Annotated in this window: 53 protein-coding genes (2 of these 53 running past the window's edge); 24 read left to right on the forward strand and 29 right to left on the reverse strand. The window is 70.9% G+C overall.

Features of this window, described 5'->3' with window-relative positions; all coding sequences use genetic code 11:
• The 4 genes from IG84_RS0119810 to IG84_RS0119825 form a co-directional block, all read right to left on the reverse strand.
• Positions 1-417, reverse strand: partial view of an alginate lyase family protein gene (locus IG84_RS0119810; RefSeq protein ID WP_031058880.1) — the beginning only. Its footprint begins 816 nt before the window's first position; only the first 417 of its 1,233 coding nucleotides appear in the window; it begins with the start codon at positions 415-417; the stop codon falls past the left edge of the window.
• A 190-nt stretch (positions 418-607) separates the two neighbouring features.
• Complete coding sequence (locus IG84_RS0119815) at positions 608-940, reverse strand: DUF3140 domain-containing protein (RefSeq protein ID WP_031058883.1); 333 nt, start codon at positions 938-940, stop codon at positions 608-610.
• Between the two features lie 100 nt (positions 941-1,040).
• On the reverse strand, positions 1,041-1,445 hold the full coding sequence (locus IG84_RS0119820) for a nitroreductase family deazaflavin-dependent oxidoreductase (protein ID WP_031058885.1): 405 nt from the start codon (positions 1,443-1,445) through the stop codon (positions 1,041-1,043).
• 142 nt (positions 1,446-1,587) lie between these two features.
• Positions 1,588-2,397 carry an SDR family NAD(P)-dependent oxidoreductase gene (locus tag IG84_RS0119825; RefSeq protein WP_031058888.1) on the reverse strand — a complete coding sequence of 270 codons (810 nt, stop codon included), beginning with the start codon at positions 2,395-2,397 and terminating at the stop codon, positions 1,588-1,590.
• Between the two features lie 221 nt (positions 2,398-2,618).
• Between IG84_RS0119825 and IG84_RS0119830 the strand changes: the two genes are divergently transcribed.
• Positions 2,619-3,023 carry a hypothetical protein gene (locus tag IG84_RS0119830; protein WP_245659425.1) on the forward strand — a complete coding sequence of 135 codons (405 nt, stop codon included), beginning with the start codon at positions 2,619-2,621 and terminating at the stop codon, positions 3,021-3,023.
• A gap of 157 nt (positions 3,024-3,180) precedes the next feature.
• Positions 3,181-3,429: a hypothetical protein gene (locus IG84_RS0119835; RefSeq protein ID WP_031058896.1), complete on the forward strand. Its 249-nt coding sequence runs from the start codon at positions 3,181-3,183 to the stop codon at positions 3,427-3,429.
• A gap of 68 nt (positions 3,430-3,497) precedes the next feature.
• Here IG84_RS0119835 and IG84_RS0119840 read toward each other — a convergent pair whose 3' ends face one another.
• Genes IG84_RS0119840 through IG84_RS0119850 form a run of 3 tightly spaced genes read right to left on the reverse strand, consistent with a single transcriptional unit; the run spans position 3,498 to position 5,772 of the window.
• A complete protein-coding gene (locus IG84_RS0119840; RefSeq protein WP_425424038.1) occupies positions 3,498-3,797 on the reverse strand; it encodes a non-oxidative hydroxyarylic acid decarboxylases subunit D in 300 nt (99 codons plus the stop codon).
• Positions 3,758-5,182 (reverse strand): non-oxidative hydroxyarylic acid decarboxylases subunit C, encoded by a 1,425-nt coding sequence (locus IG84_RS0119845; RefSeq protein WP_031058898.1) that lies wholly within the window; start codon positions 5,180-5,182, stop codon positions 3,758-3,760. The genes IG84_RS0119840 and IG84_RS0119845 overlap by 40 nt, the downstream gene beginning before the upstream one ends.
• Complete coding sequence (locus IG84_RS0119850; RefSeq protein WP_051862039.1) at positions 5,152-5,772, reverse strand: non-oxidative hydroxyarylic acid decarboxylases subunit B; 621 nt, start codon at positions 5,770-5,772, stop codon at positions 5,152-5,154. The genes IG84_RS0119845 and IG84_RS0119850 overlap by 31 nt, the downstream gene beginning before the upstream one ends.
• A 98-nt stretch (positions 5,773-5,870) precedes the next feature.
• Between IG84_RS0119850 and IG84_RS0119855 the strand changes: the two genes are divergently transcribed.
• Positions 5,871-6,773, forward strand: a complete 903-nt coding sequence (locus IG84_RS0119855) for a helix-turn-helix transcriptional regulator (protein ID WP_031058903.1) — start codon at positions 5,871-5,873, stop codon at positions 6,771-6,773.
• 113 nt (positions 6,774-6,886) lie between these two features.
• Complete coding sequence (locus tag IG84_RS0119860) at positions 6,887-7,117, forward strand: hypothetical protein (protein ID WP_031058906.1); 231 nt, start codon at positions 6,887-6,889, stop codon at positions 7,115-7,117.
• A gap of 100 nt (positions 7,118-7,217) precedes the next feature.
• Here IG84_RS0119860 and IG84_RS0119865 read toward each other — a convergent pair whose 3' ends face one another.
• On the reverse strand, positions 7,218-8,444 hold the full coding sequence (locus tag IG84_RS0119865; RefSeq protein ID WP_031058909.1) for an FAD-dependent monooxygenase: 1,227 nt from the start codon (positions 8,442-8,444) through the stop codon (positions 7,218-7,220).
• A 103-nt stretch (positions 8,445-8,547) separates the two neighbouring features.
• Here IG84_RS0119865 and IG84_RS0119870 point away from each other — a divergent pair, with 103 nt between their 5' ends.
• Together IG84_RS0119870 and IG84_RS0119875 are read left to right on the forward strand one after the other, a co-directional pair.
• On the forward strand, positions 8,548-9,108 hold the full coding sequence (locus IG84_RS0119870) for a TetR/AcrR family transcriptional regulator (RefSeq protein ID WP_245659426.1): 561 nt from the start codon (positions 8,548-8,550) through the stop codon (positions 9,106-9,108).
• A gap of 144 nt (positions 9,109-9,252) precedes the next feature.
• Positions 9,253-9,795 (forward strand): EF-hand domain-containing protein, encoded by a 543-nt coding sequence (locus IG84_RS0119875; RefSeq protein ID WP_031058914.1) that lies wholly within the window; start codon positions 9,253-9,255, stop codon positions 9,793-9,795.
• Positions 9,796-9,857: 62 nt separating this feature from the next.
• On the opposite strand, the gene IG84_RS0119880 is transcribed toward IG84_RS0119875, so the two are convergent.
• Positions 9,858-10,835 (reverse strand): helix-turn-helix transcriptional regulator, encoded by a 978-nt coding sequence (locus IG84_RS0119880; RefSeq protein ID WP_031058917.1) that lies wholly within the window; start codon positions 10,833-10,835, stop codon positions 9,858-9,860.
• 110 nt (positions 10,836-10,945) lie between these two features.
• Here IG84_RS0119880 and IG84_RS0119885 point away from each other — a divergent pair, with 110 nt between their 5' ends.
• On the forward strand, positions 10,946-11,353 hold the full coding sequence (locus IG84_RS0119885) for a DUF3224 domain-containing protein (protein WP_031058919.1): 408 nt from the start codon (positions 10,946-10,948) through the stop codon (positions 11,351-11,353).
• A 120-nt stretch (positions 11,354-11,473) separates the two neighbouring features.
• Here IG84_RS0119885 and IG84_RS42955 read toward each other — a convergent pair whose 3' ends face one another.
• Positions 11,474-11,551: a 50S ribosomal protein bL37 gene (locus tag IG84_RS42955; RefSeq protein WP_370443954.1), complete on the reverse strand. Its 78-nt coding sequence runs from the start codon at positions 11,549-11,551 to the stop codon at positions 11,474-11,476.
• Positions 11,552-11,865: 314 nt separating this feature from the next.
• Here IG84_RS42955 and IG84_RS0119890 point away from each other — a divergent pair, with 314 nt between their 5' ends.
• The 3 genes from IG84_RS0119890 to IG84_RS0119900 all read left to right on the forward strand — a co-directional run bounded on the left by IG84_RS0119890 (position 11,866) and on the right by IG84_RS0119900 (position 13,414).
• A complete protein-coding gene (locus IG84_RS0119890; protein ID WP_031058921.1) occupies positions 11,866-12,192 on the forward strand; it encodes a hypothetical protein in 327 nt (108 codons plus the stop codon).
• A gap of 285 nt (positions 12,193-12,477) precedes the next feature.
• Positions 12,478-13,161: a TNT domain-containing protein gene (locus tag IG84_RS0119895; protein WP_031058924.1), complete on the forward strand. Its 684-nt coding sequence runs from the start codon at positions 12,478-12,480 to the stop codon at positions 13,159-13,161.
• A 19-nt stretch (positions 13,162-13,180) separates the two neighbouring features.
• The gene (locus IG84_RS0119900) at positions 13,181-13,414 is read left to right on the forward strand and encodes a hypothetical protein (protein ID WP_031058926.1); all 234 of its coding nucleotides are present in this window, start codon (positions 13,181-13,183) and stop codon (positions 13,412-13,414) included.
• A gap of 10 nt (positions 13,415-13,424) precedes the next feature.
• Here the strand turns inward: IG84_RS0119900 and IG84_RS0119905 are convergent, their stop codons facing one another.
• From IG84_RS0119905 to IG84_RS0119920, 4 genes are read right to left on the reverse strand one after another with little or no spacing between them, the layout of a single operon-like run.
• Positions 13,425-14,882 carry a GH1 family beta-glucosidase gene (locus IG84_RS0119905; RefSeq protein ID WP_037800621.1) on the reverse strand — a complete coding sequence of 486 codons (1,458 nt, stop codon included), beginning with the start codon at positions 14,880-14,882 and terminating at the stop codon, positions 13,425-13,427.
• 53 nt (positions 14,883-14,935) lie between these two features.
• Positions 14,936-15,865: a carbohydrate ABC transporter permease gene (locus tag IG84_RS0119910; RefSeq protein ID WP_031058931.1), complete on the reverse strand. Its 930-nt coding sequence runs from the start codon at positions 15,863-15,865 to the stop codon at positions 14,936-14,938.
• A complete protein-coding gene (locus tag IG84_RS0119915; RefSeq protein WP_051862041.1) occupies positions 15,865-16,827 on the reverse strand; it encodes a carbohydrate ABC transporter permease in 963 nt (320 codons plus the stop codon). The genes IG84_RS0119910 and IG84_RS0119915 overlap by 1 nt, the downstream gene beginning before the upstream one ends.
• Positions 16,828-16,861: 34 nt before the next feature.
• Entirely contained in the window at positions 16,862-18,172 is a 1,311-nt protein-coding gene (locus IG84_RS0119920) for an ABC transporter substrate-binding protein (RefSeq protein ID WP_031058937.1), read from the reverse strand.
• Positions 18,173-18,419: 247 nt separating this feature from the next.
• Between IG84_RS0119920 and IG84_RS0119925 the strand changes: the two genes are divergently transcribed.
• On the forward strand, positions 18,420-19,436 hold the full coding sequence (locus IG84_RS0119925; RefSeq protein WP_031058939.1) for a LacI family DNA-binding transcriptional regulator: 1,017 nt from the start codon (positions 18,420-18,422) through the stop codon (positions 19,434-19,436).
• 29 nt (positions 19,437-19,465) lie between these two features.
• Here the strand turns inward: IG84_RS0119925 and IG84_RS0119930 are convergent, their stop codons facing one another.
• The 6 genes from IG84_RS0119930 to IG84_RS0119955 all read right to left on the reverse strand — a co-directional run bounded on the left by IG84_RS0119930 (position 19,466) and on the right by IG84_RS0119955 (position 28,323).
• Positions 19,466-20,329 carry a polysaccharide lyase gene (locus IG84_RS0119930; protein ID WP_031058941.1) on the reverse strand — a complete coding sequence of 288 codons (864 nt, stop codon included), beginning with the start codon at positions 20,327-20,329 and terminating at the stop codon, positions 19,466-19,468.
• Between the two features lie 71 nt (positions 20,330-20,400).
• Positions 20,401-22,089: a right-handed parallel beta-helix repeat-containing protein gene (locus IG84_RS0119935; RefSeq protein WP_031058944.1), complete on the reverse strand. Its 1,689-nt coding sequence runs from the start codon at positions 22,087-22,089 to the stop codon at positions 20,401-20,403.
• Positions 22,090-22,167: 78 nt separating this feature from the next.
• Entirely contained in the window at positions 22,168-23,973 is a 1,806-nt protein-coding gene (locus IG84_RS0119940) for a right-handed parallel beta-helix repeat-containing protein (protein ID WP_031058945.1), read from the reverse strand.
• Positions 23,970-25,202, reverse strand: a complete 1,233-nt coding sequence (locus tag IG84_RS0119945) for a glycosyltransferase (protein WP_031058948.1) — start codon at positions 25,200-25,202, stop codon at positions 23,970-23,972. The genes IG84_RS0119940 and IG84_RS0119945 overlap by 4 nt, the downstream gene beginning before the upstream one ends.
• 77 nt (positions 25,203-25,279) lie before the next feature.
• Entirely contained in the window at positions 25,280-26,176 is an 897-nt protein-coding gene (locus tag IG84_RS0119950; protein ID WP_051862042.1) for a Rossmann-fold NAD(P)-binding domain-containing protein, read from the reverse strand.
• A gap of 749 nt (positions 26,177-26,925) precedes the next feature.
• Complete coding sequence (locus tag IG84_RS0119955) at positions 26,926-28,323, reverse strand: tetratricopeptide repeat protein (protein ID WP_031058954.1); 1,398 nt, start codon at positions 28,321-28,323, stop codon at positions 26,926-26,928.
• Between the two features lie 513 nt (positions 28,324-28,836).
• On the opposite strand from IG84_RS0119955, the gene IG84_RS0119960 reads away from it, so the two are divergent.
• The 6 genes from IG84_RS0119960 (at position 28,837) to sbnA (ending at position 40,054) form a co-directional block, all read left to right on the forward strand.
• Entirely contained in the window at positions 28,837-29,823 is a 987-nt protein-coding gene (locus IG84_RS0119960) for an alpha/beta fold hydrolase (RefSeq protein ID WP_031058956.1), read from the forward strand.
• Positions 29,824-30,941: 1,118 nt separating this feature from the next.
• Positions 30,942-33,437, forward strand: coding sequence for a Pls/PosA family non-ribosomal peptide synthetase (locus IG84_RS0119965; RefSeq protein ID WP_382467425.1), 2,496 nt, complete (start codon positions 30,942-30,944; stop codon positions 33,435-33,437).
• A 231-nt stretch (positions 33,438-33,668) separates the two neighbouring features.
• Entirely contained in the window at positions 33,669-36,920 is a 3,252-nt protein-coding gene (locus IG84_RS0119970) for a non-ribosomal peptide synthetase (protein WP_031058960.1), read from the forward strand.
• A 23-nt stretch (positions 36,921-36,943) separates the two neighbouring features.
• A complete protein-coding gene (locus tag IG84_RS0119975) occupies positions 36,944-37,948 on the forward strand; it encodes a TauD/TfdA family dioxygenase (RefSeq protein WP_031058963.1) in 1,005 nt (334 codons plus the stop codon).
• Positions 37,945-39,015: a 2,3-diaminopropionate biosynthesis protein SbnB gene (gene sbnB, locus IG84_RS0119980; RefSeq protein WP_031058966.1), complete on the forward strand. Its 1,071-nt coding sequence runs from the start codon at positions 37,945-37,947 to the stop codon at positions 39,013-39,015. Before IG84_RS0119975 ends, sbnB begins: the two co-directional genes overlap by 4 nt.
• 52 nt (positions 39,016-39,067) lie before the next feature.
• Entirely contained in the window at positions 39,068-40,054 is a 987-nt protein-coding gene (gene sbnA / locus IG84_RS0119985) for a 2,3-diaminopropionate biosynthesis protein SbnA (protein ID WP_031058968.1), read from the forward strand.
• A 123-nt stretch (positions 40,055-40,177) separates the two neighbouring features.
• Here sbnA and IG84_RS0119990 read toward each other — a convergent pair whose 3' ends face one another.
• Together IG84_RS0119990 and IG84_RS0119995 are read right to left on the reverse strand one after the other, a co-directional pair.
• The gene (locus tag IG84_RS0119990; RefSeq protein ID WP_031058970.1) at positions 40,178-41,182 is read right to left on the reverse strand and encodes an alpha/beta fold hydrolase; all 1,005 of its coding nucleotides are present in this window, start codon (positions 41,180-41,182) and stop codon (positions 40,178-40,180) included.
• Between the two features lie 121 nt (positions 41,183-41,303).
• Complete coding sequence (locus IG84_RS0119995; RefSeq protein WP_037800623.1) at positions 41,304-42,608, reverse strand: multidrug effflux MFS transporter; 1,305 nt, start codon at positions 42,606-42,608, stop codon at positions 41,304-41,306.
• 114 nt (positions 42,609-42,722) lie between these two features.
• Between IG84_RS0119995 and IG84_RS0120000 the strand changes: the two genes are divergently transcribed.
• On the forward strand, positions 42,723-43,214 hold the full coding sequence (locus IG84_RS0120000; RefSeq protein WP_031058974.1) for a MarR family winged helix-turn-helix transcriptional regulator: 492 nt from the start codon (positions 42,723-42,725) through the stop codon (positions 43,212-43,214).
• A 66-nt stretch (positions 43,215-43,280) separates the two neighbouring features.
• Here the strand turns inward: IG84_RS0120000 and IG84_RS0120005 are convergent, their stop codons facing one another.
• The 3 genes from IG84_RS0120005 to IG84_RS0120015 form a co-directional block, all read right to left on the reverse strand.
• Entirely contained in the window at positions 43,281-43,625 is a 345-nt protein-coding gene (locus IG84_RS0120005) for an MmcQ/YjbR family DNA-binding protein (RefSeq protein ID WP_031058975.1), read from the reverse strand.
• 55 nt (positions 43,626-43,680) lie between these two features.
• Entirely contained in the window at positions 43,681-44,262 is a 582-nt protein-coding gene (locus IG84_RS0120010; protein WP_245659445.1) for a GmrSD restriction endonuclease domain-containing protein, read from the reverse strand.
• Positions 44,263-44,518: 256 nt separating this feature from the next.
• Complete coding sequence (locus tag IG84_RS0120015; RefSeq protein WP_031058981.1) at positions 44,519-45,169, reverse strand: RNA polymerase sigma factor; 651 nt, start codon at positions 45,167-45,169, stop codon at positions 44,519-44,521.
• 191 nt (positions 45,170-45,360) lie between these two features.
• Here IG84_RS0120015 and IG84_RS0120020 point away from each other — a divergent pair, with 191 nt between their 5' ends.
• A complete protein-coding gene (locus IG84_RS0120020) occupies positions 45,361-46,320 on the forward strand; it encodes a MerR family transcriptional regulator (RefSeq protein ID WP_037800624.1) in 960 nt (319 codons plus the stop codon).
• A gap of 94 nt (positions 46,321-46,414) precedes the next feature.
• Here IG84_RS0120020 and IG84_RS0120030 read toward each other — a convergent pair whose 3' ends face one another.
• On the reverse strand, positions 46,415-47,134 hold the full coding sequence (locus tag IG84_RS0120030) for a L,D-transpeptidase family protein (protein WP_031058988.1): 720 nt from the start codon (positions 47,132-47,134) through the stop codon (positions 46,415-46,417).
• 610 nt (positions 47,135-47,744) lie between these two features.
• On the opposite strand from IG84_RS0120030, the gene IG84_RS0120035 reads away from it, so the two are divergent.
• The 3 genes from IG84_RS0120035 to IG84_RS0120045 all read left to right on the forward strand — a co-directional run bounded on the left by IG84_RS0120035 (position 47,745) and on the right by IG84_RS0120045 (position 51,585).
• Positions 47,745-48,641, forward strand: a complete 897-nt coding sequence (locus tag IG84_RS0120035) for a SigB/SigF/SigG family RNA polymerase sigma factor (RefSeq protein ID WP_051862073.1) — start codon at positions 47,745-47,747, stop codon at positions 48,639-48,641.
• 223 nt (positions 48,642-48,864) lie between these two features.
• Complete coding sequence (locus IG84_RS0120040; protein ID WP_031058992.1) at positions 48,865-49,467, forward strand: dihydrofolate reductase family protein; 603 nt, start codon at positions 48,865-48,867, stop codon at positions 49,465-49,467.
• Positions 49,468-49,926: 459 nt separating this feature from the next.
• On the forward strand, positions 49,927-51,585 hold the full coding sequence (locus IG84_RS0120045) for a catalase (RefSeq protein WP_031058994.1): 1,659 nt from the start codon (positions 49,927-49,929) through the stop codon (positions 51,583-51,585).
• A gap of 54 nt (positions 51,586-51,639) precedes the next feature.
• On the opposite strand, the gene IG84_RS0120050 is transcribed toward IG84_RS0120045, so the two are convergent.
• On the reverse strand, positions 51,640-52,467 hold the full coding sequence (locus tag IG84_RS0120050) for a LysR family transcriptional regulator substrate-binding protein (RefSeq protein WP_078649078.1): 828 nt from the start codon (positions 52,465-52,467) through the stop codon (positions 51,640-51,642).
• A 57-nt stretch (positions 52,468-52,524) separates the two neighbouring features.
• Here IG84_RS0120050 and IG84_RS0120055 point away from each other — a divergent pair, with 57 nt between their 5' ends.
• A complete protein-coding gene (locus tag IG84_RS0120055) occupies positions 52,525-52,920 on the forward strand; it encodes a DUF5997 family protein (protein ID WP_031059000.1) in 396 nt (131 codons plus the stop codon).
• A gap of 78 nt (positions 52,921-52,998) precedes the next feature.
• On the opposite strand, the gene IG84_RS0120060 is transcribed toward IG84_RS0120055, so the two are convergent.
• A complete protein-coding gene (locus tag IG84_RS0120060) occupies positions 52,999-54,213 on the reverse strand; it encodes an MFS transporter (RefSeq protein ID WP_031059002.1) in 1,215 nt (404 codons plus the stop codon).
• 72 nt (positions 54,214-54,285) lie between these two features.
• On the opposite strand from IG84_RS0120060, the gene IG84_RS0120065 reads away from it, so the two are divergent.
• The gene (locus IG84_RS0120065; RefSeq protein ID WP_031059004.1) at positions 54,286-55,053 is read left to right on the forward strand and encodes a DeoR/GlpR family DNA-binding transcription regulator; all 768 of its coding nucleotides are present in this window, start codon (positions 54,286-54,288) and stop codon (positions 55,051-55,053) included.
• Between the two features lie 33 nt (positions 55,054-55,086).
• On the opposite strand, the gene IG84_RS0120070 is transcribed toward IG84_RS0120065, so the two are convergent.
• Positions 55,087-56,356, reverse strand: partial view of an aconitate hydratase gene (locus IG84_RS0120070; protein ID WP_031059006.1) — the 3' portion only. It continues 782 nt past the right edge of the window; 1,270 of the gene's 2,052 nt are visible here — the last part of the coding sequence; the start codon falls outside the window, past its right edge; the stop codon is at positions 55,087-55,089.

Below are 56,356 nucleotides of genomic sequence, written 5' to 3' on the forward strand. Positions count from 1 at the left end.
GGCGTACCGCTCGTCCCGGCTGATGTACCAGGTCAGCGCGAGCGTGTACGCGGCGATGGCGTCCTCGCGCTCGTCCGTGCAGCCGTGGTCGGGGTCGGAGTAGGAGCCGCACTCGACGACGGCGCGGGGCTTGGGCGCGCGGTCGAGCGCGGCGTACTTGCTCGCCTTCATCCGGTCGTAAGCGCTCTTCCAGGGCTCGGCGCCGGAGTTGACCTTGTCCCGGACGAAGTCGAGCTGGCCGCGCGAGACCAGAACGCCGGGGTGGGTGAAGGCGGCCGGCGCGGCGGCCGAGGTGCGCTCGGTGTGCTCGGTGGGTGAGGCGTGCGCCGCACCGAGGGTGGCCAGCAGGGCGGTGGCGGCGAGGAGGGCGGTGCCGGTGGTGCGTGCCGCGTGGCGGGGGCGTCTCTGCACAGGCATGGGGGGTTTCCGTCCTTGTATGTGAACGGTGGTCGCCTCTTTGGACAGGCGCGATGGTCGGTGAACCTAAAGGTCTGCACCAGATGTGTCAACACCCCATGCGGGAACGCAAATACGGGCCCCGCTGTCCATGGCGGGGCCCGTATCGGGGGCCGTCGGACGGGCTTGGGCGGGCCCGTCCCGACGGCTGTCAGGCAGGCTTGAGCGGGTCATGGCCGATGTTCATCAGGCCGTGGCGCCAGTCCGCGCCGCCCGCCTGCGGGTCGCGGTGGTCGGCCCGCTGGCTCTCCACGATCTCGCACACCCGCCGCATGACCTGCGCGTCGTCCTCCGTGAGGTCGGTGCGGCGCTTGCCGAGGATCTCCAGTACGTGCCGTCCGAGCGGCGCACCGGCCTGGTCGGGGACCACCTCCGACTCCTGGCCCGCGGCCTGGACGCTCAGCCACTCCTGCAGCTCACGCGACGTCATATTGACGACGGAGTGGAACGTGTCCCACAACTCGGTGCTGACCTGTGCTGTCACGACATGCCTCCTCAGGCTCACAACGCCCGGAATCACCCGGAAAGTACGCCGCACAGGTATCCCGCGGCCCACCTGGGCAAACCCCGCGTCACCCGGCCCGTCAGCCAGTACGTTCCAGCACCACGACCGGGATGTCCCGGTCGGTCTTCTGCTGGTACTCGTCGTACTGCGGCCAGGTCGCCGCCATCGTCCGCCACATCGCCGGCTTCTCCTCCGCCGTCGCCGTACGGGCGCGCGCGGGGAACCGGTCGCCCTTCACCTGCACCAGGACCTCGGGTTCCGCCTGCAGATTCAAGTACCACAGGGGCGGCGTGTCCGAGCCGCCCTTGGAGGCGACGACCAGCAGATCGTCACCGAAGCGCTGGTAGATGAGCGGCGTGCTGCGCTGCTCGCCGCTCTTGCGGCCGGTGGTGGTGAGGATGAGCGTCGTGGTGCCCTGCCACTCGTGCCCTTCCGCCCCGTCGGTCTCGACGTACCGCTTCACGTGTTCCTTGCCGAACAGCATCGGCCGGCTCCTTCGTACGGATGAACAGGGACAGGGCAAACCTGCCATTCTGGAGCGCCGCGTACACCTCCCTTCCGCGCCGTTTCGCGCCCGGCGCACGCCGACCGCCGCGCTCCGGCGGCCGCGCCGCGCCGCCCGGCGCTCACGGCTGCGGAAACCCCCGCATCCCCACCTCGGCAGCGACCAGCCGGTCCAGCGCTTCCGCGGGGTCCGCGAGACCTGGTACGCACACCACCTCGCCCCGCTCCAGCGCCGCCAGCGAGGCCGTCACCACCTCGTCCACCGGCATTCCCCCCTCCGCGTGAACCCGCTGCTCCGTACCCGCGACCGACTCCTCACCCGTCGTCAGATGGAACTCGGTGGCGGTGAGCCCCGGGCACAGCACCTGGATGCGCAGCGGGGTGTCCGCCAGCTCGGCCGCGAGGGTCCGGGTGAAGGTGACGACGTATCCCTTCGTGCCGCCGTAGACGGCGCGCCGGGGGAGCGGATCGGGGGGTAGCGAGCCGGCGAACGCGAGGCGGGAGGCGACGTTGACCACCGCGCCCCGGCCGCGCTTCAGCATCCCGGGAACGGCGGCCCGGGTCAGTACCGTCAGCGCCGTGACGTTGACGTTCAGCACCCGCGTCAGCAGCAGCGGGTCGACCTCGGTGAAGTATCCATAGCCGTTGATGCCCGCGTTGTTGACCAGCAGCGCCACGTCCTCCGCCGCGACCCGCTCGGCCGTCCGCGTCAGATCCTCCGGTACGGCCAGGTCGGCGACGAGCGTCTCGACGGCGACGCCGGCCGTCTCCCGCAGCCGGCCGGCGAGCTCGTCCAGCCGCTGCGCCCGCCGCGCGACGAGCACCAGGTCCCAGCCGCCCTCGGCAAGCCGCTCGGCATACCGCGTACCGATCCCCGACGAGCCCCCGGTCACCACGGCCGTCCCCGGCCTCCCGCCTCCGGTCGTCTCCATGCCCGCACCCACTCCTTCACTGATCAGCGCATCCGCAAGCTACCGGAACCCCTGATGCGAGCACGTTCTTGCCGCCCGCGTTCCGCCCGTGTCGCTCACTCAGCGTCACGATCTCCCTGGTTTTCCGGGATCGGGCGAGTGGGAGCAATTCCTGGCATGCGACCGGAGTTCCGTAGCGCTCCACGCATACGGGCCCGGCCCGAGAACGTCCAGGAGAGACCATGAAGCTGACCGCCACAGGGATGAAGGCCACCACGGCCGCCGCCGTCATGGTGGCCGCACTCACCGTCCCGGCCGCCACTTCTTCCCCGTCCGTCACCGCGTACGCCGCCGGCGCGCCGTCCGCCCCGACCACCCGCTCCACAGGCGGCGCACCGGCCGCCTCCGCCGTCCCGCCCGGACTGTCCTGCGACACCGGTAAGCACGCCAACGACGAGTACACGGGCTACGCGCTCTGCCGGAACAACGGCGGCGCCCCGCAGACCTTCTGGGTGCATCTGGTCTGCGGCTGGGCGCCCGACGTGGACGGCGAGCACGTCACGCTCAACCCCGGCCAGTCGGGGCAGTCCACCGCCCACTGCGGCAGCCTCGGCACCGGCATCGGGGAGATCTCGGTACAGCCGTAGGACGCGGGACGCGGGACGCGGGACGCGGGACGCGGCAGCGGCACGGCCCAGCCGTTCGAGTGGCGGTACGTGTGTCGATTCAGCGACTTGGCTACTCATCGACCAACGAGGCGGCGCGGAAACGCTGCCTCTCCTGTGGCAACCGATGGAGGTATCGATGAAGCGCTCCGCTCTGCGCCTGGCCGCGGTCGCACTCCCCGTGACGGCACTCGTCCTGGCCGCCGGTGGTACGGCGTCCGCGCACGATGAAGACGACGACTTCCTGAAGAGCAGGATCGTCATCACGACGACGTATCACGACTGCGCCGACGCCGGGCCGCACGGAGTGCACACCTGCGGCGCGTGGTCGTCCACGGCCTCCATCGAGACCGGTATGGGCCGTGACCTCGACCTCTACAACGACTGACCGCAGGCGTACCGGGCCCCGCCCTCCGAAGAGGAGAGCGGGGCCCGGTCGCGTGTGCCGAAGGGGCGTCAGCCGGCGTGCAGCGGCGGCACCGCCGGGACCTCGATGGCGTTGTCCATGTCCTCCTGGGTGAGGCGGAACTGCGCGGGGTACGCCTCGCGCCGGGTACGGCGGTCGGGCTCCGTGGTGCGCCAGGTGTACAGGCAGCGGGCGCACTGGAGCACGTCCCAGACGCCGGGAACGGGGGAGTGGGCGAGGGTGTCGAGCGCGTCGTGCGCGCAGCGGGGGCAGATCATGAGGACCTCGGGGGAGTCGTGCGGTGGCGGTTTCAGCGGGCGGCCAGGAGGGAGTTCAGGCGGTCGATCCACTCCTTGGTCTCCGGCAGGTCGCGGACCGGCGTACTGAAATTGCCGCGGTTGTCGGGGGAGACCGGCGTGGTCGCGTCGATGATCATCTTGCTGGTGATGCCGGCGGGGGAGGCGGACGGCGCCAGTTCCACGACCGAGAGGTTCGGGATGACCACCACGTCGTCCGCCGGATTGACCTTCGACGACATCGCCCACATCACCTGCGGCAGGTTGAACGGGTCGACGTCCTCATCGACGAGGATCACCTGGGCGACGTACCCGAGCCCATGGCGCGTGGTCATCGCGCGCATGCCGACCGCCTTGGCGAAGCCGCCGTACCGCTTCGCCGTCGAGATGATCACGGCCAGGCCGTGCGTGTACATCGCGTTGACGGCCTGCACCTCGGGGAACTCCGCGCGGAGCTGCTTCAGCAGCGGCACACAGGTGTTGGGCCCGACGAGGTAGTCCACCTCGGTCCACGGCATGCCCAGGTAGAGGGACTCGAAGACCGGGTTCGTGCGGTACGAGATGCGGTCGATGCGGACCACCGGCATCCGGCGGCCGCCCGAGTAATGGCCGGTGAACTCGCCGAACGGCCCCTCGATCTGCCGCTTGCGGCCCTCGATCACGCCCTCGATGACGACCTCCGAGCCCCAGGGCACATCGAAGCCGGTGAGCGGCGCCGTGGCGATCGGCGCGGGCGCGCCGCGCAGCGCGCCGGCCATCTCGTACTCGGAACGGTCGTACCCCATCGGCATGCCGGCCACGATCGACATCACCGGCTCGTTGCCCAGCGTGATCGCGATGGGCAGGTCCTCGTCGCGGCTCTCCGCCGCCTTCAGGTGCAGCGCCACGTCGTGCACCGGGACCGGCTGGATGGCGAGCCGGTCGCGGCCGATGACTTCCAGGCGGTACGTGCCGACGTTCTGCTTGCCGAAGTGGTCCGGGTCGTCGGGGTCGCGGGAGACGACCGCGGCCTTGTCGAGGTAGAAGCCGCCGTCCCCGTCGTTGAGGCGGAAGAGCGGGAGGACCTCGAAGAGGTCGACGTCCGCGCCCTCCTGCGTGTTCTCGCGCCAGGGCGCGTCCTCGCGGCGCTCGGGCGCGACGGGGAAGTCGTCCCAGCGCCGCGCGAACTCCTCGACCTGGTCCTTGACCGAGGTGGCCGCGGGCAGGCCGAGCGCGAGGGCGTGGTTGCGCCAGGAACCGTGCACGTTCAGCGCGATCCGGGCGTCGGTGAAGCCCTTGACCTTGTCGAAGTACAGGGCGGGGGCACCCTCGCCGATCCGGCCCGCCGCGTTGGCGGCCGCTGCCAGGTCCGGCTCGGGCAGCACCTCGTCGGTGATGCGCAGCAGCTGGCCCTCGCCCTCCAGGGTGGTCAGAAAGCTGCGGAGGTCGTCGTAGGCCATGTCTGCTCCTTGCTGTTGGTACGGGCCGCCCGCATGCCCTGCCACCGCTTGGCGGCGGGCGCCGGCAGGTCGAACTGGTCGACGATGCGGGCGGTGATGTGGTCGACGATGTCGTCGACCGTGGCGGGGTGGTTGTAGAAGGCGGGCATCGGCGGCACGATCTGCACGCCCATCCGCGCCAGCGCCAGCATGTTCTCCAGATGGATCTCGCTGAGCGGCGTCTCCCGCGGGACGACCACCAGCTTGCGGCGCTCCTTCAGCACGACATCGGCGGCGCGGCCGACCAGGCCGTCGGCGTAACCGGCCCGGATCCCGGCGAGCGTCTTCATCGAGCAGGGCACGATGATCATGCCGTCCGTCCGGAACGACCCGGACGAGATGGCCGCGCCCTGGTCCTCGGGGCTGTGCACTACATCGGCCAGCCCGGCGACCTCGCGGGCGCTCCGGCCGGTCTCCAGCTCGATCGTGGACCGGGCCCAGCGGCTCAGGACGAGATGGGTCTCCACCTCGGGCAGCTCGGCCAGATGCTCCAGCACCCGGATCCCGAAGACAGCACCGGTCGCACCGGTCATTCCCACGATCAGCCGCACGTCGCACCTCGCTCTCCGGCAGCTTTCCGGCTCTCGCTGCCTCTTGTGCGACCGTAGGAGGGGGTACGGGGACGACAGCGGTACGCTACGGACTCAGCATGGGAAAAAACGGACAGCTCTCGATCACGGACGTCGCCTACCGGCCCTCTCTCGGGGCGCCCATTGGCATGGACGTCCTGGACTTCGCCGAGCTGCGGGCCCGCGGACACCGCCGCGGCATCGATCTCGGGACCCCGCAGCGCCCCGGCTTCCACCACCTCATCCACGTGCGCTCCGGCACCCTGCGGCACACCGTGGACTTCTCCGAGCACGTCCTGCCCGCCGGGAGCTGGCTGTGGATCCAGCCGGGCCAGGTGCACCAGTACGCCCCCGAGGACCTGGCGGCCGCGCGCGGCACCATCGTGATCTGGCTGCCCGGCTTCGCCGACGCCGAGGCCCCCTTCGAGCAGACTCCGCTGCTGCCGGACGGGCCGCACGCCCGCGCCACTCAGCTCGCCCTGCGCCACCTCATCCACGAGTACGCCGACCTGGCCTCCATCCCTCTCCAGGCACACATCGAGGCGCTGCGTCTGCTGCTGGCCGTGCTGCTGCTGCGGCTCGCCCACGCGCGCCCCGAGGCCCCCGCCGCGCACCGACCCGGTGGCGCCTTCGCGCATTACCACGCTGCTGTCGAGCGTGACTTCGCCGACACGCACCGCGTCGCCGACTACGCCACCGCGCTGGGCTACAACGTCCGTACCCTCACCCGCGCCACGCTGGCCGCCACCGGCCTGACCGCCAAGCAGTACCTCGACGCCCGCATCCTCCTGGAGGCCAAGCGTCTTCTGGTGCACACCGATGCCGCGGCGGCCGAGGTCTCCCGCCGGCTCGGCTTCCGCGAACCGGGCGACTTCTCCAAGTTCTTCCGCAAGCGCGACGGCCGCACGCCGCAGCAGTTCCGTGCAGTGGCCCGCGGCGCGACGCAACAGGATCCGCGGAGTGACAATCGGACGACTGGGTGACCAGGCGGAACGCGGTCGGCCATCAGGGTCAATTGCCCGAGCGCCACGCTTCGGGAAGCGGTAGGGCGGAGAAGCATGGGGGCGATCAACCCACCTACCTGAAGAGGTATGACATGCGCAAGACCTTCGCTCGTACCGCGGCGTCTCTCGCCCTGGCCTCGGCCGCCCTGGTTCCGATGAGCGGCATCGCTTCCGCGCACGACCACAACCACGGCGGAGGCGGCGGGCTGAGCGGCTCGGCGAGCAGCATGACCAGCGTCGGCGGGCACGACGGCGTCGTGACCGTGGGTGACTCGCGGGCTGCCGCCTACTGGATGGGGCTCGTCGACGCGGGCCAGGTCTGACCGGCCCGGGCGACGGCTGAGCTGTCGTGCCGTCCGGTGGCGGTGTTGCCCCTACGCAGGGGCGACACCGCCACTGTGCTTACTGGCGCATGACGCATCGTCAGGAAGCGCGCGGGCCCGCCACCGGCTCCCGCTGCACGTCATGGGCGTGGATCCAGCCGAAGTCCGCCGCAAACGTGGCCAGCTTCCGGTCCCGCCGCTCGGCCGCCCGCCCGTCGGGGAGGTGCAGCAGGCCGGAGGTGACCCAGGAGCTGCGCTGCACCTGGCGGGTGCGCACCCGCCGGAGCCCTTCGTACCGCCGCAGGGCCACGTCGTACGCGTCGGATCCGCCGGCCGCCCGCGCGTCGGCCAGGCAGTCCGCCAGCGTCACCGCGTCCTCGATGGTCTGGTTGGCGCCCTGCCCGTGGTGCGGCAGCATCGCGTGCGCCGCGTCCCCGATCAGCACCGCCCGGCCGCGGCTCCACCGCCGCAGCGGCGCCTGCCCGAACAGGCCCCACCGTGCGCTCTGCGGCGCGGCCGCGAGCATCTCGGTGATCGCCGGGTGCCAGCCGTCGAACGCCGCGAGGAGCTCCTCGGGCGCGGCCTCGGCCCGCCAGGTGGCCTCGGTCCACCGGTCCGGGCCCTCCACCACCGCGAGGAAGTTGACCGTACCGGCGCTGTCGATGGGGTAGTGCAGCACGTGCGCACCGGGTCCCATCCAGAACTGGATGGCCGCCGGGTCCGGCAGCGAGGGCAGCGCCCCGGCCGGTACCAGGCCGCGGAAGCCGCTCGTACCGGAGTACGCGGTGACGTCCTCGGCCGTGACGTGGCGCCGCACGGTGGAGTGCACGCCGTCCGCGCCGACGACCAGACCGGCCCGTATGCTCCGGCCGTCCGCGAGGTCCAGACGTATCCCGCCGCCGTCCTCCGTCGTCGCGTCCTCGTGCACCCCGCCGACCGCGGTGCCCAGATGCAGCCGCTCGCTTCCCCAGGCGTCGCCCAGGATGCGCTGGAACGCCGCGCGGTGCACGCCCAGGTAGGGGCCGCCGAACCGCGCGCGGTACGCGTCGCCGACCGGATGCGCGGCGATGCGGCGGCCGTCCCGCCAGTGCCGGTACACCAGCTCGGTCGGCTGGGCGCCGGCGGCCGTCAGCTCCGCGCCCAGGCCGAGCCGGGCGAGCAGCCGGGTGGCGTTCGCCGACAGCGCCACCGCCGCGCCGACCTCCCGCAACTCCGGCGCCTGCTCGTGGATTTCCGCGTCGATGCCGCGTGCCCGCAGGGCGAGTGCCAGGGTGAGCCCGCCGATGCCGGCTCCCACGATCGCGATCTCCGGGCCCGTTGCGCCCATGCCCTGCCTCCTCGTCTCGCGGTTGTTGATGTACCGATCGGTACATCAACGGTTCGCGTTGGACTGTAGGTGTACCGATCGGTACGGTCAAGGGGTGCCTCGTGTGACCGATTCACGGAAACGGACCGAACTGCTGGCGAAGGTGGTGCAGCATCTGGAGCACCACGGCCTGGCGGGCCTCTCGCTGAGCCCACTCGCGGAAGCGGTGGGCACCAGCAAACGGATGCTGCTCTACTACTTCGGCAGCCGGGAGAACCTGCTGGCCCAGGCGCTGGCCGCCAGCCGCCCCGACGCCGAGGCGATGTTCGGCGGCGTCGACGACGCGGCGGGACTGCACCGCGCCGCCCGCGCACTGTGGGAAGCGATCACGGTCGGCAGACAGCGCGGCCTCGTCCGCATGCTGCTGCAACTGCTCAGCCTGGCCACCACACAGCCGGAGCCGTACGGAGCGCTGGCCGCCGACGCGGTCGAGGTCATGGTCGGCCCGATCGCCGCCGCTTACGTACGGCTCGGCTACGCGGAAGAGGACGCCAGGGTCCGGGCCACACTCCTGGTCTCGGGCCTGCGCGGCCTGTGCCAGGACCGCCTGGTCACCGGCGACACGCCCCGCATCGACGCCGCAGCCCACCGCCTCATCGAAAACGCCACGAGCCCGGCCGGCTGACCAGTTCAGCGTGACCTTATATCCAGCCTCATATGTGCTTTTGAGTCAATATGTCATGTTCGATTTCGCGGGAGCGGTGGAGGCGCAAGGCTTGCGATGACCGCAAGCGTTGCCGCCCCCGTCCCATCCCAAGGAGGACGCGACATGGCGCAGGACATCATCACCATCAAGTTCGAGCGCGAATTCGAGACCATGGACGCCAACCACGACGGCTATCTGGACTGGACGGACTACCAGCGGCTCGCCGAGCGCTACATAGACGCTTACAAGCTCGACAAGGGCGACCGCCGGGCCAGGGCGCTCCAGAGCTTCTGCCAGATCTACTGGCTGGAGCTGCTGCGCCACGCGGGCGTGGACGGGGACCGGCTCACGAAGGACCAGTTCGTCACGGCCAACCGCCTCGCGGCCATCGACACCAGCCGGCTCAATGTGACCGAGGGCGGCGGCCACGCGATCTTCGATGTCATCGACGTCGACGGTGACAACGAGATCAGCAAGGACGAGTTCGCCCGCTTCCTGAGGGACGTGTGGCGGAGCGACGCGCCCGACGCGATGGACGCGTTCGCCAAGCTGGACACCGACGGGGACGGTGCGATTTCGCGCTTCGAATTCATTCGTGCGATGCGTGAGCACTTCTTCTCGAACGACCCGGACGCACCGGGCAGCCTGTTCTTCGGGCGCGTCTGAGCCTGGAGCCGGAGCATGAAGGGCTTGGGCACGGCGGCGGGGTACAGCTTGGGCTCGCTCGGTCAGGGCACCGTCGTATAACGGTGCGTCAGTTCGGTGACCGTTCGGGCGACGGCCGCGCGTAGGTCGGGTGGGCCGAGTACCTCTGTCTCTGTGCCCAGTCCGAGCAGGTCGCCGACTGCGACGGCCGGGGTCTCGACCGGTAGCTCGACCCGGACCCAGCCCTCGTCGTCGGGGGGTCCGGCCGCCGCGAGGGCCCGTGCGCCCGCTGCCCCGAATCGCATGGGCAGCAGGTGGCGGCCGCGGGGTGAGAGCCGCAGGTGCGCGACGCCCTGGTGGAGTGCGGTCTCCAGGCGGCGGGAGGAGTCCGCCCAATGTGCGGCCAGGTCGAATTCCGCCGGCCGGTCGAAGGTCTGCTCCGTGACGTCGACGGACACGAGGCGGGAGATCCGGTACGTGCGGATCGCCTCGCCCGCCGGCGCCACCAGGTACCAGATGCCGCCCTTGAGGACGAGGCCGAGCGGGCTGAGGTCGAGCGCGCGGTGGTTGTCACCGCCCCACTTCCGGTACTGGACGCGCAAAACGCGCTGTTCCCACACGGCCTGTGCGACGAGGCCGAGATGGGGGACCGGATCGGCCTCGCGGAACCACGCGGGCGCGTCCAGATGGAACCGGTCCTGGATGCGCCGCGACCGGTCCGCCAGTCCGGCCGGCAGCGCGGCCTGCAGCTTGAGCTGCGCGGTGGCCAGCACCGCGCCGAGGCCCAACTCGCCCGCGGCGCCCGGCGCCCCCGCGAGGAAGAGCGCGTCGGCCTCGGCGTCGGTGAGCCCGGTGAGCCGCGTGCGGTAGCCGTCCATCAGGCGGTAGCCGCCTTCGGGGCCGCGGTCGGCGCACACCGGGACGCCCGACGCGCCGAGCGCCTCGATGTCCCGGTACACGGTGCGGACCGACACCTCCAGCTCAGCGGCGAGTGCGGACGCCGTCATCCGCCCACGGTTCTGGAGCAGGAGAAGCAGGGAGAGAAGCCGGTCGGCACGCATGGAAGCCATTGTGCGGCGGACCACGTACCTGACAGAAGGTGTCAGGTACGGCGGACAGGCTGGTCACACACCGCGCGGCACAGGCCGTGCGACCGATCGAAAGGGCGGCCATGCCCGCACGGACCACCGGCCACTTCACCTACGCCGACTGGCAGGAGCGCACCGTCGGCCCTGACGGAGCACACCCGAAGCTCGCGCACGCCTCCGTCACCAACTCCTTCACCGGGGGCATCGAGGCCACCCGCACGACGTGCGAGTACACCATCGTCTACGCCACTGAGAAGACCGGCACGTTCACCGGCATGGAACTGCTGACCGGCAGCGTCGACGGGCGCGCGGGCACCTTCGTCGTCGAGGAACGCGGCTCCTTCGAGCCCGACGGCACCGTGCGCTGCGCCTTCGAGGTGGTGCCGGGAACGGGCACCGGCGAGCTGGCCGGGCTGCGCGGCACCGGCACCTTCACCGCCGTGCACGGCGCACCGTCCGTCCCTTACGCCTTCGAGTACGCGCTGGACTGACGTCTCTTCACCCGGACGGGGTACGGGCGGTACGGGGAGTACCCCTCAGTAGAGCCCGATGAGGGGAAGCAGGAGGCCGGCGGGCAATAGCCCGCCGGCCTCCTGCTGGCGTCCGGTCCTTCAGGACTGCGGACGGCTGCCGTGGTTGGCACCGTTCTTGCGACGTGCCTTCTTCTTGCGGCGGCGCTTGGACGACATGACGGCTCCTTTCTCGCGTTGCTTTAGCCGAGTTTCCACCCTTTCATACCGGTATCCCGCTCGGCGATCTCGGGGGCCCGTACCCAGCCCCGCACGCGCAACGCCCCCTCTTTCGCGTGAACCACCTCACGGCGCAGCGGCAACCACCTCACGGTGACACGACAGCCACCTCACGGTGCAACGACCGGCGCTAGCCTGGGGCACCGTGCGATTCAGTGATCTCTGTGCCGGTAGTCGGGTGAAGTTCCGTTAGCCATGCGCCACCGCGCGGAAGGACGGACACGTCACATCCATGATGCGAGGGAGAGAGCACCGTGCGTACCCGACTCGCGGCAGGTGCGGCAGCCGCCGCCTCCATGATCGTCCTTCTCGGCGCCCCCGTGGCCGCCGCCTACGCACCGGCGTCCGCCGCCGGCGCAGTGCAGGTCGCCGACCCCGGCGACGAAGACCCCGTCAACGGCCCGACCGGCATGGCGGGCGACACGGAGACCGAGCAGCCGGGCGCCGTCCCGGGGCAGGAGCAGAACGCCATGCCGGGCGAGGCGCAGCCGGGCGAGACGCCGAAGCAGCCGGGCAACAACGGCCTCCTCGGCGGTGGCGGCAAGGGCGGCCTCCTGGGCCTGGGGCTGCTGGGCCTCTGACAGGACCGGCCCTCTGAAAGTACCCACGCAGCAGGGGCCGCCCGCGTGGCGGCCCCTGCTGCGTGTTGCTGTGCCGTGTCCCTGCCGGCCCGCGTGCCCGCGGCAGGTGGCCGGAAATCGGCGTAGCGTGCTACCGCCCTGCGTGAACGACCGGTTACCGTGCGGAACGGCCCGAGCTGATGGCGTATCAGCAGGGTGTACGCATGCACGTACACCCGCCCACGCCGTCGGCCCGGTACGCCGTCCCCACGCAGCAGGTCTGCACGACCGCACAAGGAGCCCTGAGTGAACCGACTCCGTACCCTGCTCGCCGCGCTCGGCCTGGCCGCCGGGCTGGCGGCCGCCCCTGCCGCGAGCGCCGCGCCGCAGCAGCAGGAGAAGCGCCCGGCGGCCGAGGCCGCCGCCCGCCCCCAGCCCTGCACCGGCAAGTTCAACGGTGACGCGCGGCTCGGCCCGAAGTGGCTGCCGAACAAGAACCTGGCGCCCGTGGGTCCGCTGCTCAAGGGGTACCAGCGGACGGGCGCGCTGTCGCCCGCCGCGTTCCTCAAGAAGTACTGGGAGGGGCCGGCGGACTCGGGTAGCTGGAAGTACCCGCCCAACGACGGGTTCGCCGAGGTCAACGGCGAGATCGACAAGGAACCGGCGAAGCTGCGCACCGGCCAGCGGCTGGACCGCTTCGGCTCCGTGTTCGGCGGGTACCTGGCGCCGGCCGGCGACCCGTACGCCGAGCGCGCGCTGCCCCCGCAGAACCTCAACACCCGTGAAGCCGCCTCGCCGTGCGACTACCACACGTACAAGGTGATCAAGCCGTTCTGGGTGTGGCAGGGCAGCATCGCCCCCTGGTTCGAACAGCCCGGCGGCGGCCAGCAGATCAAGCTGGACTCGGTGTTCCTGAACCCGGGCGAGGGGCAGCGGCTCAACGTGAAGTGGCTGCTGGACCACCGGTACCTCGCGCCGGCGGACGCGTAGCCGGACGGCGGACGACGCCATGGACCGGCAGCGGCTGCGGTCCGCGCTGCGCGCGGCCGGGGTGGCCGACGGCCACTACCGCATCGAAGGCGTGCACGAGCCGGCCCCCACGCCCCCCGACTTCCTGTATCTGCGCAGGACGCCGGACGGGGCGTGGGAGACCGGTGCGTACGAACGCGGCCGTTACGAGGTCATCGCCCGCCACCCGGACGAGGCCGCGGCCTGTACCCACCTACTGGCCCTCCTGACGTGAGGGCCTCTCGCTACTCGGCGTCCGCCGCCGGCAGGGCGTTCGTGCGGGACAGCTTCGCGTACCACCGGGCGCTGGCCTTCGGGATGCGGCGCCCGGTCGGGTAGTCCACGTACACCGCGCCGAAGCGCTTGCTGTAGCCGTGGCCCCACTCGAAGTTGTCCAGCAGCGACCACAGGAAGTAGCCGCGGACGTCCACGCCGGCCTCGATCGCGCGGTGCACGGCCGTCAAGTGGCCGTGCAGGTACGCGATCCGGTCCGGGTCGTGCACCGCGCCGCTCGGGTCGGCGTAGTCGTCGCACGCGATGCCGTTCTCAGTGATCATCAGCGGCAGGTCCGGAACGTCGCCCTTCAGCCGCAGCAGCAGGTCGTACAGGCCGCTCGGATCGACCGCCCAGCCCATCGCCGTCGTACGGCCCGGCGGACGGTGGAAGACCACCTCGTCGGCGCCCGGCCACGGGCTGTGCCCGCTCTCGCCGTGCCCGTCGAAGGAGTGGTCGGGCTCCGTGCCGTCCGCCGCCGACACCAGCGTCGGCGTGTAGTAGTTGACGCCCAGGAAGTCCAGCGGCTGGTGGATCGCCGCGGTGTCGCCGTCCCGCACGAAGGACCAGTCGGTCAGCCGCGCCGTGTCGGCCAGCAGGTCGTCCGGGTACGCGCCGTGCAGCAGCGGGGCGGTGAACACCCGGTTCGCCAGGGCATCGATGCGGCGCGCCGCGTCCGTGTCCTGGGGGCTCTCGGTACGCGCCCGTACGTGGTGGACGTTGAGCGTGATCGCGACATCGGCCGCGGACGGGAGCGCCGCGCGCAGCGCCTGGACCGCGGTGCCGTGCGCCAGGTTGAGGTGGTGCGCGGCACGCAGCGCGGCGACCGGTTCGGTACGCCCCGGCGCGTGCACCCCGGAGGCATGGCCCAGGAAGGCGCTGCACCAGGGCTCGTTGAGCGTGATCCAGGTACGCACCCGGTCGCCCAGCGCGTCGGCGGCCAGCGCGGCGTACTCGGCGAACCGGCCGGCGGTCGCCCGCTCCGGCCAGCCGCCCGCGTCCTCCAGCTCCTGCGGCAGGTCCCAGTGGTAGAGCGTGACCACCGGCTGGATGCCCTTCTCCAGCAGCTCGTCGGCCAGCCGGCGGTAGAAGTCCAGGCCCTTCTGCACGGCGGGCCCGCGCCCGGTCGGCTGGATGCGCGGCCAGGAGAGCGAGAAGCGGTACGCGCCCACGCCCAGCTCGGCCATCAGCGCGACGTCCTCGCGCCAGCGGTGGTAGTGGTCCGTGGCGATGTCGCCGGTATCGCCGTTGCGTACCTTGCCCGGCGTGCGCGCGAAGGTGTCCCAGATGGAGGGCGTGCGGCCGTCCTCGGCGGCCGCGCCCTCTACCTGATAGGCGGCGGTGGCCGTGCCCCAGAGGAAGCCCGGCGGGAACGAACGGGCAACTGCGGGGCGGGGACCGGCGGCGAGATGAGGCGATGCGGTGGTCAAGGGGTTCCTTTCGGCAGAAGGGGAAACGGGGGAGACGGAAGCGGACCGGGCGGTTATCCCTTCACCGCGCCCTGCATGATCCCGCCCACGATCTGGCGGCCGAAGACGAGGAACATCGCCAGCAGGGGCAGCGTGCCGAGCAGCGCGCCGGCCATGATGAGCGACTGGTCGCGGACGTAACCCGCGCTGAGCTGGGTCAGTGCGACGGGGACCGTCGGGTTGGTCATGTCCAGCGCGATGAACGGCCAGAAGAAGTCGTTCCAGGCGTGCACGAAGGTGATCATGAAGAGGACGGCCATGGCCGGCCGGGCGACCGGCAGCACGATGCTCCAGAAGATCCGGAGCGAGTGCGCGCCGTCCACCCGGCCCGCCTCGACCAGCTCGTCGGGCAGCGCCTCGGCCAGGTACTGCCGCATGAAGAACACGCCCACCGCGCTGACCAGGGTCGGGAAGATGACCGAGGGCAGCCGCTGGCCCCAGCCCAGCTCACTCATCATCATGAACAGCGGCACGACGCCCAGTTGCGGCGGCACCATCATCGTGCCGATGACCAGCATGAGCAGGACGTTCCGTCCCCGGAAGCGGAGCTTGGCGAAGGCGAAGCCGGCGAGGGTGGCGAACAGTACGGTCGACAGGGCGATGACGCCGGCCACGATCAGGCTGTTCGTCATGGCCTTGCCCAGTGCCGCGTCCTGCCACGCCTTGCCCAGGTTCTCGAAGAGATGCGGGCCCGGCAGGAACGGCGGCGGCGTCTGCGACACCCGGGTGTTGTCACTGGAGGCCGCCACCAGCGTCCAGTACAGCGGGAACAGCGAAGCGAGCGTCGCGACGGCGAGCAGGGCGTAGGCGAGTGGGCCCGCGTGGTGCTGGCGTCCGGCGCCGGGCCGCAGGGACAGCCGGCGGCGTACGGGCGGACGCGTACGGCGCTCGGCGGCGCGCGGGCGCCGGTCCGCCGCCGGGGCCTCGATACTGTCGGTGGTCATCACTGGCTGCTCCTGGACAGGACGTGCCGGGGGCCGGCCGCGCGGGAGGCGAGGCGCTTCACGACGCGCTGTACGACGAAGACGAGGATCAGCAGCAGGAACATCGCCCAGGCGATGGTCGCGGCACGCCCCATCTGGTAGTTCTTCCAGCCCTCCTCGTACAGCAGCAGGCCCAGGGTCTGGTACTGGTTGTCGGCGCCGCCGGTGATGCCGTTCGGACCTTGGCCGAAGATCAGTGGTTCGCCGAAGAGCTGGGTTGCGCCGATCGTGGACAGCACGATGGTGAAGACGATGGTGGACCGGATGCCGGGGATGGTGACCATGCGGAACTGCTGCCAGCGCGAGGCGCCGTCGAGCGCGGCGGCCTCGTACCGCTCGTCCGGCACGGCCTGCATCGCCGCCAGGTACAGCAGCGCGTTGTAGCCGGTCCAGCGCCAGATGACGATCGAGGAAACGGCGAGCTGGGCGGCCCACTTGTCGTTCTCCCAGTTCACCGGGTCCATGCCGACCAGCCCCAGCAGCCAGTTGATCATCCCGAAGTCGCGCTCGAAGAGCATCGTGAAGACCAGCGCGGCGGCGCCCACGGACGTCGCGTACGGCGTCAGCGCCGCGACCCGGAAGAAGGCCGAGCCGCGCAGCCGGTAATGGAGCAGGTGCGCCAGGCCCAGCGCCATCAGCAGTTGCGGGACGGTGGAGAGCACGCCGAGCGTGAAGGTGTTGGCGAGCGCGTTCCAGAAGCGGTCATCGCCCCACAGTGCTGTGTAGTTGTCCAGTCCGACCCACTCCATGAGGTCCATGGAGGAGAGCTCCACGCGGTGCAGCGAGATCCACGCGGTGTAGAGCAGCGGATAGAAACTGAACGCGGCGAAGACGACGAAGAACGGGGCGACGAAGGCGTACGGGGCGCCGCGCACGTCCAGCCGGTGCCAGAACGTACGCCGCCGATAGGTCTGCAGGGCCACCGGGGTCCTCCTGTGTCGGTCGGGCGGCCGGACGTCAGCCGGTGGCCTTCTTGATGCGGTCGTCGGTGGTCTTCCAGGCGGTCTCGGGGCTCTTGTGCTGTGCCTCGATGAGCGTCAGGCCCTGCGAGAAGATGTCCTTGATCGTGCCGTCCTTGCGGCCGAGCACCTGTTTGTCGGGGATCTCCCGGGCGGCGGCGCCGAAGATCGCGCCGATCGGCGCATTACTGAAGTACGCCGACTTCGCGCCCGCCACCTCGGGAGCCTTCAGCGCCTGCTGCGAGGACGGGAAGTTGCCGAGCTTCTCGAAGAGATACGCCTGCTGCTCGGGCGCGGTGAGCCAGGCGACCAGCTTCTTCGCCTCGTCCTTGACCGGGCTCTGCTCCATGACGCCGAGGAAGGAGCCGCCCCAGTTGGCGCCCTTCGGCGCCTTGGCCACGTCCCACTTGCCCTTGTTCTTCGGGCCCGCCTTCTCACTGATGTGGGCGAGCATCCACGCCGGGCACACCGTCGTGGCGAACGTGCCGTTGGCCAGTCCGGGGTCCCAGCCGGGCTGGAACTGGCGGAGCTTGGCCGTCAGGTCCGAGGAGGCGGCTTCAGCGGCCAGCTTCCAGGCGCCGGTGACGACCGGGTTGTCCTTGTAGATCAGCTCGCCCTTGGTGTCGTAGAACTGCTGGGAGCTGCCGTAGATCATGGCGTTGAACAGACCGCTGGCGCTGTCCATGAAGGCCACGCCGTCGCCCTTGAAGCCGGACTTGAACTTCCGCCCCGCGTCGACGTACTTCGACCAGTCGCCCGCCCACAGCTCCGCGACCTTCTCGCGGTCGGTGGGCAGCCCGGCCTGCGCGAAGAGGTCCTTGCGGTAGCAGACGGCCATCGGGCCGATGTCGGTGCCCAGGCCGATGAGCTTCTTGTCCGCCGTGGTGACCTGGTTCCGTTTCCAGGGAAGGAAATGTCCGGTTCCGGGGGCCTTTGACAGGTCGGCGAAGGTCGCCGCGCGGGTGTCCACGAGCTCCTTGGCGCGCCCGACCTCGATGCCCTGGATGTCCTTCAGGCCGCTGCCGGCGGCGAGGTGGGTCTGCAGCGCGGTGTAGTACGTCTGCTCGTCCCCGGCGATCTCCGCCTTGATCGTGACGTTCGGGTGCTCCTTCTCGTAACGCTCCAGCAGGCCGGCCTCCTTGAAGCCCATGACGCCGTACAGGCCCATGGTGATCGTGACCTTGCCGTCCTTGATCCCGCCGCCGGTGTCCGCTGCGCCGCTCCCGCCGCAGCCGGCGACCAGGCCCAGCGCGGCGGCCGCCGCCACCACCGCCAGGGATCTCCTCGTCATCGTTTTCCGAACGCTCATCGCCGTTCCCCTCCCAGAGCCAGGCCGTCATGGGCACGTTCCCATTCGCCGACAGAAGCGACTGGGAACGTGCCCACCGATGTTCCGGAAGAGTGACGGCACTCATCGCGTGTGTCAATGACTTGAACACAGGCGGGAGTTGACGCTCCGCTCAGCACACTGCCCGAAGGCGGTACGGGGCGCGCCGGAGGTCTGGCACAATGCGCTGGTGAACGGGGCGGGGACGGGACACGGCGGGGGTGGCGCGATGCCGGGCGGACAGCGGCCGACGATAAAAACCGTGGCGGCACGCGCCGGCGTCGGCCGCACCACGGTCTCCCGCGTCATCAATGGTTCGACGCTCGTCAGCGACGAGGCCAGGGCCGCCGTCCTGGCCGCCATAGCCGAGCTGAAGTACGTACCGAACTCCGTCGCCCGCGGCCTGGTCACCAGCAGGACCAACTCCATCGCGCTGGTCATTCCCGAATCGGAGTCCCGGCTCGGCGCCGAGCCGTACTTCGCCGCCGTGATCCGCGGCGTGAGCACCGGCCTCGCCGACACCCGGACCCAGCTCCAGCTCATCCTCGTCCGTGACCAGGGCGAACGCGACCGGCTCACCGCGTCCGTCGCGGAGCGGCGGGTGGACGGCGTCCTGCTGGCCTCGGTGCACGAGCACGACCCGCTGCCCGCGCTGCTGGAGGACATGGGCCTGCCCACCGTGCTCGCCGGCCGCCGCGCACCGGGGGAGACGCTGAGTCACGTCTGCGCCGACAACGTGGGCGGCGCCCACGCGGCCGTCCGGCACCTGCTGGAGCGCGGCCGCACCAGGATCGGGACGGTCACCGGGCCGATGGACATGGACGTCGGCCGCGGCCGGCTCCAGGGCTGGCAGGACGCCCTGCGCACGGCCGGTGCGCGGCCCGAGGAACGGCTCGTGGCCCGCGCCGACTTCACCGAGGAGGGCGGCCGGGCCGCCGTGCGCACGCTCCTGGACCGCGTCCCGGACCTGGACGCCCTCTTCGTGGCCTCCGACGTGATGGCGGTGGGCGCCCTGAGCGAGCTGCGCGCCCGCGGGCGGCGCGTCCCCGAGGACGTGGCGGTCGTCGGCTTCGACGACTCCTTCCTCGCCCGGCACACCCATCCGCCCCTGACGACCGTCCGGCAGCCCGTCGAAGAGCTCGGCACCACCATCGCCCGCGTCCTGCTGCGCGAGATCGCCGACCCCACGGCCCCGCGGCAGCACCTCACGCTGCCCACGGAGCTGGTGGTCCGCGAGTCCTCCTGAGAGCCCGTGCCCGAACCCGCGCGCGGGGGTCAGTCGCGCCGTACCGGACCGATGCGCTCGCGCGAGACGGCGAACGCCGCGAAGTCCGCGTAATCCGCGTCGGGCGTCGCCCAGCTCGGGTCCGAGCCGCCGAAGAAGGTCGAGAAGAACACGCCCTCGATCTGCAGCTTCTCCGAGGTCCGGAACTCCAGCTCGTCCTCGCGGAGCACCCGGCGGCCGTCGAGGAACACCTCGACTGAACCGTTGTCCTCACCCGGGGTGTTGAGCCGCACGGACTGTTCCACGCAGACCCAGCGGCCGGTCGGCCACTTCCACTTGCCGCGGCCGAGCGAGGTGCCGTGCTCCACGGAGGTCGGCAGGTACGCGTACACCTCGCCGCGCCCCTTGCGCCGCCACATGTACCGCGTGGACAGGCCGTTCTCGCCGTCGGGGATGTGCCGGCCGCCGGTGACCGAGCCGCCGTACAGGCCGGGCAGCTTGCCGCCCTTGACGAAGTCGAAGCCCTTCGGGAAACGCAGGTAGTAGCGCAGGTGGAGGGAGTCGGTCGGGCCCGAGCGGAGCGGCAGGTAGAGCTGCGCGCCGCCTTCCGGGCGGCCGTAGCGGCGGGCGACGGTGGGGCTGGCCGAGCGGGCCGGATAACGCACCCGCAGCACCGGCCCGTACACCGGATGGTGCCGCAGCGCGGCGCGGGACAGGCCGAAGGAGCCCTCCTCGCGCGGCCTGAGCCGGGGCCCGAAGAACCGGGCCACCGCGGCGGTGTCCCAGTCGAGGGAGGAGCCGGGGGAGGGGTCGTCCGTTTCCCGCGGCGGGGGTTTCTCGTCCGAACCGGAGCACGAGGCGAGGAGGGCGGCCAGCGAGGCCGCTCCCGCGGCGACGAACTTCCGACGGTCCATGGGCCGGGTGCTCCTGTCCTGGCTCGGGGGCATCGGCCGCCCCGCCGCACGGGCGGCGGGGCGGCCTGCTGTCAGGCGGCGGCGATGCGGTAGGACACCGCCGAAGTGCTCGCCTGCTTGGCGCGCAGGGTCACGGTGCCCATCGAGTCCGCCTTTCCGGTGGCCACGGTACGGCCGTCCGCGGTGAGCTTGTACGAAGCACCCGGTTTCAGGCCAGTTGCGGTGAACGCCGCGGAACTGGCCGAGTCCAGCTGCACGTTGACCGGGTTCTGGTCGCGGAAGGCGATCGACCCGGGCGTGCCGGAGTCACCCTTGACGGAGTACGTCAGCCTGGACGGCGCGGTGTTCCGGTCGAAGTACGTCCCGGTGGTCTGCTGGGTCAGCGCCCCGGAGGCGAGCGTGCCGGTGAAGGTGTTCCCGCTGAACGTCAGGTCGTCGCTCTGCCCGATCTTCAGGACGTTGCTCCCGCTGCCGTCGAAGGTGTTGCCGGTGAACGCCAGCCGGGCCGGCCTGCCGGTGTCGTTGGTGTACACGGGCTTGTCCGAGCCCTGGTACGTGTAGACGGCGTACTGCCCGCTGTCCGTGACGGTGTTGTTCGCCGAGGTGATGTCCTGCGAACCGACGCTGTAGCGCAGCCCGAACTTCGCCCGCGTGACGGTGTTGTTCTCGATGACGTCGTCGCTGCTGTCGAAGACCGCGATGCCCGCGCCGTTCGGCTGGTCGTGGACGTTGTTGTCGCGCACGACGGAGTCGGTGACGCCGCGGTGCAGCATGATGCCGTGCACCTGGTTGTCCGACGCGTCGTCGTCGCCCGGCGGCAGGTAGGGCGGGATGCCGTTGTGGTCGCTCTCGTTGCCGACGATCTCCAGGTGGTCGCACCGCTGGGAGCAGATGATCCCGTGATTGCCGTTGTCGTGCGCGTGGTTGTTGGTGATCGTCAGGTAGTCCGAGTCGTCGTGCGGGTCCAGCCCGTACGCCACGTTGTGGTCGTACTCGTTGCGGTCGAACGTCATCCCGTAGGCACCGAAGGTGTAGGTGCCCATGTAGTTGTGGTGGAAGCGGCTGCCGATCTGGTCGCCGAACACGTCCAGCTTGTCGCAGACGTCCTGGTGGGTGATGTCGCAGCCGCGGGCCTTGTACGCCACCCCGTAGCTCTCGGCCGCGTAGTAGCCGAGGTACCCGATGTCGCTGTGGTAGATGTTCATCGTCGACTCGCGGGGCGTGCCGTCGGTGTCGAGGTAGGACAGCGCCCGTATGAAGGCCCGTCCGCGCTCCCCGGAGGCGGCGGAGGGATCGGTGTCCGGCCCGTTCGCCTGCTCGTCCCAGGAGGTGATGTCCACGCGGTCGATGTCGATGGTGCCGTACTGCGCGGTGATGGAGGCGACCTCGGTGGGCCCGCCGCCCGCCGGGCTGCTGAGCCGCAGGGTGTCCACCTCTCCGCCCGCGGCGGAGCCGTGCAGCTCCAGGGTGGCGCCGTTCTGGATCACCAGGTTGGCGTCCAGTTGCCAGGTGCCGGGCGAGCCGTCGACCTGGTGCAGGGGAGCGCTCGGGCACAGTGTGCTGATGCCGGAAGGCGACGACGTGCCGGACATGAGATAGAGGGTGTTGGTACTGGAGGCGTACCGCACCTGTCCGGAACAGGCCGCGGCCTGTGCGGGCGGGGCGAGCACGCCGGTCAGGCCGGTGACCAGCGTGCCCGCCGAGAGCAGGACGATGCCCGCGCGCAGGGTTCTGATGACGCCGGATGAGCGGTCGGTCATGGTGTGCGACTCCTTCTCCGGTTCTCCGGCCGCCGTCCCGGTGGGGCGGCGGCCGGTGTGTGCACGGCTGACGTTGCGTCAGGCCGTGTTCTCCACATGTCCGGCGACCTTGGGCCGTGGGGTGCCACGGTGCCGGACGTGATGGAGGGTCTGCAGGACGACGGCCAGCGCGAGCGCCACCAGTGCGGCGAAGCCCAGCCAGGGGAACGGCGGCATGGTGATCTCGGTCTTGCCGTGCCGCTTGACCTCGCCGTCCCCGTCCAGGGCCACCGGGGCCCGGACGCGGGAGTCGGTGAGGTCCAGCAGGGACCGGGCGTCCGCGTCGATGCCCTGCCGCTCGGCCAGGATGTCGAGGGACTTGCCCGAGGCCCGGACGCCCTCCGCGAGATGCATGCCGCGGTGGGAGCTGCCGATCGACACGTTCTCCAGGCGGGCCGCGGCACCCAGGTCGACGGCCGTGGTGCCGCCGGACAGGGCGCCGCCGGTGACCCGCAGCCCGGGGGAGCTGGAGGCCAGGCCCTTGCGGCTGGCCTCGCTGACCCGGACGCCGTTCAGGGTGATGTGCCGGGTCGCCCCGGAGACGAGTACGCCGGTCTCGCCACCGTCCACCCGGACGTCGCGCAGCGCGACCCGGTCGGCCCCGCCGCCGATGGCGATGCCGGTGCGGTTGGCGGACAACGAGGTGCGTTCGACGCGGACACGGGAACCGGTGATGCCGATGCCGCGGTCGAAGCCGCTGAGGGAACCGCCGGAGACCGTGGCGCCCCCGATGCCCTCGGCCAGCAGGATGCCGGGCTCGCTGCCGTTGTGCCCGGTCAGCTCGGGATCCTTGACGGAGACCGTGCTGTCGCCGCCGGAGACGCGCACCGCGGCGCGCGAGGAGCTCTCCACCGTGGCCTTGTGCACGACGCACTGCCGGCAGGACGTCAGGTCGATGCCGCCGCCCATGTCGAAGTGGGAGGTGGGGGAGGTCAGCCGCAGGCCGCGCTGGAGCGTGGCCTTGATCCCGGCACCGTCGTTGTCACGGGTGCTCAAGCCGGTCAGGCTGCGGTTGTCGGTACCGCCGAGGGCGATGCCCGTACGGCCGTTGGACTCGGCCACGAGGCCGCTCGCCTTGGTGCCGCTGTCGCCCTTGAGCACGATGCCGTCCTCGGTGGCGCCGGTGGCCGTGATGTTCTTCAGGCTGACGTCCTTGGAGCCGGCCAGCCGCAGCCCGGTGTGGTTGTCCTCGAACGTCGTGCCGGTCGCCGAACCCGTGCTGCCCCGCGCCCAGGTGACGCCCGACTGGTCGGCGGTCGTGGACTGGCTGACCCGGCCGAACCCGCTGACGGTGGCGTTGCGGAAGTCCATCCGGCCACCCGCGCCCATCGAGAGGTACGGGCGCCCGGGCGCACTGGCGGGCGCGGGGCTGGAGCCGTCCTCGGCGACCGAGGCCAGCGTGGTGCTGTCGACGTCCAGGGCGGCCCGGCTGCCGCTGATCCACGTCCCCGACCTGGCCGTCCGCCCCGCGGTGAGCAGGACCTTCTTCGTCCGGTCGTCGATGCGCAAAATGGTGTCGGGGGCGAGCAGCATGGCGGTACGGATGCGGACGGTGGACGGCCGGCCGGGCTCGGAACCGATCCACTCCCGGCCCGCGTTGGCGGCCAGCCAGCCCAGCGAGACGGACGGCGTCCCCGGGTACAGCCGGCGCACGACGACGCCGTGGTCGAGCAGGCTCACACTGCGCGGCCGCAGCACCATCAGCTTGTCGGGCTGCCCGGTGCGCTGCCAGGCGGCGATGTCCTCGGGCAGGCCGACGGCCGCCGCCGGCGTCCCCTGGACGCCGACGGCCAGGACGGCCGAGAGGGCGGCCGCGGCCGCCCCGAAACGGTGTACGGTTTTCATGCGCCTGCCTCCGAACCTGCGGCCTGCGGTGAGGTCCGCACCGCGACACCGTTGACGACGGACACCTGCCGGGTCAGCCAGCGCTGCCTGCGGATGGTCAGCAGGGCACAGATCTTCACCCCGGCCATCAGGAACGACACCAGCACGAAGCCGGGGACGAGGAAGAACGACGACGGCCTGCGCACGAGGTGCGGGAGCATCTTCATCGCCCGGCTGATCCACCACCAGGCGGCCAGGCAGGCCACGAAGAACCAGTCCTCCCGCACGATCGCCCAGATCATGAAGAACGGCGCGATCAGCAGCGTGAAGCTGCTCACCGCCTTGTCGGCCATGGTGAAGGCGAGGAACGGATGGCGCCGGATCCAGCGGGACGACAGCGCTCTGAGGTCTGATCTCCAGGTGTTGCGGGACCAGCGCAGCCGCTGCTTCATGAAGATCCGCCAGGTGCCGGGGAAGGTCGACCAGACCCGGGCGGAGCGCTGCATGTACGTACGGTGGCCGCGCGCCAGGGTCAGCGTGGTCAGCCGCTTGTCGTCGCCCGACATGCACGGCACGCCCATGAACGTCTCGTGCATGAACTCGTCGGATATCTCCAGCAGCAGCTCCCGGCGGTAGACCGCGGTCCGGCCGGAGAGGCAGGAGACGGCCCGGCCCACGGCGGTCTGGGCCGCGTTCTCGTCGAAGTACCGGTAGTCCAGGTACATGTCGTTGACCCGCTGCAGGAATCCCCGCGGGTTGTAGACGTTCTGCCGGGTGCCGACGCCGCCGACCTTCGGGTCGGCGAAGGGCTTGCACACCTCGGCGGCCACGTCGTCCGCCCAGATGGTGTCGGAGTCCACCAGCGCGACCAGGTCGGTGCTGCACGCCTCCCAGCCGCGGCGCAGCGCGTCGCGCTTGCCGGGCACGTCGGTGATGACGACGGTCACGGGATAGCGGGCCGCGACCTCCTTGCACGCCTCGTCGGTGACGTCGATGACGAGGACGACCTCCTCGACGTCGTTGGCCAGCCAGGACTCGATCGCGTGCGCGAAGATGTCGGGGTCTTCCTGGTACACCGGGACGACGATGCTCAGCGGCAGCCGGAAGTCGTTCCGCACCGGGCGGTACAGGGCGGCCGGCGCGCGGCGCACGAGCCAGCAGCCCCAGCGCACCAGGCCCAGGATGCCCAGCGGCAGGTAGACCAGGTAGTACCGGAAGTCGTAGAGCGTGGTGTCTAGTAGGGCACTCATGGTTCCGTTCTCGATGACGGGTGAGCCGAGGCCGGGCAAGGGGGGAGTGGGGGCTCTGAGGGGGGTGTCCGCGACGGTCAGGCCAGTTCGGCGGCCAGTTCGTCCGCTTCACGGTCGGCCCGCTCGATCAGCGTGTCGTTGACCTGGACCACGGCCTTGAGCAGCGGCATGTCCAGGCTCAGCGACTCGGCGAGGCCGAGGAAGCCCTGGGTGTCCTTGGGCAGGCACACCCCGCCGTACGGCGCTCCCCCGCGGATGCCGTAGAGCGGGTTGTACGAGCCCTCGGCGGACCGGGCCACGGTCTGCGCGATGGGGTCGAGGTCCAGCCCGAGGGTCTGGCTCACCAGCCACATCTCGTTCCAGAAGCTGATCTTCGTGGCGTTGTAGATGTTGTGGGCGCACTTGACCAGCTCGGCCGCGGCCGGGTTGGAGAAGGTACGCAGCTCCCCGCCGAACGGCGCCAGCAGCTCGGTCAGCCGCTCCACCGTCCGGTTGCTGCGGGAGGCGATCACCGTCATCCACGGGTGCCGGAAGTCCTCCAACGCCGTGGCGGCGCGCAGGAATTCGGGGTTGCCGGCCAGTGAGAAGCCCTCGCCGACGGACTTGCCCGAGTGCTTCTCCAGCAGCGTCTGGACGAGGCCCTCGGTGGTGCCCGGCGGCACGGTGGACCGGACGACCACGGTGTGGTCACCGGTGGCGTCGGCCAGGGCCGCGCCCACCGAGGCGGTCCCGTCCTCGAAGGCGGTCAGGTCATAGCGGTGACCGACGTTGGGCGTGGGCAGCGTGAGGAAAATGAAGGCGTCCGGTGCATTACGCAGATCGAGCACGTCACGCGCGTCCAGCTCCTGCGAGCGCAGGTATTCGAGCCGCTGGTGTGAGATGTCGATGAAGGTCACCTCGTGGCCGGCGTGTAAAAAGCCCTTACCGGTGGCCGTGCCGACGACGCCGGAACCCACGATGAAAATACGTGCCATGGTGCTGTCCTCCTGGTGGATGTGCGTGCTCGACGCGACGCGACAGTGGTAACGAAAAAGGTGCGGGCCGGAGGGAACCGATCCGATGTCACGGCCGTCGGAGCAATGGCGCACGGGGCGGGCCCGCGCGTTCCGGTGAGCTCGGACGGGACAGTGCTGCCGGGTGCGTCAGGCCCCCCTGCCTGATCAGCATGTATGCATCCTCCGCCGGACGGCGCCTGTACGACTGCGTGACGATGTGAGCGCTGAGTCGCACTCTGCACTCATCGGGACGGACAGTACAGAAGCCGACTTACTGAGAGGGCAGGAAATTGCCGTGAATCCTGAATTCCGTATGCCCGGCTCCGGTACGGGTCCAAAGGCGTCGATATCCTGCGGAAAAGCGCTGATCGGAGCGGGAAACCGGCAGGCCGGAACTCCGGCCGGTGAGCCGGGCGTACGCCGTGCTCTCGGTACGGACACCGGGGCATGACAAGCGTTTTCGTGGGCTGCGTGCCGGGGCCATCGAATTCAGTAGGTTGTCCGAATCGGCGAGAGTGCCGGGACCGGTAATCAGACGCGCGGAATCCCTATTCCGTGGCGTCATGGAAAGCGCCCGTCACGTCCGTCCCTGCCGCCTCCCCGGCAGCGCGCGGCGGAGGCGGGCCGCACCGCGCTGACCTGGGCGGGCGCGGTGCGTGGCGGATCGAGTGCGGCGTGTGGCGGCGGAGCGCGCGCCGCTGGCCGGAACCGTCACGGCGGGCCGTCCGTCACCACGCCGCCTGGGCAGCGGCCTTCTCGCGCGCCGCCGCGGCCCGTTCCGGATCGCCGAGCTGCTCCTCCAGCCGCGCCTGCGCCGACCAGTTGTACGGGCAGACGGGGCGCAGCTGGATGCGCTCGCTCAGCAGCGTGCGCGCCAGTTCCGTACGGCGTGCGCGGAGCGCCGCCTCGACCAGCGTGCGCTGCACGGCGTCCCGCTGCGCGTGGCTGCCGCCGAAGGTGTGCAGCCGGTGCCGTACCGGCAGCAGCAGATCGACGGCGCGGCCGTACTCCTGCCGCCCGTACGCGATCAGCGCCCGGCACACCGGCAGTCCGATGTCGGCGGTCATCGCGCGGTTGGACACCGCCGGCGCGGCCCCGGCCAGCCACCGCTGCCGGTCCGCCACCAGCCGCTCGGCCAGTCCGATGCGGCCCGCGCCCACGTACGCCATGACCGCGTGCGCGTCGTTGAAGGCGTAGTGCGCGCCGTCGTCGCGGCGCTCCCACGCGTCAGCGAGCCGCGCCCACCGCACGCCCTGGTCCTCGCCCGCCAGGTACAGCCGCCACAACAGGGCGGCGGCGTCCAGCAGTTCCATGGCGACGCCCGCGGACTCCTCGTGGTGCAGCGCCGCGTCGTAGATCTCCAGCACCCGCGCCGCGTCACCCATCTCCAGCGCGTACAGGGCGTAGTGCCACCAGTTGTGCACGGTCAGCAGGGTGCCGTCGGACCAGTCCTCGGTGCGCGCGTCGAGGAAGCGGATACCGTCGGTGAAGCGGCCCCGCATCTCATACGTGTGCACCACGCCGTGGATCGCCCACACGTCGTGCGGATGGCGCGCGAGCGCTTCGAGGCCCGCCTCCTCCGCGCGCTCGTAGTGCCCCGACTCCTCCAACCCGAAGGCGTACATGCCCAGCAGCGGGCCGCGGTGCGGGTCGTCCGGCTCCCAGGCGCCCAGCGCCCCGCCGATGCGGTCGCGCAGGCGCTGGGCGTCCCCGGTGAGGAAGTCGTGCTGGTGTCCGGCGAAGAGCGCCAGCACATCGCGGGGGTGGGCGACGGTGAGGTCACCGAGCAGGCGTCCGGCGCCGTGCAGGTCCCCGTCCAGCCAGGCGGCCGCGGCGGCGAGATGCATCCGCTCCCGGGACGTGAGCGTCTCCTCGTCCAGACCGGAGCGGAAGCGGAGGAAGGTGTCCCGGGCTGCGGCCGCGTCCTTCTCCTCCGTACCCAGCACACCGAGGTACGCGGCCAGCACCTGCCCCATCACCGACCGTGGTGATGCCGCCAGCGCCGCGTCGGCCGCTTCGACCACCTCGGGCCGGAAGAACACCAGGTGGTCCAGGGCCCGTTCGTAGTGGACGAGCGCATCGGCGCCGGTGTTGCTCATCCGGTGCCCGTGCCGGTCCGCTGTCATAGGTCCCTCCTGCGTAGCCGGTCCGCCTGCCCTCAGCGATGGTGGACGACCGGCGGCCGCCGGGAGCGGAATCCGGTCCCCGAGGGCCACCACCCGTACCAGGCCAACGATTACTGTGCCCTCCCGGACACGATCCGGACACCGGCCGTCCGCCGCCGGCCCGCGCGCGGGCGCCGCGGCCGCGCCGCCACCAGCACGCGCACGGCCGCCGCGCCCGCCCGCCGTCCGGGCGGTCCCCGGGCTGGCTCTGGGCGATTCGGTCAGCGGGACCGGGGCCGGAAAACGGGGGCCCGGCCCGCCGCGCGGCACACGTCTGTACCCACACAGCCCAGCCGCCGCGACAGTCACCGGACATCCCGGGCGGGCCCCGGGCCCGCACCGCCACGGAAGCGGCCGGAACCGGGCACCGGCACACCCTCTTTGCCGGACCGGCAAGAAAGCTCGCCACCGCCACGCGGCCGCCCGATGATCACGGAAAGCGGGACCACGCCCGCTTACACCGCAGGAGGAGACATGCCGCAGCCGACTCCCGTACAGCACCGCCTGGTCCGCACACCCGGCGGCCGTATCCATCTCGTGGAGCAGGGCACCGGCCCCCTGGTCCTCTTCGTCCACGGCTTCCCGGAGTCCTGGTACTCCTGGCGCCACCAGCTCCCGGCGCTGGCCGCCGCGGGCTTCCGCGCGGTGGCCCTCGACGTCCGGGGGTACGGCCGCTCCTCCGCGCCCGCCGCGGTCGACGCGTACCGGATGCTGGACCACGTCGAGGACACCGCCGCCGTCATCGAGGCCCTCGGCGCCGGGAGCGCGATCGTCGTGGGCCACGACTGGGGCTCGCCGATCGCCGCCCACACCGCATTGCTCCGGCCGGACCTGGTCACGGCCGTCGGGCTGCTGAGCGTGCCGTACGCGCCCCGGGGCGGGCCCCGGCCCACCGAGGCGTTCGCCGGGCTCGGCGGCGACGAGGAGTTCTACGTCGGGTACTTCCAGCAGCCCGGCCGGGCGGAGGCCGAGATCGAACCGGACGTCCGCGGCTGGCTGGCCGGCTTCTACGCCGGGCTCTCGGCCGACACGATGCCGCGCGGCGGCGAGGGCAGCCTCTTCTTCGTGCCCGAGGGCGGGCGGCTCCGCGACCGTTTCCCCGCAGGCGTCCTGCCCTCCTGGCTCACCGAGGCCGATCTCGACGTGTACGCCGGGGAGTTCGAGCGGACCGGCATGACCGGCGCGCTCAACCGTTACCGCAACGTCGACCGGGACTGGGCGGACCTCGCCCCCTGGGACGGCGCGCCGGTCACCCAGCCGGCGCTCTTCCTCGGCGGCACCCTCGACGCCTCCACCACCTGGATGAGGGAGGCCATCGAGGCGTACCCCACCACCCTGCCCGGCCTGGTCTCCTGCCACCTCCTGGAGGGCTGCGGACACTGGATCCAGCAGGAACGCGCCGAGGAGGTGAACCGCCTCCTCATCGACTGGCTCCGTTCCCCGGCCGTGGGAGTCGGCTAAATCACACACCGTGCGACGGCGCCGCCGGGCAGGCACCAGCACCGGGAAGCGGCTGGTGCCCCTCGTTGCACTCGCGGCGGCGGGCGGTGGGGCGCACTCCGGTGTTGACAGCGGGGGGTGCGCGCGGGCGCATGCTCGTTGCGTGCGCCCCCACCCCCTCCGGGCCGTGGCGTGTGAGGCCGCCCGGTTCCGTTGTGCAGTCCTGCTACCTGCACAAAAACCTGTGGGTGAACCGCTTCCGGCCGAGTTCGGCCACCGGATGGTTCCCAGGTCCGGGCGTGCTTAATCTGCTGTCACCACCTATGCGCGTCTCGAGGGGGAGCCGTGCTCATGACGTCGATGCAGGGTTACGACAGCCTGGTTGGTAGGGGGGAAGTGCCCGGGTCGGGGGGCCCAGGCACTCACGGGGAACGGGGGGAATTCCTGGATCGCTCGCCGTATGACGAGCGTTCGCCGTACGAGAGGCCGGCTCCGGCCGTGCGCGCCGCGGGGGCGTGCTCGGCGACCGTGCCGCCGCGCCGTGTCCCGTCGCGTCGGATGACCTGTTCCGCGCCCTTCGGGCGGGCCGCGGAGAGCCACCGCACGCGGCGGTCTGACCCGGCGCGCAGCAGACGCCTGACGAGGTGCGGATACCTTGACCGGGCCGCTCTGAAGGCCGACTTCACCGGCCGGGGCGTCGCTCCGGACGCAGCGCAGGGTCTGGACACCGTGCCGGGCTCCAGCCACCGCACCGAGGATCCTCACCCCACAGAGGATCCGGGCCACGCCGAGGACGACGGCGAGAGCGATCACCACGACCGCACCGGAACCCGGGCAGCGCACGCCTTGACGGCGGGCCCGGCGGCGGGCGGCGGCCGTCCGCCCCTTCTCTCCGTGCCTCGCGGCCGTTTCCTCCCTTGTACGGGGAGTCGGCCGCCGAGGGCGTCGATGATTCCGCCGTACTGGCGGCAGAGCTGTCCGGGCCCAGTGCCCCGCCCCGATTCCGGCTCGCCGTCCACGGATTCGCACCAGTCCCCCCACCGCACAGGCCGAATGCCTTGAATTCGACCACAGCCGACGACATTGACTTACTAGGAGCTCACGTGGTGGGAAAACCTGCCGAGATTTCGGCAGCGGATCTGGTTGAATCTTCAACTATTAATAATGGGAGCAATGGAAGCACCGTGCCGGAGACGACCGGCACCGAGCGAATCCTCGCCGAGGTGCTGGCCGGTGTGGTGAGCGCCGAGCGGGTGCCGGTGGACAGCCACTTCTTCGACGACCTCGGCGCCAACTCCCTCGTGATGGCGCAGTTCTGCGCGCGGATCAGGAAGCGCGGCGACCTGCCGTCGGTCTCCATGAAGGACGTCTACCGCCACCCGACCATCCGCAGCCTGGCCATGTCCCTGCCGGTCCTCCCGCCCGCCACCGCCGAAGAGCAGGCACCGGCCGTCCCCGAGGACCCGGCGCCGGCCGGCAGCACGCCGCGGTACGTGCTGTGCGGTGCGCTCCAGCTCCTGATTTTCCTCGGCTACTCCTACCTCGCCGGACTGGTCACCATCCGCGGCTTCACCTGGGTCTCCGCGGGCTCCGGCCTGACCGGCATCTACCTGCGGTCGGCCCTTTTCGGCAGCGCCGGATTTCTCGGCATGTGCCTCTTTCCGGTCGCGGCCAAATGGATTCTCGTCGGCCGCTGGCGGACCATGGAATTCCCGGTGTGGAGCCTGGCCTATCTGCGTTTCTGGACGGTCCGGGTACTGATCCACGCGAACCCGATGAGGTTCTTCATCGGCAATCCGCTGTACGTGCTGTACCTCCGGGCCCTCGGCGCACGCATCGGCAAGAACGTCACGATCCTCTCGCCCGCCGTCCCCGTCTGCACCGACCTGCTCACCATCGGCGCCGGCACGGTGATCCGCAAGGAGGCGTACTTCCTCTGCTACCGGGCGCACGCCGGGCGGATCCAGACCGGCCCCGTCACCCTCGGCCGGGACGTCTTCATCGGCGAGCGCACCGTGCTGGACATCAAGACGTCGATGGGCGACGGCGCCCAGATCGGTCACGCCTCCGCGCTGCAGAGCGGCGAGGCCGTGCCGGCCGGGCAGCGGTGGCACGGCTCACCGGCGCAGCGCACGGACGTGGACTACGTACGCGTCGCACCGGCCGGCTGCAGCACCCTGCGCCGCTTCGGGTACGGCTTCCTCACCCTGGTCCAGGTGTGCCTCGTCTACGTGCCGCTGAGCGTCGGCGCGATGTACTTCCTGCTGACGGAGGTCCCCGCACTCGGCAGGTGGCTGGGCCCCGGCACAGAAGGGCTCACCTCGGCGGCGCTGTACCTCGACGCGCTGGTCATCTCCGTGGTGGTGTTCTTCGGCTTCACCCTGCTGGGCATGGTCTGGCTGTTCACCGTGCCGCGCCTGCTGAACCTGATGATCGAGCCGGACAAGGTGTATCCGCTGTACGGCTTCCACTACTCGGTGCACCGCGCCGTCACGCGGATGACCAACAACAAGTTCTTCAAGTGGCTCTTCGGCGACAGCTCCTACATCGTCCACTACCTGCGCTACCTCGGGTACAACATGTCCCGGATCGAGCAGACCGGGTCGAACTTCGGCACGGACGTGGCGCACGAGACCCCGTTCCTGGCCACCATCGGCAGCGGCACGATGGTCGCCGACGGACTGTCCATCATCAACGCCGACTTCTCCAGCACGTCCTTCCGCGTCTCCACGGCGGAGATCGGCGCGCACAGCTTCCTCGGCAACTTCATCGCCTATCCCTCGGGCGGCAGGACGGGGGAGAACTGCCTGCTCGCGACCAAGGTGATGGTGCCGCTGGACGGCGAGATCCGCGAAGGGGTGGGGCTGCTCGGCTCGCCGAGCTTCGAGATCCCCCGCACCGTGGAGCGCGACACGCGCTTCGACCACTTCCGCACGGGCGAGGAGTTCCGCAGGCGGCTCGCCGCGAAGAACCGGCACAACACCGTCACGATGGCGCTCCATCTGTTCCTGCGGTGGGTGCACGTCTTCGTGCTCACCGTGCTGGCCGTCGCGGCGATCGAACTGTACGGCGTGGTCGAGCAGTTGCTGATCGCGGCGTACATGGCGCTCAGCATGGCCTTCACCGCCGTGTACTTCAGCATGACGGAGCGGGTCATCCTGCGGTTCCGTTCGCTGCGGCCGCAGCTCTGCTCCATCTACGAGCCGTACTTCTGGTGGCACGAGCGCCTGTGGAAGGTGCCCGACAACCACTTCAACGCCTTCAACGGCACCCCGTTCAAGAACCTGATGTGGCGGATGCTGGGCGTCCGGCTCGGCCGGCGGGTCTTCGACGACGGCTGCTACATCACCGAGCGAACCCTCACCGCCATCGGGGACGACGCCACGCTCAACATGGGGAGCAAGATCCAGTGCCACTCGCAGGAGGACGGCACCTTCAAATCCGACCACAGCACCATCGGCGCCGGCTGCACGCTGGGCATCGGCGCCCTGGTCCACTACGGCGTGACGATGGGCGACGGCGCGGTACTGGCCGCCGACTCCTTCCTGATGAAGGGCGAGGAGATCCCGCAGCACGCACGGTGGGCGGGAAACCCGGCCGCCGAAACGCACCGGGCGCCCCAGCGGACCGCATGACCCAGCGACCACCGCACATGCCGGACGACATGAACCGCGGTGCGCCGACCGGGACGGAGCAGCGGCCCCCTGGCACGGAGAGGGCGGCGGGGCCGCCGCCATCGGCACGTACCGGGAACCGGGCACCGAGGCCGGCCGGGGGGCCGGCCAGGAAACCGACGACAACGACCGCGCCGCTCCGGACGGCGGCGCGCGGCACCGTGACAGCGGTGCACGGAGGGGGAAGATCCCATGGCAATGCCGGCTGAGAGCGGTCGGGAATTCTGGCGGGGTGTACTCGTGGGAGGCGGCGCCACCGCGCTCCCGCGGTGGACCCGGCATCCGGTGCCGGGCGTCGCCGAGCAAGTGGCGAGCGTCCCGGCCGAGGTGGTCACGGCGGTACGCCGGCTGGCGGAGGAGCTGGCGGTGCCGTTCGACTCACTGCTGCTGGCCGCGCACGCCAAGGTCCTCGCGGCGCTGGCGGGCGAGCGGGACGTGGTGACCGGGCATGTCGCCGTACGGGACGGCCGGCCGCTGCCCTGCCCGCTGACGACCGGCGCCGCCACCTGGCGGGCGCTGGTGCACGACGTGGACCGCGCCGTCTCCGAGCTGCTGACGCACCGTGAGTTCCCGGTGGAGGAACTCCGCCGCGAACTGAGCGTCACAGGGCCGGAGTTCGAGACGGTGTGGGACCCGACCGGCGGCGAGGGCGAGCCGACCGGTAACACCGTGCTGTGGATGGGCGTCACGGCACGCGGCGAGGAACTGGTACTGCGGCTGCGGTACCGCACCGAGGCGCTGGACGCGGCGTGCGTGGACCGGATCGCCGGCTACCACCGCCGCGCACTGGCGCTGCTGGCCGCCGGGCCCGACGCCGACCACACGCGGCAGAGCCTGCTGTCCGCGGGCGAACTCCGCCACCAGCTCGACGAGCTGGCCGGACCGCAGCGCGAGCTGCCCGACGCCCGCTTCCACGAGCTGTTCGAGCAGCGGGTACGCGCCCACCCGGACGCCGTCGCCGCCGTACAGGGCACCCGGCAGTGGACGTACCGGGAGCTCAACGCCCACGCCAACCGGCTGGGCCGCGCCCTGCTGGCCAGGGGCCTGCGCCGGGAAGGCGCCGTCGCCGTGGTCACCGAACGCAACCTGGACTGGATGGCCGCCGTGCTGGCGGTCTTCAAGGCCGGCGGCGTCTACCTGCCCATCGAGCCGCACTTCCCGGCCGACCGCATCGCCACCACGCTCTCCCGGGCGGAGTGCGGCCTCGTGCTGACCGAACCCGGCAGCACCGGCACCCTGGACGAGGCGCTGACCGCCGTGCCCGGCGCCCGCAAGCTCCTCATCGGCACCGCGTACGAGGAAGGACACACCGAGGACGACCTCGGCATCGTCATCGAGCCGGACCAGCTCGCGTACATCTACTTCACCTCCGGCTCCACCGGCGAGCCCAAGGGCGCGATGTGCGAGCACGCCGGGATGCTCAACCACCTCTACGCCAAGATCGAGGACCTGGGCATCGGCGAGGGACAGGTCGTCGCCCAGACCGCACCCCAGTGCTTCGACATCTCGCTGTGGCAGCTCGTCTCCGCACTGCTGGTCGGCGGCCGCACGCTGCTGGTCGGACAGGACGCGGTGCTGGACGTCCAGCGGTTCATCGACACGGTCGCCGAGGGCCGGGCCGGCGTGGTCCAGGTCGTCCCGTCCTACCTCGAAGTCGTGCTGTCCGCGCTGGAGGCGGCGCCCCGCGAACTGCCCGACCTGCACTGCGTGTCCGTCACCGGAGAAGCCCTGAAGAAGGAGCTGGCCCAGCGGTTCTTCACGGTCCTGCCGGGCCTGAAGCTGGTCAACGCCTACGGCCTCACCGAGACCTCGGACGACACCAACCACGAGGTGATGCTCCGCGCGCCCGAGGGCGACCGGGTGCCGCTCGGCCCCGCCGTGCGCAATGTGCACGTCCGCGTCGTCGACGACCACCTCGCCCCGGTACCGCTCGGCGCCCCCGGCGAGATCGTCTTCTCCGGTGTCTGCGTCGGCCGCGGCTACGTGAACGACCCGGAGCGGACCCGGCAGGCGTTCCTGCCCGACCCGCACCGCCCCGGCGCCCGGCTGTACCGCAGCGGGGACCGGGGCCGCTGGCAGGCGGAGGGCAAGCTGGAGTTCCTCGGCCGCCGGGACACCCAGGTCAAGATCCGCGGCTTCCGCATCGAGATCGGTGAGATCGAGAACGCGCTGCTGCGGATGGACGGCGTACGGGACGGCGCCGTGGTGGTCGCCGAGCGCGCCGACCGCAGCAAGCACCTCATCGCCTTCTACTCCGGACGCGAACTGGAGGTCACGGTGCTGCGCCAGGGGCTGGGGGAGTCGCTGCCCGGCTACATGGTGCCCGCCGCCTTCCACCACCTGGACAGCCTGCCGCTGACCGCCAACAGCAAGATCGACCGCAAGGCGCTGACCGCGCTGGCCGGCCGGCTGGGGATGGCCGAGGAGGACTACCACGCACCGCGCACCGCCACCGAACGGCGGCTGGCCGCCGCCTGGTCCACCGTGCTCGGCATCCCGCAGGAACGCATCGGCCGGCGCGACCACTTCTTCGACCGCGGCGGCACCTCCCTGTCGGCGGTGAAGCTCGCCGTCACCCTGAAGCGCGCCGTCTCCCTGAAGGACGTCACCCGCCACCCGGTCCTCGCCGACCTGGCCGACGTGGTCGACGGCCGCTCCGTACGCCGCGAGGGACTGCTGCACGCCCTCGCGGAGCCGGGCGGTGGCACCGCCGGGGCGCTCGTGTGCTTCCCGTACGCCGGCGGCAACGCGGTCAACTTCCAGCCGCTGGCCCGTGCCCTGCGCGGCACCGGGCGCGCGGTGTACGCCGTGGAACTGCCCGGGCACGACCTCGCGGCACACAGCGAGCCGTTCGCGTCCCTGGAGGACGTGGCCGAGCAGGCCGTCACCGAGATCGTCCGGCGCGGCCTGGACAACGTACTGCTGTGGGGCCACTCCTCGGGCACCGCCTTCGCGGCCGAGACGGCCCGGCGCCTGGAACAGCGCGGCGTGACCGTCCAGCGTCTCTTCCTCGCCGCCCAGCTGCCCGGCGACGCCGCCGCCCGGCGCGCCGCCATGACCGTACTCGCCGCCCGCGACAACGCGCGCATCGCCGCGCAACTGTCGGCGGAGGGCGGCTACACCGAACTGGAGGAGCTGGACGCCCAGCGCGCCGAGCACGTCGGCGCGGCCTACCGCCACGACTGCCTCGCCGCCCACCAGTACTTCGCCGGCCTGCTGCAGGACCCGCCGGCGGAGAAGCTGTCCGCACCGGTCACCGTGGTCGTCGCCGCTGACGACCCGGTCACGGCCGACGCCCGCCTGCGCCACCTCGACTGGCAGCTGCTCGCCGAGGACGTGACGCTGCACGAACTGGCCGACGGCGGCCACTACTTCCTGCGCACCCGCCCCGACCGGGCGGCACAGGCCGTACAGGCCGCCGCCGCTTTGTTGGCTTCTTCTTGATAACAACGAAAGGAAGATCGGAAATGTCGTTATTCCCGGCGTCCCTCCTCGACGTGGAACGCCAGCCAGGCAGGCCCCCGATGGTGCGGGCCGAGATCACAGGTGACGCGCCGCGCTGGGTCGCCGAGCACCGGGACGCCCTGCGCGCCGCCGTTGCCGAACACGGCGCGGTGCTCGTCCGCGGCCTGGGCTTACGGGACCCGGCCGGTACCGGAGCTGTTTTCCGGCTGCTGGCCACCGACCTGCTGAGGGAACAGGAGGCGTTCGCGCCCCGGCGGACCTATCCCGAGGAGGGCGTCTACTCCTCCACCAAATGGCCGCCGAACCAGCAGATGTGCATGCACCACGAGCTGAGTTACACCCTCACCTTCCCCGGCCTGATGATGTTCGCCTGCCTGACCGCGCCGGCCGAGGGCGGGGCCACCGCGGTGGCCGACGCGTCCGCCGTGCTCGACGCGCTGCCCACCGAACTGGTGCGGCGCTTCGAGCGGGAGGGCTGGCTGCTCACCCGCAGTTACAACGAAGAGATCGGCGCGCCCTGGGCCGAGGCGTTCGGCACCGAGAACCCCGCGGAGGTCGAGCGGTACTGCCGCGCGAACGCCATCGACTTCGCATGGCAGAAGGACGGCATCCTGCACACCCGCCAGCGCCGCAGCGCCGTGGTACACCACCCGGTCACCGGCCGGCGCTGCTGGTTCAACCAGATCGCCTTCCTGAACGAATGGACCATGGCGCCCGAGGTGCGCGAGTACCTCGTGGACGAATACGGCGCCGACGGGCTGCCGTTCAACACCCGCTTCGGCGACGGCGCCCCCATCGGAGAGGACATCGTGCAACTGCTCAACGAGGTCTACGAGAAGCACACGGCCCGCGAGCCCTGGCAGGCCGGCGATCTGCTCCTGGTGGACAACGTCCGTACCGCGCACAGCAGGGAGCCCTTCGAAGGCCCGCGCGAGGTGCTGGTGGCGATGGCCGACGGGGTACGGCTGGCCGACTGCGCGCCCACGATCGAGGTGAGCCCCCGGTGACGACCATCCACCCCACCGCCGCCGAAGCCACCGGCCAGGGGCCGAGGAAAGTGCCGCCGTTCGCGGTGGTCTCCGGCTCCCAGGTCCAGCGCGCCCTGCAGGGCCGCGAACGGGAACTCGTCGAGCTGGTCGAGGAGACCTACCGGCTGCACGGCGCCGGCCACACGGTCAACCCGCCCTCGTACTTCCTGCGGTTCCCCGACCGGCCGTCCTCCCGGATCATCGCGCTGCCCGCATCGGTGGGCGGCCAGGAACCGGTCGACGGCCTGAAATGGATATCCAGCTTTCCGGAGAACGTCGCGGCCGGCATTCCCCGGGCGTCGGCGGTCCTGATCCTCAACGACCACGACACCGGCTACCCGTTCGCGTGCCTGGAGAGCTCGATCATCTCCGCCACCCGCACGGCCGCCTCGGCGGCGTCGGCGGCCGACTGGCTCAGCCGCGGCCGGCCGCGGCCCGTGCGCGTCGGCTTCTTCGGTACGGGCCTCATCGCCCGCTACATCCACACGTTCCTGGCCGCCACTGGCTGGGCGTTCGAGGAGATCGGCGTGCACGATGTGTCCGCCGACAGCGCGGCGGGCTTCCGCACGTACCTCGAACAGTCCGGTACGAGCGGCCGTATCACCATCCACGACAGCGCCGAACAGCTCATCCGGCTGAGCGACCTGGTGATCTTCGCCACCGTCGCGGGCCGGCCGCACGTCAGCGACGTGTCGTGGTTCGCACACCATCCGCTGGTGCTGCACGTCTCGCTGCGCGACCTCGCGCCGCAGATCGTGCTCGCCTCTGCCAACATCGTGGACGACGTCGAACACTGCCTGAAGGCCGACACCTCACCCCACCTGGCCGAACAGCTCTCCGGGGGCAGGGACTTCCTGCACGGAACGCTGGCCGAGGTGATGGCGGGGCAAGTGCGGCCACCGGCGGACCGTCCGCTGGTCTTCTCGCCGTTCGGGCTGGGGGTCCTGGACCTGGCGGTCGGCAAGTACGTCTACGACGAAGTGGTCCGCTCGGGGGAGCTGCACGTCATCGACGGCTTCTTCCACGAGCTGCGCCGGTACGGATGAGCGGCCGGGTCCTACGGCCGCACATGGGGGGTCATCAAATGAGGGGGTCATCGTGCCAGTCATATCCGTTCCCCTGGACTTCAATGAGGAAGAGCTCTACGTCGACCTGCGCTCGATCTTCGGACAGCCACTGTTCCTGAAGTGCGAGGGCTTCAACTTCGCCGGGTCGATCAAGCTGAAGGCGGCGGCGGAGATGGTCGAGGCCGCGGAGCGCGAGGGCGCACTGATGCCGGGATCGGTCCTGGTGGAATCCTCGTCCGGGAATCTGGGCGTGGCACTCAGCATGATCGCGGCGAGCAAGGGCTACGGGTTCCTGTGCGTGACCGACCCGCGCTGCAACCTGTCGTCGCGGCGGATGATGGAGGCCCTGGGCAGCCAGGTCCACCTCATCGCCGAACCGGACGCCAACGGGGGCTGGCTGGGCGCGCGGATCGATTACGTGCGCGCCCTGTGCGCCTCCGACGACCGGTACGTCTGGCTGAACCAGTACACCAACCCGGGCAACTGGAAGGCGCACTACCGCACCACCGCACCGGCCATCGCCCGTCAATTCCCGGACCTGGACGTGCTGTTCGTCGGCGCCGGCACCACCGGCACGCTGATGGGCTGCGCGCGCTACTTCTGGGAGTGGCACCGCAAGGTGCGGGTGATCGCGGTCGACAGCGTCGGCTCGGTCACCTTCGGCGGCCCGCCCGGCCGCCGAATGATCCCGGGCCTGGGCACCAGTGTCCGCCCGGCGCTGCTGGACGAGTCCTATGTGGACGAGGTGATCCGGGTGGAGGAGGCCGACACCGTCCGTGCCTGCCACCGCCTGGCCCGCAGCGGATTCCTGTTCGGCGGATCCACGGGCACGGTGGTCAGCGGCGCGACCGACTGGCTGGCGCGTCATGAGGACCGCGACCTGACAGCGGTGGCCATCGCCCCTGACCTCGGCGAGCGCTACCTCGACACCATCTACCAGTCCAACTGGCTGCAGGACCTCTATGGAGAGGAGATCCTCAGCTCCGACGAGCTGACAGCCGGCACCCGCTCGGCCTGACGCCGGGCTGAGACACTGCCGCCGCGCCCACCGGCCCCGCTGTGAACGGGGCCGGTGGGCGCGGCGTTCGCCGGGGCACGGAGGCGCGCCGGGGTGCGCGGCACCGAGGCGGGCGCCCCGTACTCAGTCGCGTGCAGGCAGTTGCGCGAGGAAGTCCAGCAGTGCCGCGTTCACCTCGTCGGGGCGCTCCTGCTGCGTCCAGTGGCCGCAGCCGGGCAGTGTGACGTTGGCGTGCAGCCGCGGCAGCACCTGGTCCAGGGCCGGCAGCAGCCGGTCCATGCCGGGGAACGCCCGGACCAGATCCCGGTCCCCGGCGACGTACAGCGCGGGTATGTCGATGCCCCGGCCGTGGAAGGGCGCGAGCAGCTCCCAGTTGCGGTCGATGTTGCGGTACCAGTTGAGGCCGCCGGTGAACGCCCGGTCGCCGTGCTCCTCGTAGTCGCGCGCGAAGGCATCGATGTCGTCGTCGGTGAGCCAGCCGGGCAGCTCCTTCGGCTCCTCCATCGTGTCCAGCACCGAATGGCCCTCGGGGATCACCCACGGCACCGGCGGGTCGGTCATCGGGCTGTCCCCGGAACCGCCGTACAGCAGCCTGCGGAACGTCGACCGTACGTCCCGGGCCAGCTCGGCGTCCGCGACGCCCGGCTCCTGGAAGTACTGCTGGTAGAACCCCTCGCCGAGCTGCGCGCGCAGGGCCGGCAGCGGCGCGGCCGTGCCACGCGGCGCCGGCGGCACGCTCAGCCCGGCGACACCGCGCACCACATCCGGGCGCAGCATGGCGGTCGTCCAGGCGACCGGCGCGCCCCAGTCGTGCCCGACCACGACCGCCTGCTCCTCACCGAGGGCCCGTATCAGCCCGATCACGTCCCCGGTGAGATGCAGCATGGTGTACGCGGAGATGTCCGTCGGCTGCTCGCTGCGGGCGTACCCGCGCTGATCCGGGGCGACGACCCGGTACCCGGCCGCCGCCAGCGGCCCGAACTGGTGCCGCCAGGAGTACCACGACTCCGGGAAGCCGTGCAGCAGCAGGACCAGCGGCCCCTGCCCCTGCTCGGCGATGTGCAGCCGGACGCCGTTGACATCGACGAACCGGTGCTCGACGGAAGGAGCCTCGACGGAAGGGGCCACCAGTCCTCCTGCGCTCGTTGGTACGTGACGTTGAGTCACCTTGATGAACAGTTGGGCGGACGGCGTTGTTCCGCGTTCGGCCTTTTCCGTCAAGGAAGTTGAGGTCCCGTGATGGGGGCCGTCAGCCCGCGTCGCGCTCCCGCGCGGCGACCTCGCCGGCGCCGCGCCAAGGCCGGGCGAGGACGAGCAGACAGCCGCCCGCCGCCACGAGCGCGCCGAGCATGATCAGCGCGATCGGCGCGGAGCTGTCCTCCCCGAACAGGCCGACCAGCGGCGACGCGACCGCGCCGAACAGGAACTGGAAGCCGCCCAGCAGCGCGGAGGCCGCACCGGGCGCCGACCGGCCCAGCGTCTGCCCGAGGCTCATGGTGGCGGGGAAGACCAGCCCGATACCGCACGTGGTCACGAACAGTGACAGCCACGTCCCGGCGAACGTCTCGCCCGCGACCGTGACCAGGACGACCTGCGCCAGCGCGCCGACCACGGCCAGCGCCACCCCGGCGACCAGCAGGACGTTCAGCCGCACCCGGCGCGCCAGCCGCCCGAACACCGCCCCGGCGGCCAGCATGCCGAGGGCATTGACGGCGAAGATCAGCGAATACATGGTGGGGGAGACGCCGTGCAGGTTCTCGAAGACGAAGCTGGAGCCGGCGATGTACGAGAACAGCGCCGCCGCCGTGCAGCCGAGCACGAGCACGTACCCCATGAAGGCCCGGGACCCCAGCAGCCGGCCCATCGCCCGGAACGTACCGCGCACCCCGCCGGCGTGCCGCCGCTCCGGAGGCAGCGACTCCGGCACCTTGGCCAGCACCGCCAACAGAAGCAGGACGCCGATGACGGTGAGGACGACGAAGACGGCCCGCCAGGTGGACACCGACAGGACCGCGCCGCCCAGCACGGGTGCGGCCACCGGCGCGACGCCGAGGATCTGGGAGAGCAGGGCGAAGTAGCGCGGGATGTCGGCCCCGTGGAAGCGGTCGGTGAGCACCGCCCGGGCCAGCACCATGCCGGCGGCGCCGGTCGCCCCCTGGAGGAAGCGGGCGACGGTCAGTACCTCCACACCCGGCGCGACGGCGCACAGCACGGAGAACAGTGCGAAGCCCGCGGAGCCCGCCACGAGCAGCCGCCGGCGCCCGAGGCTGTCGCTCAGCGGCCCGATGACGAGCTGGCCGACGACGAGCCCGGCCAGGAAGGCGGTCATGGTGAGCTGGATCGCGGAGCTGCCGGCGTGCAACGAGGCACCCATGGCGGGGAAGCCCGGCACGTACATGTCGGTGGCGAGCGGGGCCACGGCGGTGAGCGCACCGAGCACGGCAATCAGCGCGCCGGCACGCCTCGGTGCTGCGGGCGGGGTGGTGTCGGGGGTGCTGGATGTGCCGGGCGGGGCGTGCGCGGGGTCCGCGGCAGCGGGGGAGCGGGATATCATGGCAAAAAGATAACTGATGGTTCACCAGTTAACGAAAACGCCGAGAGCCGGCTGCCGAACCAGTTGACCGACTGATCGACGAGCCGCATTGACCGAGACCCGAAAGGCGCCCTCATGCTGCCTCCCCCCTCCCGCGTCCGCGAGCAGTGGGCCGCGCACCATCCCGGGCTGGACACCTCGCCGATGGAGGTGGTGGCACTGCTCAAGCAGATCACGGCCCTGGTCGACCGCGCGGTCGAACCGCTCTACGAGGGGGCGCCGCTCACCGCGCCCGAGGTGGACCTGCTCATCCCGCTCCGGCACGCGGACGAGCCGGTGATCGCCCGCCGCCTCGCCGAGCGCATGAGCATCTCCCGGGCCGGCGCCAGCAAGGCACTGGCCAAGCTGGAGAAGCGCGGTTTCATCGCCCGCACGCCGAACCCGGCCGACCGCCGGGCCGCGCTCGTCACCGTCACCCAGGCCGGCAAGGACGCTGTCGACGCCCTCTTTCCCCGCCAGCTCGCCATCGAGGCCGAGCTGCTGGAAGGGCTGGGCGAGGACAGGGAACGCGTACTGAAAGCCCTCGCCCGCCTCGCCGAGGTACTGCAGCAGGCATCCCCGTCCTGAGCGGACCGGGGAGACGGCCCCGTCCGGGCGCCGGCGTGCTCAGCCGGCCCCGTCCGACGTGCCCGTTCAGCCCGCCCCGGAGAAGGTGTCCAGAAGGCGGCTCGGCGCGGCCTGCCGCCAGGAGTCCACGACGATGTCCCGCAGCTCGTCCAGGTCCTCCAGCGCGGCCAGCCGCACCCGCACCCAGGCGGAACTCGCTTCGTGCGGCGGCACCCAGAACTTCTCCGGCTCGGCCGCTATCAGCTCGCCCCGCTCCAGTACGGGGCACCGCACGGCGAACGAGGTCTCGTCGTCGGGGAGCGTGAGGTACATCTTCCCGGCGACCCGGAAGGTGGGCATGCTCCAGGCTTCCTTCTCCACCGTCTCCGGGAGGGAGAAGGCGATCCGGCGTACGTCATCGGAGTCGGGCATGGGATCACCGTAAACCGCACCACTGACATCGGCCCGCCGGAACGGACCCCGGTGATCAGCACCCGTTGAGCACCGACGACAGCGCGCTCTTCTCGGCGGAGTCGACGCTCATGCCGTAGTAGTACTTCACCTGGACCCAGGCCCGCGCGTAGGTGCACTTGTAGGTGGTACGGGAGGGCCACCAGGTGGCGGGGTCCTGGTCGCCCTTGGACTGGTTGACGTTGTCGGTGACGGCGAGCAGCTGCGGCCGCGTGAGGTCGTTCGCCAGGTTCTGCCGCTTGGTGGTAGTCCAGGCGTACGCGCCGGAGTCCCACGCCTCGGCGAGCGGCACGAGGTGGTCGATGTCGACATCGGAGGCGGCCGACCACGTGGCGCCGTCGTAGGGCGAGTACCAGCTGCCGCTGGTCGCGGCACAGGAGGAGTCGGTGACGACGTTCGTGCCATCGCGCTTGAGCACCGTCTCACGGGTGTTGCACGCCCCGCTGATGGTGGTCCAGTGCGGGAACAGGTCCCGGCTGTACCCGTCCCGCGAATGCTCGGCACTGACGCTGAGCGAAGCCAGATACGAACGGGCGGTAGCGGCACTGACGGGAGTCGGCAGCGCGGCCTGCGCGGGGACGCTGCCGAAGAGACTCATGGCGGCGGTGGCAGCTGCCACCACACTCGCGACGACGGCGCCACGGCGGCGAACGGATATGTGCATGACACGCTCCTCGTTCCGAGACGTTCCGAGCCGAACAACTGCGGGGGAGTGGCGCGCTCATAGTGCACCGCCGTCGTCTATGCGGGTAGACGCCGGACGTGAATTCCGCGTGACTGCACGGCGGCAGGCTGACATCACACACTCACCCACCTGAGAGGGCTCGACGTCGCGCCCGGTGCCGCCTGCCTGGTCAGCTCTTCGGCGCGGCGGCGCTGCTCCGGCCCGGCTCCAGGCCGCTGCGGAGCCGGCGCAGCCCTCGCCGGGCGTGGCTCTTGACCGTGCCGAGGGGCCAGCCGGTCCGTTCCGCGATCTGCGCCTGGGTGAGGTCCTCGTAGAAGGCCATGCGCAGCACCTGTTGTTGCGGCTCCGGCAGCCGGGCGAGCTCCTGGCCGACCAGTACACGGTCGAGTGCCTCGTCCGGCTGGCCGATCGCCTCGTCGGCGTCCGACAGGGCCGAGCCCGCCGCAGCGATCAGCCGGGCCCGGCGCGTGCGTGCCGCCAACGCATCCGCGATCTTGTGCCGGGCGATCCCGATCAGCCACCCGGTGACCGGCCCGCGGCCCGCCCGGTACCGGTGCCGGTTCCGCCACACGGCGAGGAAGACCTGCTGGGTGACGTCTTCCGCCTCCTGCGAGTCGCCCAGCGCCTTGCGGGCCATGGCGAGGACCAGCGGCTTCCAGCGGCGGTACGCGATCGCCAGGCACGCCTCGCTGCCCGCGGCGAGCCGGCGCACGAGTTCCTCGTCCGTGAGCGGATCCCGCGTCGGGGCGTCCGTGGGTTGCGGAGCGGAAGGGGGCTGCGGTGCTGCCGGTCGGAGCGCGGCGGTACGGTCTGCGGACATGACGGCTACGCCTCCTGACAGGCCCTGCGGGCGGGACGGCGGCCCATCCTGAAAACCCTTCCTCCGTCCCGGCAACTCGCGTCGTTTGTGCGTCGTATGCTCGGCCCGTGGAGCGCGGACATACGGAGCACGCACGCACAGGGGACGCCGACCGACAGCCGGGTGGCCCCGGGCCCGGTACCGGTACCGCGATGACGACGGGCGCTCTTGCCAGGCGTCTCGGTGTCGCGCCCACCACGCTGCGCTCCTGGGAACGGCGTTACGGTCTCGGCCCGGCCGTGCGCCCTGAGGGTCAGCACCGGCGCTGGACGCCGCGGGACGTCGCCGTACTGGAGGAGATGTGCCGCCTCACGTCCGCCGGCGTGCCCCCGGCCGAGGCGGCCCGTACCGCCAAGGAGTGGGCCACGACAGCGAGTCGGCGAGAGGAGCGCGGCGAGGAGCAGCCCGCGCCCGCTGCACTCCCGGCCTCCTCACGCAGTGCTCTGCGCCCCGGTGACGCGCGCCTGGAGTGCCGGGGCCTCATCCGCGCCGCCACGCGACTCGACGCCCCGGCGATCTCCCACCGGTTGACGTCCCTCGTCGACGCGCACGGGTTGGTGACGGTCTGGGACCAGGTGATGGTGCCGACCCTGCACGCTGTCGGCCGTAAATGGGAAACCACGTCCAGCGACCGCTACGTAGAGGCCGAACACCTGCTGTCCTGGCACGTCTCCACCGCACTCCGCCGTGTCACCGCACCCCCGACGACGGACGGCACGCCGCTGCTCCTGGCCTGCGTACCGGAGGAGCAGCACACGCTGCCCCTCGAAGCGCTCAACGCCGCACTCTCCGAACGCGGCCTGCCCACCCGTATGTTCGGCGCGGCAGTACCGGTCGATGCCCTCGCCGCGGCCGTACGGCGCACCGGCCCCCCGGCAATCGTCCTCTGGTCCCAGACGCGCGGCACCGCCGGCCCGTCCCTCGCCCGGCAGTTGGCCGCCACACAGTGGGGCATGAAGGGCGCGCGCCGACAACCCGCCATACTGCTCTGCGGCCCCGGCTGGGCACCAGGCCCCACGCAACCAGGGACACGGCGCCCCCTCACACTGCAAGACGCACTCTCGGCCCTCAGGCAACTCCGCGAAGCCCACAGCGTCGTGCCGACCGGCTGACCACGTCAGCCGACCAGCCACGCGCCCGGAAGGGCGCACCGCATCGTGCCGTCCCCGTCCGGCAGCACCAGGACGGGGACGGCGATGGACAACGTCAGGTGCCGGCCTTGCGTCCGTAGACGTACACCTCGTCGCCGGTCTTCAGCAGTTTCCAGTAGCTCTTCGCGTCCGCGGTCCGCATGTTGACGCAGCCGTGCGAGCCCGGTGCCGACCACACGCTGCCGTCAATGGCATGGAACGCCTCGCCGCCGTCGAAGAACTGGCTGTACGGCATCGGCACGTCGTACAGCGAGGAGACGTGGTCCTTGTGGCGCCAGTAGACCTGGTGCAGTCCGGTGCGCGTCTCGTGCTTGTTCCGCCCCGTGCGTACCGGCACGGGCCCCTTGACGAGCTTGCGGCCGTCCTGGATCCAGCTGATCTGCCGGGTCAGGTCCACACACGCGATACGGCCCTTGTTCACGGGGCAGTTGCCCGCCCGATTGGGGTTCTTCCCCGCGGCCCGCTGCTGTTTCACGACCTTCATCACGTTCCAGGTGACCGGCCCCGCGTATCCGTACTGCGGATAGATGCCGTGCCCACGCTGGAAATCCCGGATCGCGCGGCAGTCGCCGACCGACTGTCTGCCGTCCACCTTCCGCCCGAGGAATCTCTCGGCCTCTTTCTGGTACGGCCCCTGCATGCCGCCGCACCAGGAGCCGGATGCGGCGTGCGCGGGCGCCGACTGCAGCCCGACCACTAACAGCGGCGACAACAGCCCGGCCGCCGCCGCGTGAACAGCCCCGCGTCTCCCACGGGATATTCGAGTACTCGTCATGGACCACCGCTTTCGTCTCGACGCCGTCCAGGGCGTCCGCCAATGGGTGATTGCGCCGCATGAGGCCATGAACGCCTCATGAGCCCTCCGAGTCCTCAGATTAGTCGCCTATCAGCCACCAAAACCGGCGATTACCGAACAACAGGCCCCGGTAGTCGCCCATCACGACGGCGCGGTGCTCCCCATCGACCACGGCTGTGAGGCGGCGGCCGCTACGAGATGACGGCGCGTCCGGCCGACCAGGACCTGGAGGTCGCCGGGGCACCCACGACCGATCTACTGGCAGGTTTCCTGAGCCCGGCTCGAAGACATGTTTACCGCCCACACGGTCGGGCAGGCAGAAAATCACGTGCTTCGGACTGTAGGCACGCCCCGTGGGAGAAGTGGCTTCCTGGCGGGCGCGTCTGGCTGGTCGCTGCTCCGCCCACGGACCCGGCAAGAAGAGTGTCGAGGACCAGGGAGAGCCAGGACCATGCTCAGCACGCCCCCCACGACCACGAACACGGTCACGGAGAACGAGCCCAAGGACGACCCCCAGAACGGGATTCGGACCGAGGTCCAGCACGAGGGCACCCGCCCCGGGCAGGAGCCGGCGGCGGACGGCACCACCGTGGCGCGGCGCACCACCGCCCGTCGCCACGGGGAGACGTCCCGTACTCGCCCGCCGGGCAAGCCCGCCCGCCGGACCCGCCGGCAGCGCGAGGCGACCACCCCCGCCCCGGGCCGTCGTGGACGGCACCCGCACCATGACGCCCCGGACACGGAAGCCGACTTCCGTCGCCTGGCCGGCCTGCCCGACGGCCCCGAGCGCGAGGAGCTCGCGCAGCGTCTGGTCTGCGCGTGGATGCCGATGGCCGAGCGCCTCGCGCTGCGCTTCCGCAACCGCGGCGAGACGGTCGAGGACCTGCAGCAGATCGCGGCCCTCGGCCTGGTGAAGGCCGTCAACGGTTACGACCCGGAGCACGGCACCGCCTTCGAGAGTTACGCCATTCCCACCGTCACCGGCGAGATCAAGCGCCACTTCCGCGACAACCTGTGGGGAGTACACGTCCCGCGCCGCGTACAGGAGCTGCGCAACCGTGTGCGCACCGCCCGGCAGGAGCTCACCCGCAGCGTGGACGACCACGGGCCTTCCCACCAGGAGATCGCCGAGCACACCGGGATGACCGAGGAAGAGGTCCGGCTCGGCAGCCAGGCCCTGGAGAGCTTCAGCACGCTCTCTCTGGACGCCGAACTGGCCGGCGCCGAAGACGGTTACTCACTCCAGGACACGCTCGGGGAGACCGAGGCCGGGTTCGACCTGGTCATCGACCGCCAGACGGTCAAGCCCGAGCTGGAGGCCCTGCCGGAGCGCGACCGGCAGATCCTCTACATGCGGTTCTTCTGCGACATGACCCAGAGCCGCATAGCCGAACAGTTCGGCATGTCGCAGATGCACGTCTCCCGCCTCATCAGCCGCGCCTGCCGCCGCCTTGCCACACGCGTCGGCGCCCCTGCCCAGCAGTGAGAGATGGGGCCGGCGTACCGGCACCCGGTACGCCGGCCTTCCCGGAGGCCGGCCCGGCCGTCCGGGCGTTGTCAGTGGTCGCCGCTAGCGTGTTTCCCATACGCACCGGACCGGCGGATGTTCCGTCGTTTCGGCGCCGGCCCGGACGGCCGGCGGCGGGCGCACCGGCGGTCTGCCGACCGGACGCCCGCCCTCTACTGCGGAGTTGCGAGGAGCCCGGGAAATGCGAATCGTACTGAGTCACTTCATGAGCCTGGACGGCGTCGTACAGGCCCCCGGCGGGGAGAAGGAGGACACCGACGGCGGTTTCGCGCACGGCGGCTGGTCCATGCCGTACTTCGACCCGGAGAGCATGGGCTCCGCGATCGACGAGGCCATGTCCGCCACGGAGGTGCTCCTGTTCGGGCGGCGCACGTGGCAGGTCATGGCCGCCGCCTGGCCCGACCGGGCCGGGGATCCTTTCGCCGACCGCATGAACGAGATCACCAAGTACGTCGTCTCGGGGACCCTGACGCCGTCGGACCTGTCGTGGCACCACTCGAATCTGGTGCGGCCCGGTGACCTTCTCGACACCGTTGCCGGACTCCGTGCCAAGCAAGGCGGCGACGTGCAGGTCATGGGCAGCTCGAGCCTCGCCCACACGCTCATCGAGAACGACCTGGTCGACGAGTACCGGCTGATGATCGTGCCGGTACTCCTCGGTGGCGGCAAGCGGCTCTTCCCGGAAGACGGGCAGGCCCGTCCGCTGGAACTGGTCTCCTCCACCACCGCGGCGACCGGCACCCAGATCTGCGTCTTCCGACCTGCGGGCCCCCGCCCGTCATGAGCGTCTGGCCGCCGACGAACGCCTGGACGGCGTGCCGGCGTCGTGCGGCGGCCAGGGGGCGTAGTCGTGCCGGGGCGCGACTGCACGCCTCGCCGAGGAGGAGGGAGGTAAGTTCCGGTACGGCCGACCATCCCCTCAGCAGATGATGATCCCCGCTTCATCCGGATGATTTTCCCTTCGGGAAACACGGCGACATTGCTGTGTACCAGCCCGTAGGCCGCGGCTGCTGGCAGGATGGCTTCGCCGGATTTGCAGAGGTACTCGGTACTGTTCGGTACTCGGGTATCAGCGGAAATGCCGACTGGCGGAAAACGCCACTGAGGCCAGAGGCAGGCCGGCGACAGTGCAGGAACAGGTCGTGGAAAGGCCGTGACCGGACCGCGGACGGACACGAGTAAGTCGAGTCATCAACCGTGGCGTGAACCACGTGCCTACGAGTGCCGAAGGAAAATCAGAGCGATGACAGATGTGGCAAGCCAGGGACCCGCAGCTGACGACGACCGCCCGGTGCTCACCAACCGGCAGGGTCATCCGGTCTACGACAATCAGAATCAGCGGACGGTCGGCGCGCGTGGGCCGGCCACGCTGGAGAACTACCAGTTCCTCGAGAAGATCAGCCACTTCGACCGGGAACGCATTCCCGAGCGAGTGGTCCATGCCCGGGGCGTGACCGCGTACGGCTACTTCGAGAGCTACGGAGGCTGGGGCGACGAGCCGATCAGCCGGTACACCAGGGCAAAGCTGTTCCAGGAGCGCGGGAAGCGCACCGATGTGGCCGTGCGCTTCTCGACGGTGATCGGTGGCCGGGACTCGTCGGAGGCGGCCCGTGACCCGCGTGGTTTCGCGGTGAAGTTCTACACCGAGGACGGCAACTGGGACCTCGTCGGCAACAATCTCGGGGTGTTCTTCATCCGGGACGCCATCAAGTTCCCGGACGTCATCCACGCCCTCAAGCCCGACCCCGTATCGCACGAACAGAAGCCGGCCCGGATCTTCGATTTCATGTCGCAGACGCCGGAGTCGATGCACATGCTGGTGAATCTGTTCAGCCCGCGTGGAATTCCCGCCGACTACCGCCACATGCAGGGCTTCGGCGTGAACACGTACAAGTGGGTGAACGAGGAGGGGAAGACCGTCCTCGTGAAATACCACTGGATGCCCAAGCAGGGCGTGCGCAGCATGACCGAGGAGGACGCGGCCAATGTGCAGGCCGGGGAGCTGGGGCACGCGACGAAGGACCTGTACGAATCGGTCCGGCGGGGCGAGTACCCCGAATGGGAACTGCTCGTGCAGATGATGGACGACCACGAGCACCCCGAGCTCGATTTCGACCCGCTGGATGACACCAAGACCTGGCCGGAGCAGGAATTCCCGCCCAAGCCGGTCGGCCGAATGGTGCTCGACCGGATGCCGGACAATTACTTCGCCGAGAACGAGCAGATCTCCTTCGGCACCGGCGTCCTCGTCGACGGCCTGGACTTCTCCGACGACAAGATGCTCGTCGGGCGGACGTTCTCGTACAGCGACACCCAGCGCTACCGCGTCGGCCCGAACTACCTCCAGCTCCCGGTCAACCGGGCCAAGAACGCCACCGTGCACACCAATCAGCGCGACGGCCTGATGGCGTACGAGCAGGACCGCCACGGCAGCAACCCCGAGGTCAACTACGAGCCGTCGATCACCGGCGGGCTGCACGAGGCCCAGTACCCGACCCACGACGAGCAGGGGCCCGAGGTCCGCGGCCGGCTGACCCGCAAGCGCATCCCGCGGACCAACGACTACATGCAGGCGGGCCAGCGGTACCTCCTGATGGAGGACTGGGAGCGTGACGAGCTCGTCAAGAACTTCATCGACCTGATCTCCCAGTGCGACCGCGCGGTGCAGGAGCGGATGGTCTGGCACTTCCTCCTGGTCGAGAACGATCTCGGCCTTCGGGTGGGCAAGGGCCTCGGCATCAGCCCCCAGGACGTGGCCGGCCTGCAGCCACTGGCCAGTCAGGACCTGACGGACGAGGACCGCAAGCGCCTCTCGAACCTCGGCAACAACCCGCCGCGGGACGTCGCCGGCCTCACCATGACGCACTGCGTCGCTGATGAGCGGCATACGGTCACGCGCTGAGGCGTACCTGCCCTGCGCGGCTGCCCGAGGTCACGACCGACCTGACGACCGAGGTCACGACCGACGGCGAGGCTTACCGCGACTGGCCCCCTTGGCGCCACCGGCTCGCTTCGTGCCGCTGGCGCCCTGGGGGCGGCCGGAACCACTGCGAGGGCTCTTGCCGGTCGACTTACCGGCTGCCTTACCGGTCGACTTACCCGGCGCCTTACTGCTCGACTTGCCGGCCGCCGGCTTCCGCCGCGCATCGGCAGGGGCCGCGGCCGGGGCGGAGGAACGCCCTCGCGTGCTGTTGACCGTCCGCCCGCGCACGATCCCGATGAAGTCCTCCACCTGGTCGGTGGTCCGCTCCTCCGGCCACGACAGCGCCACGTCCGACACGGGGGCGTCCGTGACCGGCCGGTACGTGAGATCCCGGCGGTGATGGAGGCGGGCGAGCGACTGCGGGACGACGAGGACACCGATGCCCGCCGCCACCAGCTCAATGGCGTCCGCCGTCGTTGCGGGGCGCTCGAACGCAGGCTGCCCCGGGAGGCTCTCCCAGTCGAGGGTGTCGTCGAGAGGATGCAGCACGACGTCATCGGCGAGATCCTCGACGGACACCTCGTCCGCCGCCGCGATCAGGTGGTCCTTCGGGATCACGACCACCGTGGTCTCGGTGTAGAGGGGGATCGCGCTGAAATACGTACGGTCGACCGGCAGCCGTACGAAACCCGCGTCCGCGTCGCCGCTCCGCAGGACGTCGTACGCCTCGGCGGCGGGCACCTGGAGCAGAGTCAGCGGGGTCTCCGGCAGCCGCTCGTTCCAGATCCGCACCCATTTGGCGGGTGTCACTCCTGGTACGTACGCGAGCCGGAACGAAGGGGATGCATCCGAGCCTGTCACCTGGCCAGGTTACCGGGCGTGGTCAAAGGCAGTGCACACGATCGATACCCTTGACACATGACGTCGCACCAGACCACCCAGACGATGAAGCCTGCCACCGCGGCCAAGAAGCTGGGTGTGTACCTCCCCGCCACCCCCGCCGAGTTCCAGGAGGGCGTGGTTTCGCGCGCCGAGCTGAACGCGCTGCAGGCCGATCCGCCCGCGTGGCTGCAGGACCTGCGGCGCAACGGCCCGCACCCCCGGCCCGTGGTCGCGGCGAAGCTGGGCATCTCCATCTCGGGTCTCGCGCGAGGCGGGATCACCGAGGCGCTCACCACGGAGCAGATCGACGAGCTGAAGCAGGAACTTCCCGAGTGGCTGCAGAAGGAGCGCGCCACGCAGGCCGAGGTCCGGAAGGAAGCGGCCCGGATCAAGGAGAAGAACGCGGAGCGGGCTGCCGAGCCGAAGGCGTAGCCCCGCCGCCCGGGCGAGTGAGTTCCGCGTCCCGCCGGTCGATGGCCGGCGGGACGGCTCGTTCATGGTCGCGCGCGGTCACACCGTTTCGGCCTCGGCTCGCAGTGCGACCGGCTCCGGAGTGCGCAGTACCGCTGCCGTGCAGGCCGCGATGGCGCACAGGGCCACGGGCAGGAAAAAGGTGAGGTTGAGCGGCGCGAGGTGCGTCAGCGGTCCGATGACCGCCGGGCCGGCGAGCATGCCGAGGTAGCCGAGGCCGGCGACGCGGGAGACATTGACGCCGGCCGCGTCCTGGTCGGCGTGGCCCGCGGCGCTGAACAGTTGCGGGATGCAGCCGGAGAGGCCGGCTCCGAAGACGGCCCAGCCCGCCAGGGCGAGCGGGATCCAGGGGGAGAGCGCCGCCACCGCGATGCCGAGCGCGGCCAGGCCGGCCCCGTAACGCAGCACGGCCACCGCGCCGAACCGGCCCGCCACACGGTCGGCGAGCAGCCGGCCGACGGTCATGGTGGTGGAGAAGGCGCCGTACGCGAGCGCCGCGGTGGCAGCCGGTGCGTCCAGTACGTCCCGCAGATGCAGCACGCTCCAGTCGTTGGCCACCCCTTCGCAGAGCATGAGCATCAGGGCGAGCGCGGCCAGGAGCCAGATGCGCCGGGGAGTCCGGCTGCGGCGCCCTGCTCCCGTATGCCCGGAGCTCTTCGTCGTATCGGAGCTTTTCGTTGTATCCGAGGCTGTCCGTGCGGACCGCAGCAGTCCGCCCGCGGCCGGGGCGGCGACGGCGAGGCCGAGGACGGCCACTGCGCCGAGGGTTGCCGCGGGGCTCCAGCCCCAGCTCAGCGTGCGGGCTCCGACCAGCGCCGCGAGGACCCCGCCGATGGAGAAGGTGGCGTGGAAGGCGGACATGACGGGGCGTCCGTAGGCCCGCTCGACCTGGACGGCGTGGGCGTTCATGCTCACATCGAGGCAGCCGTTGCCGAAGCCGAGGAGCAGTAGGGCCGCGCCGAGTGCCCAGACGTTCGTGGCGAGGCCGGGCAGGACGACGGCCGCGCTGCACAGGGCCGCACTGAGCGGCACGACCGTACGGGCGCCGATGCGGTCGGTGAGTGGGCCGGCGATCTGCATGCCGGCGAAGGCGCCGAGTCCGAGCAGAAGCAGGAGCCAGCCCAGTACCGCGTGGCTGATTCCGGCGCGGTGTTCGACGGCGGGAATGTGGACCACCCACATACCCAGGACGAAGCCGTTCAGAGCGAAGTAGGCAAACGTGGCCACTCGGCCGTGCCGCAGAGATCTCTCCATCCCGCGAACATAGCGAACAGAAGAGATGTTCGTAAGGTTGATTTACGCACACGATTGCTGTTCTATCGAGGTGTGGCAACGACAGCGAGTGCAGATCGGCTGAGGCTGATCACCGAGGCCGTACGCGAAGCGGGGAGCATTGGCGTCGCCGAGCTGGCCGGCCTGACCGGCGCGTCGGAGATGACGGTGCGCCGCGACCTGGAGGTGCTGGCCGGTCAGGGGGTACTGGAGCGCTACCGGGGAGGGGCGCGCAGTCTCCTGCTGCGCGGCGAGGAACCGCCGTTCGCGCTGCGGGCGCAGGAGGGGATCACCGTCAAGCGGCGCATCGCCGCTGAGGTCGCCGGTCTGCTCGCCGATGGGGAGTCCGTCGTCCTGGACAGCGGTACGACCTGTCTGGAAGTGGCCCGTGCGGTGGCGGGCCGTCGGCTGACCGTGATGCCGCTGTCCCTGCACGCGGTGAACGTACTGACCGGGGCGCCGCAGTTGACGCTGCTCGTCCCCGGCGGCCGCCCCAGGGCGGGGGAGTTGGCATTGACCGGGCCCCTGACGGAGGCGTCGTTGTCGGCGTTGCGTTTCGATACGGCGGTGCTCGGCTGTTGCGGGCTGACCGCGGCGGATGGCCTGACCGCGTACGACTTGGACGATGCGGCGGTCAAGCGTGCGGCGATCGCCTCGTCCCGCCGTGTCATCGCGGTGGCGGAGGCGTCGAAGCTGACGCGTACGGCGCTGGCGCTGGTTGCTCCGGCAGCTTCGGTGCATGTCGTCGTCACGGACGAGGACGCGGCGGAGGAGGAGACCGACGCCCTGGTCACGGCGGGCGTGAGCGTGCGGAGGGCATGAGCCGCGTATGAGCCGATAGGTACGAGAAGCGGGTCAGCGCCCGCCCTCCTCCTGGTGGGATTCCTCCGCCGCGAGGGCGGGAATCACACCGCCGGCGAGTACGGTCCTGCGGCGCCCGGCCGGGAGACGGTGCCGCACCCGGTATTCCTCCTGCCGCGTCACATTCACCACGACAAGCGTCGACTCGGCGGTGTCTGCGGCCTCGGGAGCGAGCGCGGCGTGCAGCTTCTCCATCCGCAGTTCATCGTCCTGCTGGATACGGTCATAGTCCGCCGGATCCTGGAATTCGAGGGCGAGAACGCCGAAGTTGGCGAGGTTCTGCCAGTGGATGCGGGCGTAGGACTTGGCGATCACCGCGCGCAGACCCAGGTAACGGGGTGTCAGCGCGGCGTGTTCCCGGGAGGAACCCTGCCCGTAGTTGTCGCCGGCCACGACCACATGTCCGCCGTCCTCCGCGTCCCCTCGCGCGCTGTCGCGGTGGGCTGCCGCCCGCCGGGGATACTCCGGATCGATGCGGGTGAAGGTGAAGTCGGCGAGGCGCGGGATGTCGGACCGGAAGGGCAGCGCCTTGGCGCCGGCGGGGGAGATCTCGTCGGTGGAGACGTCGTCGCCGGCCTTGAGCAGTACCGGTGTGTGCAGGGTGTCGGGCAGTGGGTCGAGAGGGGGCAGGGCGGAGATGCCCGGCCCGCGTTCCAGTTGCACCTCGCACGCTTCCCGCGGGGGCAGGGGCGGCTCCAGCATCGCGGTGTTGACCGGTCCCTGGCGCAGGGCCGGCAGGTCAGCGGGGTGGTCGGTGGCGTTGTCGGCCGCCCAGTCGCGGGGGTCGGTGATCACTCCGGTCAGTGCGGAGGCGGTGGCCGTCTCCGGTGAGCACAGCCAGATCCTGTCGTCTTCGGTGCCGGAGCGTCCGGGGAAGTTGCGCGGAAAGGTACGCAGCGAGTTCCGGCCGGCCGCGGGGGCCTGGCCCATGCCGATACAACCCAGACAACCGGCCTGGTGGATGCGGGCACCGGCGGCGATGAGATCCAGTACGGCCCCGGAGCGGGTGAGGTCCTGCAGGGTTTCACGGGAGGTGGGATTGACGTCGAAGCTGACTCCGGGAGCCGTCTGCCGGCCCTTGGCCATGGCCGCGGCAACCGCGAAGTCGCGCAGGCCGGGGTTGGCGGAGGAGCCGATGACGGCCTGGTGGACGGGCTGGCCGGCGGCTTCTCGTACGGGGACGACGTTGCCCGGTGAGGTGGGGCGGGCGATCAGCGGTTCGAGCGTGCTCAGGTCGATCTCGTCCGTCCGGTCATAGCGAGCG

The organism is Streptomyces ochraceiscleroticus (assembly GCF_000720485.1).
Lineage (GTDB): Bacteria > Actinomycetota > Actinomycetes > Streptomycetales > Streptomycetaceae > Streptomyces > Streptomyces ochraceiscleroticus.

Coding starts and splice junctions, on each gene's coding strand:
- IG84_RS0119820 (WP_031058885.1), bottom strand. CDS start 1,445: ATGCTGTTCGGCAAGGAACACGTGAAGCGGTACGTCGAGACCGACGGG.
- IG84_RS0119825 (WP_031058888.1), bottom strand. CDS start 2,397: ATGGAGACGACCGGAGGCGGGAGGCCGGGGACGGCCGTGGTGACCGGG.
- IG84_RS0119830 (WP_245659425.1), top strand. CDS start 2,619: ATGAAGCTGACCGCCACAGGGATGAAGGCCACCACGGCCGCCGCCGTC.
- IG84_RS0119835 (WP_031058896.1), top strand. CDS start 3,181: ATGAAGCGCTCCGCTCTGCGCCTGGCCGCGGTCGCACTCCCCGTGACG.
- IG84_RS0119845 (WP_031058898.1), bottom strand. CDS start 5,182: ATGGCCTACGACGACCTCCGCAGCTTTCTGACCACCCTGGAGGGCGAG.
- IG84_RS0119855 (WP_031058903.1), top strand. CDS start 5,871: ATGGGAAAAAACGGACAGCTCTCGATCACGGACGTCGCCTACCGGCCC.
- IG84_RS0119860 (WP_031058906.1), top strand. CDS start 6,887: ATGCGCAAGACCTTCGCTCGTACCGCGGCGTCTCTCGCCCTGGCCTCG.
- IG84_RS0119865 (WP_031058909.1), bottom strand. CDS start 8,444: ATGGGCGCAACGGGCCCGGAGATCGCGATCGTGGGAGCCGGCATCGGC.
- IG84_RS0119875 (WP_031058914.1), top strand. CDS start 9,253: ATGGCGCAGGACATCATCACCATCAAGTTCGAGCGCGAATTCGAGACC.
- IG84_RS0119880 (WP_031058917.1), bottom strand. CDS start 10,835: ATGCGTGCCGACCGGCTTCTCTCCCTGCTTCTCCTGCTCCAGAACCGT.
- IG84_RS0119885 (WP_031058919.1), top strand. CDS start 10,946: ATGCCCGCACGGACCACCGGCCACTTCACCTACGCCGACTGGCAGGAG.
- IG84_RS42955 (WP_370443954.1), bottom strand. CDS start 11,551: ATGTCGTCCAAGCGCCGCCGCAAGAAGAAGGCACGTCGCAAGAACGGT.
- IG84_RS0119900 (WP_031058926.1), top strand. CDS start 13,181: ATGGACCGGCAGCGGCTGCGGTCCGCGCTGCGCGCGGCCGGGGTGGCC.
- IG84_RS0119910 (WP_031058931.1), bottom strand. CDS start 15,865: ATGACCACCGACAGTATCGAGGCCCCGGCGGCGGACCGGCGCCCGCGC.
- IG84_RS0119920 (WP_031058937.1), bottom strand. CDS start 18,172: ATGAGCGTTCGGAAAACGATGACGAGGAGATCCCTGGCGGTGGTGGCG.
- IG84_RS0119925 (WP_031058939.1), top strand. CDS start 18,420: ATGCCGGGCGGACAGCGGCCGACGATAAAAACCGTGGCGGCACGCGCC.
- IG84_RS0119930 (WP_031058941.1), bottom strand. CDS start 20,329: ATGGACCGTCGGAAGTTCGTCGCCGCGGGAGCGGCCTCGCTGGCCGCC.
- IG84_RS0119935 (WP_031058944.1), bottom strand. CDS start 22,089: ATGACCGACCGCTCATCCGGCGTCATCAGAACCCTGCGCGCGGGCATC.
- IG84_RS0119940 (WP_031058945.1), bottom strand. CDS start 23,973: ATGAAAACCGTACACCGTTTCGGGGCGGCCGCGGCCGCCCTCTCGGCC.
- IG84_RS0119945 (WP_031058948.1), bottom strand. CDS start 25,202: ATGAGTGCCCTACTAGACACCACGCTCTACGACTTCCGGTACTACCTG.
- IG84_RS0119950 (WP_051862042.1), bottom strand. CDS start 26,176: ATGGCACGTATTTTCATCGTGGGTTCCGGCGTCGTCGGCACGGCCACC.
- IG84_RS0119955 (WP_031058954.1), bottom strand. CDS start 28,323: ATGACAGCGGACCGGCACGGGCACCGGATGAGCAACACCGGCGCCGAT.
- IG84_RS0119960 (WP_031058956.1), top strand. CDS start 28,837: ATGCCGCAGCCGACTCCCGTACAGCACCGCCTGGTCCGCACACCCGGC.
- IG84_RS0119970 (WP_031058960.1), top strand. CDS start 33,669: ATGGCAATGCCGGCTGAGAGCGGTCGGGAATTCTGGCGGGGTGTACTC.
- IG84_RS0119975 (WP_031058963.1), top strand. CDS start 36,944: ATGTCGTTATTCCCGGCGTCCCTCCTCGACGTGGAACGCCAGCCAGGC.
- IG84_RS0119995 (WP_037800623.1), bottom strand. CDS start 42,608: ATGATATCCCGCTCCCCCGCTGCCGCGGACCCCGCGCACGCCCCGCCC.
- IG84_RS0120000 (WP_031058974.1), top strand. CDS start 42,723: ATGCTGCCTCCCCCCTCCCGCGTCCGCGAGCAGTGGGCCGCGCACCAT.
- IG84_RS0120005 (WP_031058975.1), bottom strand. CDS start 43,625: ATGCCCGACTCCGATGACGTACGCCGGATCGCCTTCTCCCTCCCGGAG.
- IG84_RS0120010 (WP_245659445.1), bottom strand. CDS start 44,262: ATGAGTCTCTTCGGCAGCGTCCCCGCGCAGGCCGCGCTGCCGACTCCC.
- IG84_RS0120015 (WP_031058981.1), bottom strand. CDS start 45,169: ATGTCCGCAGACCGTACCGCCGCGCTCCGACCGGCAGCACCGCAGCCC.
- IG84_RS0120020 (WP_037800624.1), top strand. CDS start 45,361: ATGACGACGGGCGCTCTTGCCAGGCGTCTCGGTGTCGCGCCCACCACG.
- IG84_RS0120030 (WP_031058988.1), bottom strand. CDS start 47,134: ATGACGAGTACTCGAATATCCCGTGGGAGACGCGGGGCTGTTCACGCG.
- IG84_RS0120040 (WP_031058992.1), top strand. CDS start 48,865: ATGCGAATCGTACTGAGTCACTTCATGAGCCTGGACGGCGTCGTACAG.
- IG84_RS0120045 (WP_031058994.1), top strand. CDS start 49,927: ATGACAGATGTGGCAAGCCAGGGACCCGCAGCTGACGACGACCGCCCG.
- IG84_RS0120055 (WP_031059000.1), top strand. CDS start 52,525: ATGACGTCGCACCAGACCACCCAGACGATGAAGCCTGCCACCGCGGCC.
- IG84_RS0120060 (WP_031059002.1), bottom strand. CDS start 54,213: ATGGAGAGATCTCTGCGGCACGGCCGAGTGGCCACGTTTGCCTACTTC.